General features: G+C 70.6%; 52 protein-coding genes and 1 pseudogene (1 of these 53 running past the window's edge). 30 read left to right on the forward strand and 23 right to left on the reverse strand.

Annotated elements, in window-relative coordinates:
• Positions 1–64 precede the first annotated feature (64 nt).
• Complete coding sequence (locus ABZU74_RS19850) at positions 65–367, forward strand: DivIVA domain-containing protein (RefSeq protein WP_355425734.1); 303 nt, start codon at positions 65–67, stop codon at positions 365–367.
• A complete protein-coding gene (locus tag ABZU74_RS19855; RefSeq protein WP_355425737.1) occupies positions 364–633 on the forward strand; it encodes a hypothetical protein in 270 nt (89 codons plus the stop codon). Before ABZU74_RS19850 ends, ABZU74_RS19855 begins: the two co-directional genes overlap by 4 nt.
• A 404-nt stretch (positions 634–1037) precedes the next feature.
• Here the strand turns inward: ABZU74_RS19855 and ABZU74_RS19860 are convergent, their stop codons facing one another.
• The 4 genes from ABZU74_RS19860 to ABZU74_RS19875 are packed head-to-tail and all read right to left on the reverse strand — an operon-like array spanning position 1038 to position 3129.
• On the reverse strand, positions 1038–1241 hold the full coding sequence (locus tag ABZU74_RS19860) for a DUF4926 domain-containing protein (protein ID WP_355425740.1): 204 nt from the start codon (positions 1239–1241) through the stop codon (positions 1038–1040).
• 7 nt (positions 1242–1248) lie between these two features.
• On the reverse strand, positions 1249–2403 hold the full coding sequence (locus ABZU74_RS19865) for a DUF6883 domain-containing protein (protein WP_355425743.1): 1155 nt from the start codon (positions 2401–2403) through the stop codon (positions 1249–1251).
• On the reverse strand, positions 2400–2744 hold the full coding sequence (locus tag ABZU74_RS19870) for a type VII secretion target (RefSeq protein ID WP_355425746.1): 345 nt from the start codon (positions 2742–2744) through the stop codon (positions 2400–2402). Before ABZU74_RS19870 ends, ABZU74_RS19865 begins: the two co-directional genes overlap by 4 nt.
• Complete coding sequence (locus ABZU74_RS19875) at positions 2731–3129, reverse strand: YbaB/EbfC family DNA-binding protein (protein WP_355425748.1); 399 nt, start codon at positions 3127–3129, stop codon at positions 2731–2733. The genes ABZU74_RS19870 and ABZU74_RS19875 overlap by 14 nt, the downstream gene beginning before the upstream one ends.
• 169 nt (positions 3130–3298) lie before the next feature.
• Here ABZU74_RS19875 and ABZU74_RS19880 point away from each other — a divergent pair, with 169 nt between their 5' ends.
• Positions 3299–3547 (forward strand): hypothetical protein, encoded by a 249-nt coding sequence (locus tag ABZU74_RS19880; protein WP_355425751.1) that lies wholly within the window; start codon positions 3299–3301, stop codon positions 3545–3547.
• A 43-nt stretch (positions 3548–3590) separates the two neighbouring features.
• Positions 3591–5525 carry a Na+/H+ antiporter NhaA gene (locus tag ABZU74_RS19885; RefSeq protein WP_355425754.1) on the forward strand — a complete coding sequence of 645 codons (1935 nt, stop codon included), beginning with the start codon at positions 3591–3593 and terminating at the stop codon, positions 5523–5525.
• Positions 5526–5590: 65 nt separating this feature from the next.
• Here the strand turns inward: ABZU74_RS19885 and ABZU74_RS19890 are convergent, their stop codons facing one another.
• Positions 5591–6991 carry an MFS transporter gene (locus tag ABZU74_RS19890; RefSeq protein WP_355425757.1) on the reverse strand — a complete coding sequence of 467 codons (1401 nt, stop codon included), beginning with the start codon at positions 6989–6991 and terminating at the stop codon, positions 5591–5593.
• Positions 6992–7103: 112 nt separating this feature from the next.
• Here ABZU74_RS19890 and ABZU74_RS19895 point away from each other — a divergent pair, with 112 nt between their 5' ends.
• A complete protein-coding gene (locus ABZU74_RS19895) occupies positions 7104–7670 on the forward strand; it encodes a helix-turn-helix domain-containing protein (RefSeq protein ID WP_355425760.1) in 567 nt (188 codons plus the stop codon).
• Positions 7671–7840: 170 nt separating this feature from the next.
• The gene (locus ABZU74_RS19900) at positions 7841–11875 is read left to right on the forward strand and encodes a discoidin domain-containing protein (protein ID WP_355425763.1); all 4035 of its coding nucleotides are present in this window, start codon (positions 7841–7843) and stop codon (positions 11873–11875) included.
• Between the two features lie 59 nt (positions 11876–11934).
• Here ABZU74_RS19900 and ABZU74_RS19905 read toward each other — a convergent pair whose 3' ends face one another.
• Positions 11935–12630, reverse strand: a complete 696-nt coding sequence (locus tag ABZU74_RS19905) for an NAD(P)H-binding protein (protein WP_355425766.1) — start codon at positions 12628–12630, stop codon at positions 11935–11937.
• Positions 12631–12694: 64 nt separating this feature from the next.
• Between ABZU74_RS19905 and ABZU74_RS19910 the strand changes: the two genes are divergently transcribed.
• The 7 genes from ABZU74_RS19910 (at position 12695) to ABZU74_RS19940 (ending at position 20687) form a co-directional block, all read left to right on the forward strand.
• Positions 12695–13276, forward strand: a complete 582-nt coding sequence (locus ABZU74_RS19910) for a TetR family transcriptional regulator (protein ID WP_355425769.1) — start codon at positions 12695–12697, stop codon at positions 13274–13276.
• A gap of 89 nt (positions 13277–13365) precedes the next feature.
• The gene (locus ABZU74_RS19915; protein WP_355425771.1) at positions 13366–15042 is read left to right on the forward strand and encodes an ABC transporter substrate-binding protein; all 1677 of its coding nucleotides are present in this window, start codon (positions 13366–13368) and stop codon (positions 15040–15042) included.
• Positions 15043–15048: 6 nt separating this feature from the next.
• Entirely contained in the window at positions 15049–16005 is a 957-nt protein-coding gene (locus ABZU74_RS19920; RefSeq protein ID WP_091399352.1) for an ABC transporter permease, read from the forward strand.
• Positions 16002–16889 carry an ABC transporter permease gene (locus ABZU74_RS19925; RefSeq protein ID WP_355425774.1) on the forward strand — a complete coding sequence of 296 codons (888 nt, stop codon included), beginning with the start codon at positions 16002–16004 and terminating at the stop codon, positions 16887–16889. The genes ABZU74_RS19920 and ABZU74_RS19925 overlap by 4 nt, the downstream gene beginning before the upstream one ends.
• The gene (locus tag ABZU74_RS19930) at positions 16886–17902 is read left to right on the forward strand and encodes an ABC transporter ATP-binding protein (RefSeq protein ID WP_355425777.1); all 1017 of its coding nucleotides are present in this window, start codon (positions 16886–16888) and stop codon (positions 17900–17902) included. Before ABZU74_RS19925 ends, ABZU74_RS19930 begins: the two co-directional genes overlap by 4 nt.
• Positions 17899–18900: an oligopeptide/dipeptide ABC transporter ATP-binding protein gene (locus ABZU74_RS19935; protein ID WP_355425780.1), complete on the forward strand. Its 1002-nt coding sequence runs from the start codon at positions 17899–17901 to the stop codon at positions 18898–18900. Before ABZU74_RS19930 ends, ABZU74_RS19935 begins: the two co-directional genes overlap by 4 nt.
• Positions 18897–20687: a gamma-glutamyltransferase family protein gene (locus tag ABZU74_RS19940; protein ID WP_355425783.1), complete on the forward strand. Its 1791-nt coding sequence runs from the start codon at positions 18897–18899 to the stop codon at positions 20685–20687. The genes ABZU74_RS19935 and ABZU74_RS19940 overlap by 4 nt, the downstream gene beginning before the upstream one ends.
• Here ABZU74_RS19940 and ABZU74_RS19945 read toward each other — a convergent pair.
• Entirely contained in the window at positions 20684–21364 is a 681-nt protein-coding gene (locus ABZU74_RS19945; RefSeq protein WP_196923570.1) for a GntR family transcriptional regulator, read from the reverse strand. The two genes, ABZU74_RS19940 and ABZU74_RS19945, sit on opposite strands and share 4 nt — an antisense overlap.
• Positions 21365–21434: 70 nt before the next feature.
• On the opposite strand from ABZU74_RS19945, the gene ABZU74_RS19950 reads away from it, so the two are divergent.
• Positions 21435–22151 carry a YoaK family protein gene (locus ABZU74_RS19950; RefSeq protein ID WP_355425786.1) on the forward strand — a complete coding sequence of 239 codons (717 nt, stop codon included), beginning with the start codon at positions 21435–21437 and terminating at the stop codon, positions 22149–22151.
• Between the two features lie 3 nt (positions 22152–22154).
• Here the strand turns inward: ABZU74_RS19950 and ABZU74_RS19955 are convergent, their stop codons facing one another.
• From ABZU74_RS19955 to ABZU74_RS19970, 4 genes are read right to left on the reverse strand one after another with little or no spacing between them, the layout of a single operon-like run.
• Complete coding sequence (locus ABZU74_RS19955) at positions 22155–22781, reverse strand: response regulator transcription factor (RefSeq protein WP_355425789.1); 627 nt, start codon at positions 22779–22781, stop codon at positions 22155–22157.
• Entirely contained in the window at positions 22778–24025 is a 1248-nt protein-coding gene (locus ABZU74_RS19960) for a histidine kinase (protein WP_355425792.1), read from the reverse strand. The genes ABZU74_RS19955 and ABZU74_RS19960 overlap by 4 nt, the downstream gene beginning before the upstream one ends.
• Before the next feature lie 5 nt (positions 24026–24030).
• Positions 24031–24483, reverse strand: coding sequence for an ABA4-like family protein (locus ABZU74_RS19965; protein WP_355425794.1), 453 nt, complete (start codon positions 24481–24483; stop codon positions 24031–24033).
• The gene (locus ABZU74_RS19970) at positions 24480–25406 is read right to left on the reverse strand and encodes a hypothetical protein (RefSeq protein WP_355425797.1); all 927 of its coding nucleotides are present in this window, start codon (positions 25404–25406) and stop codon (positions 24480–24482) included. Before ABZU74_RS19970 ends, ABZU74_RS19965 begins: the two co-directional genes overlap by 4 nt.
• Before the next feature lie 168 nt (positions 25407–25574).
• On the opposite strand from ABZU74_RS19970, the gene ABZU74_RS19975 reads away from it, so the two are divergent.
• A complete protein-coding gene (locus ABZU74_RS19975; RefSeq protein WP_355425800.1) occupies positions 25575–26324 on the forward strand; it encodes a glyoxalase in 750 nt (249 codons plus the stop codon).
• Between the two features lie 50 nt (positions 26325–26374).
• Here the strand turns inward: ABZU74_RS19975 and ABZU74_RS19980 are convergent, their stop codons facing one another.
• Entirely contained in the window at positions 26375–27013 is a 639-nt protein-coding gene (locus tag ABZU74_RS19980) for a helix-turn-helix domain-containing protein (RefSeq protein ID WP_355425802.1), read from the reverse strand.
• Positions 27014–27074: 61 nt separating this feature from the next.
• Here ABZU74_RS19980 and ABZU74_RS19985 point away from each other — a divergent pair, with 61 nt between their 5' ends.
• Both ABZU74_RS19985 and ABZU74_RS19990 read left to right on the forward strand, forming a co-directional pair.
• Positions 27075–27743: a class I SAM-dependent methyltransferase gene (locus ABZU74_RS19985; protein ID WP_355425805.1), complete on the forward strand. Its 669-nt coding sequence runs from the start codon at positions 27075–27077 to the stop codon at positions 27741–27743.
• Positions 27744–27910: 167 nt separating this feature from the next.
• Positions 27911–29083, forward strand: a complete 1173-nt coding sequence (locus ABZU74_RS19990; RefSeq protein WP_355425808.1) for a beta-propeller fold lactonase family protein — start codon at positions 27911–27913, stop codon at positions 29081–29083.
• Positions 29084–29184: 101 nt separating this feature from the next.
• Here the strand turns inward: ABZU74_RS19990 and ABZU74_RS19995 are convergent, their stop codons facing one another.
• The gene (locus tag ABZU74_RS19995) at positions 29185–29487 is read right to left on the reverse strand and encodes a helix-turn-helix transcriptional regulator (RefSeq protein WP_355425811.1); all 303 of its coding nucleotides are present in this window, start codon (positions 29485–29487) and stop codon (positions 29185–29187) included.
• A 65-nt stretch (positions 29488–29552) separates the two neighbouring features.
• Between ABZU74_RS19995 and map the strand changes: the two genes are divergently transcribed.
• The 6 genes and pseudogenes from map to ABZU74_RS20025 all read left to right on the forward strand — a co-directional run bounded on the left by map (position 29553) and on the right by ABZU74_RS20025 (position 35959).
• Positions 29553–30326 carry a type I methionyl aminopeptidase gene (map, locus tag ABZU74_RS20000; protein ID WP_355425814.1) on the forward strand — a complete coding sequence of 258 codons (774 nt, stop codon included), beginning with the start codon at positions 29553–29555 and terminating at the stop codon, positions 30324–30326.
• A gap of 186 nt (positions 30327–30512) precedes the next feature.
• A pseudogene (locus ABZU74_RS20005) lies at positions 30513–31187 on the forward strand (CDP-alcohol phosphatidyltransferase family protein); the annotation flags it as partial.
• A gap of 320 nt (positions 31188–31507) precedes the next feature.
• Positions 31508–33166 (forward strand): sulfatase-like hydrolase/transferase, encoded by a 1659-nt coding sequence (locus ABZU74_RS20010; RefSeq protein ID WP_355425817.1) that lies wholly within the window; start codon positions 31508–31510, stop codon positions 33164–33166.
• Positions 33167–33204: 38 nt separating this feature from the next.
• The gene (locus ABZU74_RS20015; RefSeq protein WP_355425820.1) at positions 33205–34005 is read left to right on the forward strand and encodes an FkbM family methyltransferase; all 801 of its coding nucleotides are present in this window, start codon (positions 33205–33207) and stop codon (positions 34003–34005) included.
• 49 nt (positions 34006–34054) lie between these two features.
• On the forward strand, positions 34055–34474 hold the full coding sequence (locus ABZU74_RS20020; RefSeq protein WP_355425823.1) for an ASCH domain-containing protein: 420 nt from the start codon (positions 34055–34057) through the stop codon (positions 34472–34474).
• A 78-nt stretch (positions 34475–34552) separates the two neighbouring features.
• On the forward strand, positions 34553–35959 hold the full coding sequence (locus tag ABZU74_RS20025; protein ID WP_355425826.1) for a hypothetical protein: 1407 nt from the start codon (positions 34553–34555) through the stop codon (positions 35957–35959).
• Here the strand turns inward: ABZU74_RS20025 and ABZU74_RS20030 are convergent.
• Positions 35948–36946, reverse strand: a complete 999-nt coding sequence (locus tag ABZU74_RS20030; protein ID WP_355425829.1) for a hypothetical protein — start codon at positions 36944–36946, stop codon at positions 35948–35950. The two genes, ABZU74_RS20025 and ABZU74_RS20030, sit on opposite strands and share 12 nt — an antisense overlap.
• Positions 36947–37246: 300 nt before the next feature.
• Here ABZU74_RS20030 and ABZU74_RS20035 point away from each other — a divergent pair, with 300 nt between their 5' ends.
• The 5 genes from ABZU74_RS20035 to nrfD all read left to right on the forward strand — a co-directional run bounded on the left by ABZU74_RS20035 (position 37247) and on the right by nrfD (position 44172).
• Entirely contained in the window at positions 37247–37735 is a 489-nt protein-coding gene (locus tag ABZU74_RS20035) for a hypothetical protein (RefSeq protein WP_355425832.1), read from the forward strand.
• Positions 37736–37841: 106 nt separating this feature from the next.
• Positions 37842–38639: a PrsW family intramembrane metalloprotease gene (locus ABZU74_RS20040; protein ID WP_355425835.1), complete on the forward strand. Its 798-nt coding sequence runs from the start codon at positions 37842–37844 to the stop codon at positions 38637–38639.
• A 146-nt stretch (positions 38640–38785) separates the two neighbouring features.
• Positions 38786–42061: a formate dehydrogenase gene (gene fdh / locus ABZU74_RS20045; RefSeq protein WP_355425838.1), complete on the forward strand. Its 3276-nt coding sequence runs from the start codon at positions 38786–38788 to the stop codon at positions 42059–42061.
• 3 nt (positions 42062–42064) lie between these two features.
• Entirely contained in the window at positions 42065–43108 is a 1044-nt protein-coding gene (locus tag ABZU74_RS20050; protein WP_355425841.1) for a 4Fe-4S dicluster domain-containing protein, read from the forward strand.
• Positions 43105–44172: an NrfD/PsrC family molybdoenzyme membrane anchor subunit gene (gene nrfD, locus ABZU74_RS20055; RefSeq protein WP_355425843.1), complete on the forward strand. Its 1068-nt coding sequence runs from the start codon at positions 43105–43107 to the stop codon at positions 44170–44172. Before ABZU74_RS20050 ends, nrfD begins: the two co-directional genes overlap by 4 nt.
• A 101-nt stretch (positions 44173–44273) precedes the next feature.
• On the opposite strand, the gene ABZU74_RS20060 is transcribed toward nrfD, so the two are convergent.
• From ABZU74_RS20060 to ABZU74_RS20095, 8 genes are all read right to left on the reverse strand, one after another.
• Positions 44274–45833 (reverse strand): OFA family MFS transporter, encoded by a 1560-nt coding sequence (locus tag ABZU74_RS20060; protein WP_355426043.1) that lies wholly within the window; start codon positions 45831–45833, stop codon positions 44274–44276.
• A gap of 313 nt (positions 45834–46146) precedes the next feature.
• On the reverse strand, positions 46147–47727 hold the full coding sequence (locus ABZU74_RS20065) for an MDR family MFS transporter (RefSeq protein ID WP_355425846.1): 1581 nt from the start codon (positions 47725–47727) through the stop codon (positions 46147–46149).
• A gap of 73 nt (positions 47728–47800) precedes the next feature.
• On the reverse strand, positions 47801–48421 hold the full coding sequence (locus ABZU74_RS20070) for a TetR family transcriptional regulator (RefSeq protein WP_355425849.1): 621 nt from the start codon (positions 48419–48421) through the stop codon (positions 47801–47803).
• A 75-nt stretch (positions 48422–48496) separates the two neighbouring features.
• Positions 48497–49324, reverse strand: coding sequence for an alpha/beta fold hydrolase (locus tag ABZU74_RS20075; RefSeq protein ID WP_355425852.1), 828 nt, complete (start codon positions 49322–49324; stop codon positions 48497–48499).
• Positions 49321–50193, reverse strand: a complete 873-nt coding sequence (locus tag ABZU74_RS20080; RefSeq protein ID WP_355425855.1) for an SDR family oxidoreductase — start codon at positions 50191–50193, stop codon at positions 49321–49323. The genes ABZU74_RS20075 and ABZU74_RS20080 overlap by 4 nt, the downstream gene beginning before the upstream one ends.
• A complete protein-coding gene (locus ABZU74_RS20085; protein WP_355425858.1) occupies positions 50183–51676 on the reverse strand; it encodes an NAD(P)/FAD-dependent oxidoreductase in 1494 nt (497 codons plus the stop codon). Before ABZU74_RS20085 ends, ABZU74_RS20080 begins: the two co-directional genes overlap by 11 nt.
• A complete protein-coding gene (locus ABZU74_RS20090; protein ID WP_355425861.1) occupies positions 51677–51976 on the reverse strand; it encodes a DUF4873 domain-containing protein in 300 nt (99 codons plus the stop codon).
• A complete protein-coding gene (locus tag ABZU74_RS20095; RefSeq protein ID WP_355425864.1) occupies positions 51973–52692 on the reverse strand; it encodes a TetR/AcrR family transcriptional regulator in 720 nt (239 codons plus the stop codon). The genes ABZU74_RS20090 and ABZU74_RS20095 overlap by 4 nt, the downstream gene beginning before the upstream one ends.
• A 48-nt stretch (positions 52693–52740) precedes the next feature.
• On the opposite strand from ABZU74_RS20095, the gene ABZU74_RS20100 reads away from it, so the two are divergent.
• Positions 52741–53631 carry a diiron oxygenase gene (locus ABZU74_RS20100; RefSeq protein WP_355425867.1) on the forward strand — a complete coding sequence of 297 codons (891 nt, stop codon included), beginning with the start codon at positions 52741–52743 and terminating at the stop codon, positions 53629–53631.
• Between the two features lie 28 nt (positions 53632–53659).
• On the opposite strand, the gene ABZU74_RS20105 is transcribed toward ABZU74_RS20100, so the two are convergent.
• Positions 53660–54184, reverse strand: a complete 525-nt coding sequence (locus tag ABZU74_RS20105; protein ID WP_355425870.1) for a winged helix-turn-helix domain-containing protein — start codon at positions 54182–54184, stop codon at positions 53660–53662.
• Between the two features lie 282 nt (positions 54185–54466).
• Between ABZU74_RS20105 and ABZU74_RS20110 the strand changes: the two genes are divergently transcribed.
• Positions 54467–56957, forward strand: the 5' portion of a protein-coding gene (locus ABZU74_RS20110) for a S8 family serine peptidase (protein ID WP_355425873.1). Its footprint extends 1892 nt past the window's final position; the window shows 2491 of its 4383 coding nt (coding positions 1–2491); its start codon is at positions 54467–54469; its stop codon lies beyond the right edge, outside the window.

Genomic DNA, 56957 nt, shown 5'->3' on the forward strand with positions numbered 1-56957 from the left:
TTCCGATCTCGGCCGCTGTGCTTCCCGCACCCCTAGCCCCTCCGCAGCAGGAAGGCAGGCAGACATGGACGCCAGCAACCAGCGACCAGAACCGCCGCGCGGCGGTGCGACCTACCGCTCCGCCGCGTACACCGGTCTGTTGCCGTGGCAGGTGCGTGAGCGCCGCTTCCCGCCGACCAGGCTCGGGCGTCGCGGTCTGAACCCCGACGACGTGTACGCCTTCCTCGACCGGGTCGCTGGCGACATGGCCGCCGTCTACGCCGCTCTCGCCGAGAGCCGCCGGGAAACCGCCCGGATCAAGGCCGGCCTGCGTCGCTGGCAAGCCGATCAGGCCCGGGCCCGCACCGAGCGGGACCAGGCCCGATGAGCCAGCGGTATGTCATCCATCTGCCCGTCGTTGCCAACGACCTGCCTGCCGCGCAACGCCTGGCCCGGGTCATCGGCCGATGGATGCTGGTGCTGCCCATGGCCGACCCGGGGGAGACCACCGTCTCCGAGGAGGACCATCAGCTCGTCCGGCACCGAGTCTTCTGTGACCTGCGAATGCCAGGCGGCCGGCGTTGCCTGCTCCGAGAGGGCCATGAGGGTCCCTGCTCACGCCGTTTGCGTCGCTGGCCAGTTGGACCGCTCTAGCCGAGGTCGTGCTCGTCCAGGCCGGTGTCGAGAGGACCTGGGCGAGCGGCATGGTCGCCTGGGTGACGTACGGGTCGCCGTCCTCAGTCAGTTCGGGCGAGGGATTGCTGTAAACACTGCCCCCAATCCGTCGTCACGTCACGAGACGGTAGTCAGGAACGCGAGGGTTACGTTCCTCGGTCGGCGTATCCGTCGGTCGGACGGTGACTCCATCTGGAATAGGTGCCCGACACACGTGGATCCCTTCCATGCAGGTGTCGCACCAGAACGAGACGTACCCGGCATTGGCTGCGGGCCGTGCTGTGAAGACGATCCGTAGGGTCCGCTGCCCGCAGTTCGGGCAGGCAAGATCTGACGCCGCCGGCAGCGCACGGTGGGCGACGTCGTACGCCGTCTGCCACTCATCAAAGGTGGTCATCGTGCCGCACTACCTGGTCGGCCCGGAGCGTGATCATGGCGATGGTGCGGCCATCGTCGTCGGCAAACTCGACTTCGTACATAGGCGGGGGGCCGTCGAAGACATCGACGATAGCTCCCACTGCCCCGGCGGGCAGGTCTTCTCCCGGCATGGCTTCTCGGAGCTCAACCACGTCGTGCAGCTCTAGCATGTCATCCTCACTTAGGCGGGAACGAGATGGTCACCATCCGAGGTGCAGATGCCTCATTCTTCAATATCCAGGCTGTGCGCACGATGATCGTGCCATCTGGCCCGGTCAGAGGTAGGTCCACGTTCCACCGCTGGCCGAACTCGTCAGCCTTGCCCAGCAGAGGCTTACCGGCGAGTACGCCTTCACGGATCTGCTGCAAGACCGCGTCGACGTCATCCGGGCCAAGGCCGGTGGCGGAGTTGATGACGCGATACTTGTTCCCTCCGACAGGGTGGTCCGGATTCATGGCGTAGCCGGCGATCTTCCGCGGGTCGATCTCGGCCGTGGTGAAGTCTGGTCCGGTGGGATCACCCGGAATCTTTGTCGGCTCCGGGCCGTCGGGTCTCTGCGGTTCGGGTGACTGCTTCCTGAGTCGCCCCAAAGCCTGCTTGAGCTTCTCGATCAGGTCACCGAGCCGGCGCATCTCCGGAATCAACCGGCGCAGGCTGGCCAGCAACCCGCGCAGCAGCCGCGCGATCCGCGCCCCCCAAGACGCCACCAAGGTCGTCACCTGCTCCACCACCAACGGCGCGGCCAGTCCGCCGGTGATGAGCAGTTCGCCCGCGTACACGATGATGCGGGACACGCAGGTGGCGACGGCGTCGCGGACCAGGAGTCGGACGGCGGCCACCAGGCCGGCGGCGCCTTCGGTGATCGCGGCCATGGTGTCGGCGCCCTGGGCGAGGCCGGTGATGGCCTGTTGTTGTTCGGTGGCCCAGGCCCGGTAGGCGGGGCCGGCGCCGCCGCCCCAGGCGGCGACGTCGGTGCGGACGGCGCGAGCCAGTTCGGCGGCTTCGTCGCGCAGCGACCCGGAGACGTTGCGCCAGGTCTGGGCGTGTGCGGTGATCTGCGCGGGGTCGCCGGCGAGCCAGTCCAGTGCTTCACTGAGCGGCTTGACGTGTTCGATGAGCCAGGCGATTCCGTACTGGAGCAGGGCGCCGACCGGGTCGGAGACGAAAGCGAGAGCGTCCAGGCCGGCGCTCACGACGCCGAGGCTGCCGTCGATCCAACTGCCGGTGCGGACGCCCTGCGCGATGAGTTCGATGTCCTCGCAGATCCACACGCCCGCCCAGGCGCTGGGCGGGCTGTCCGCAGCGGCGGCGACCAGCGGGTTCGACGTCACCGGTCCGGTCGCACCCCGTCGAGCCGCTGCTGCCGCACCCCGTCGAGCAGGTGTTTGGCGTGGGCGTCTGAGCTGCGGTAGCGGCCCGCGCCGACCCGCAGCTTGCCGGCGGTGTCCCGCACCGACGCGGCGGCGGCACCGATGCCGTCGACCAGGGTTCGTTGCAGGCCGTCGAGCAGCACCGGCATCATCGCGCAGAGTTGCCCGTAGGCGTCGGTGCCCAGCCGGACGTGCTGGCCTGCCTGCTGGGCGGTGTCGAGGCTGCCGGCGCTGCGATCGAGGCGTGCGGCGTGTGCGGTCAGGTCTTCCGGGTCGACGTGGATGCCGTCACCGACGGGCATCGTCTGATCCCTGGTCGTGGATGAGCCGCGTGCGGTACGAGTCGATGATGGCCTGGGCGCTGGCGTCGTCGCCCAATGACTGCGTGGCGGCGTCGCTGACCTGTCGGAGCAGGTCGACGCGCGCGGCGGTGGTGGTCTCCAGGATCTGCCGCGCGGTGTGCGCCGCGGGTTGTTGCCGCGTGCGCTCGTCGAGTCGTAGGTCGATCAGCAGGCCGGCCGAGTCGACTGTGACGTCGACTGTCCGGTCGGCGTTGCGGGCGGTGCCGGTCAGATCCCGCATCGTCGCGGACAGAGTCTTGGCTCGTTCCGCCCGCTCGGCGAGCGATGATTCCCACTCGTCGAGCCGGCGCTCCGCCGCGTCGAGCGCAGCGTCGTCCGCCCACATGTCGACCCTCCCCAGGGAACACTGCCGACGGCAACCGGCAACATCACCGGCACGCTACCAACCAGCGACGCTGCGTGCATGCCCGCTCAGGTGGTCGACAAGGGCCGAGGTCGTCTCCGTGGTCGACGGGGGTCGCCCCTCCGCGCTATCTGTCGCGACAAATGGCGCAATGTCCCGCACCTCGACAACCGAAACTGCAAGATCGGCGCAGTGGGGGGCTGAGGGCTGCTCGTGGCAGCCCGAGGCGGGCCCGGTTCAGGCCGGACGCGCGCTCATCATCTCCCGAGGCGACCCGTCGGTCTTCCTGACCCGACTGATCTCCGCGGCGCTGCTGGCCCTGGCCGCCGCCGCGCTCGTCGTCGCCGTCCTCCCGACGATCCGCCAGCGCCGTGCGGTCGTCTTCGCCGAGGAGGAGTAGCAATCCGAACCACGTGACGGTCCGGTCGACGAAGATTGTCCCCGTGACGAGCGACAACACGCAGCGGAGGTGGTCCGCCCGAACCATCTGGGACAGGCGGTTCGACGCTCCGCTGCGCGCGTTCCTGCGTACCGAGACCGGCGGCGCGCGGGTGGTGCTGATCGCCGCGGTGGCGGCTCTCGTCTGGGCAAACCTCAACGCATCGTCGTACGAGTCGGTCTGGGAGACCCCCTTCTCGATCCAGCTCGGCGACTGGCGCGTGTCACATGACGTGCGTTATTGGATCAACAGCGGTCTGATGACGTTCTTCTTCCTGGTCGCTGGGCTGGAGTTGCGCCGCGAGTTCGACATCGGCGAGTTGCGGGAGCGGCGCCGCCTGGCGTTGCCGATGCTCGCCGGGTTCGGCGGCATGCTCGTGCCGATCGCGATCTACCTCGCCATCAACGCCGGGCACACCACCGCGGCGGGCTGGGGTGCGGTGATGGCCACCGACACGGCGCTCGCGCTCGGCGCGCTGGCCGTCTTCGGGCCGCGCTTCTCGGAACGGCTGCGGGGTTTCCTGCTGACCGTCGCCGTCGTCGACGATGTGGTGGCGATCGCGGTGCTGGCCATCGCGTACCCGCATCACCCCTCGCTGACGGCGCTGATCGTCGCGGCGGCGATCTTCGGCGTTGTGCTGCTCGTCCGGGGCTGCGGTGTGCGGTTCGGGCCGGTCTATGCGCTGCTCGGGGTGGCGGCCTGGCTCGCCGTCTCGATGTCCGGTGTCGACCCGGTCGCGGTGGGCCTGGTGATGGGGTTGCTGACCTACGCCTACGCTCCCGGCCGCAGCGAGTTGCAGCGGGCCAGCGACCAGTTCCGCCTCTTCCGGGAACAGCCCACCCCGCAACTGGCCCGGATGGCCCGCGCCGGCCTCACCTCGGCGCTGTCGCCGAACGAGCGGTTGCAGACGCTCTACCACCCGTTGGCCAGCTACGTGGTGGTGCCACTCTTCGCGCTGGCCAACGTCGGCATCGTCATCGACGGCGATCTGCTGGCCAGGGCCGTGACCTCCCCGGTCACGGTCGGCGTCGTGGTCGCGTACGTCGTCGGCAAGCCGGCGGGGATCGTGACCACCGCGTGGCTGGTGGCCCGGCTGAGCGGCAACCGGTTCCGGCCGCCCGTGGGGTGGCCTGCCGTCGCGGGGGTCGGCACGATCTCCGGCATCGGTTTCACCGTCGCCCTTCTGATCGCCACCCATGCCCTGAGCGGCCCGGCCCTGGACGAGGCGAAGTTCGGCATCCTCGTGGCGACGCTCGGCGCGTCGGTCGTCACCTGGCTGGTGTTCCGCTCCGTCGGACGACTCTCGCCGGCACGGCGGTCCCGGGCGCTGCTGGGCGTCACCGAGGCGATCGTCGACCTGATGCTGCCGGTCGACGCGGATCGCGACCACATGCGCGGGTCGCTCGACGCGCCGGTGACGGTGGTGGAGTACGGCGACTTCGAGTGCCCGTACTGCGGGCAGGCCGAGCCTGTGGTCCGAAAGTTGCTGGCGGACTTCGCCAACGTTCGCTACGTCTGGCGACACCTGCCGCTCACCGACGTCCACCCGCATGCCCAACTCGCGGCGGAGGCCGCCGAGGCGGCGGGGGAGCAGGGCGCGTTCTGGGAGATGCACGACCTGCTGCTCGCCCACCAGGACGCTCTCAACCCCGCCGACGTGCTCGGCTACGCCGAACAGCTCGGCCTGGACCTGGACGGGTTCCGGGAGCACATGGCGAAGCGGATGGGCGTGGACCGGATCGCCGAGGACGTCGACTCCGCCGACCTCAGCGGCGTCACCGGCACCCCGACCTTCTTCATCAACGGTCGGCGACACCACGGCGCGTACGACATCACCGCGCTTTCGGCGGCGGTGAAGGCGGCGTTCGCGAGCGCCAAGCTCCGCCCCGAATACCGCCCCCGGGACCCCGGGCGCCGCGAGCCCGGACCGGCGAGCTGACCGCCGGGCCGCCCGATCGATCCGCAGCCCTGCGGCCCCGCTCGCCCCGGGCGACGCGAGGGCGTTCAAATGGTGGGGAGAGCGGCGAGTCGGCCCGCGCGGCGGCCTGCGACGGCCACGACGACGGCGACGGCCAGGGCGATCAGGAAGAACACGTCCGCGCCGGTGAAGGCCGCGTGGAAACCCGCCGTCGGGTCGGTGGTGGAGCTGGCCCGGGTGTACGCGATGGTGAGGATCGCGATGCCGAGTGAGCCGCCGAGTTGGTGGGCGACGTTGACGAGACCGGACGCGGCGCCGGCGTCCTGCGGTTCGACTCCGGCGACGCCGCCCTGGGTCATCAGGATGATGGCGATGCCCTGGCCGATTCCGATCACCAGCAGGGGCAGCAGCACGTCCGGGACGTAGCTGGAGGCGGTCGAGATGCGCGACAGCCACGCCATGCCGACCAGCGCGATCACGAGGGACGCCACCAGCAGGGCGGGACGGCCGAGCCGGTTCTGCAGGGGCCGGATGGCGTACACCATGGCGAAGAACATGCCGGTGATGGGCACGTACGCGAAGCCGGTCTGTAGGGCGCTGAGGTGCAGCACCTCCTGGAGGTACTGGCTGAGGAAGTAGAAGGTGGAGAAGGTCGCGCCGACGATGAGGATCCGCCCGGCGTACGCCCCGGAGCGCTCCAGGCTGCTGAAGAGTCGCAGTGGGGTGATGGGCTGTGGTGCCCGGTGTTCGATCAGCACGAAGGCGGTCAGGAGGGCGGCGCCGAGGCCCAACGAGACCACGGTGCCCGGTGCGTTCCAACCGGCTGCGGCGGCCTGGATGAAGCCGTACACCAGGGCGGTCATGCCGGCGGTGGAGGTGAGTGCCCCGCCCAGGTCGAACGTGCCGGAGCGGCGTTCGGTCTCGGCCAGGAACCGCGGTGTGAGCAGCGCGATGGCGATGCCGATCGGAACGTTGACGAGCATTCCCCAGCGCCAGGAGAGCAGGTCGGTGAAGACGCCGCCGATCACGATGCCGACGCTGCCGCCAGCGCCGATGACCGCGCTGTAGAGGGCGATCACCCTGGCTCGGGCACCGGGTTGGGGGTGGTCGGCGACCAGCAGCGCGAGCGTGGAGGGCACCGCGAGCGCGGCGGCGAGACCCTGCACGACGCGGGCGATGATCAGCCAGCTGCCGCTCGGGGCGACGCCGGCGGCGAGGGACGCCGCGGTGAACACTGTGATCCCGGCGAGGAAGACGCGGCGGCGGCCGAGCAGGTCACCGGCCCGGGCGCCGAGCAGGAGCAGGCCGCCGAACGCCAGGACATAGGCGTTCTGCACCCAGGAGAGCCCGGACTGGGAGAAGCCGAACTGCCGCTGCACGTGCGGCAACGCGGTCGTGATGATCGAGGTGTCGAGCGTCATCATCAGTTGCGAGCCGAGGATGAGGGCCAGGGTGATTCCACGACGGGAAGCGGGAGTCGGGGACATGGTCCGCCTTCTTTCGCGCTAGAATGATAGAAGACCTCCGGATAAGTGGAGGCGCACTATCACTCTAGTGATAGTCGGCCTCCGGTTGCTAGTGCTGGGAGACATCGGCATCGTGACGGCCCTCACCCACCTGCGCGTGGCACGCCCGCACCGGGCGGACGCCGCCCGTAACTACGACGCGATCCTGGCCGCGGCCCGGGTCGCCTTCGCCGAGCAGGGCGCCGAGGCTCCGCTGGAGGAGATCGCCCGCCGGGCCGGAGTCGGCATCGCGACCCTCTACCGCAACTTCCCGACCCGGGAGGTGCTGATCGAGAACGTGTACGTCACCGAGGTCGAGGCGGTGTGCGCGACGGCCGAGGAGGCCGAGAGCCTCGCTCCCCGCGACGGTCTGTACGCGTGGCTGCGGCGCTTCGTGGAGTACATCGGGGCGAAGCAGCCGTTGGCCGCCGGCCTGAACCGGGAGTCCACCGCCTACCTGGAGTGCCGGCGGGCGCTCTACGCCGCCGGTGGGCCGCTGCTGGAGCGGGCCCAGCGGGCGAGCGAGGTGCGCGCCGACGTGACGATCGACGACGTCATGCGCCTGACCAGCGCCATCGCCTCCGGGCACTTTCCCCGCGCCGACCAGCGCGATCACGTGCTCACGGTCGCCCTGGACGGGTTGAGCATCCAGCCGGAGTGACCTCGGCCGTTCATTCCGCGCGTCGATGTCCGAAGTGGAACAGCTGCGGAACGTGTTCGGGGAATCACGATGGACGCGGGCCCTTGACTCCCGGGAAACATCGGGCCACCATCTGACAACGTTGTCACAGACCCCCGCCAAGTGACAACGTTGTCATCTCTGGAGGCACGATGTCCGAGCCATCGCCGATTTCGCGGCGTACCTTCCTCTCCGCCGGCGCTACGCTGCTGGCGTCGGTCGGGGTGACCGCGGCCCTGCCGGACGCCCTCGCGTCCGCCGCCGTGCCGGCGCCGACCGCCACCCCGACCGCCACCGACCTCGCCCGGTACCGGCCGGTGACGGTCTCCTCGACCGACTACGCGCCGACGCCCGCCACCTTCGCCGTGGACGGCCTGCCGCAGGTCGGCGTCCGGGGAAGTGGGTGGCGTGCCGCCAACGGCGATCCACAGTGGATCTCGGTGGACCTCCAGGGGCTGTGCCGGATCGAGGCCGTCTCCCTGGTCTTCGAGGCCACGCTCACCGACGGGCCGTTCGACGGCAACTACACCGACACCGACGGCGACGAGATCCTCTCCAGCGCCGCGACGGCGTACCGGATCGAGGTCTCCACCGACGGCAGTGCCTGGCGGTCGGTGTACGAGACCAGCGAGGGCCGGGGCGGCGCGCAGACCATCAAGCTGCCCGAGCCGGTCACCGCCCGGTGGATCCGGATGACCGCCACGAAGCGCTCGAACAGCAACCCGGTGGGCCTCAACGGCTTCCAGGTCTACGGCGTACCGCTGGCCGGCCGGCCGAAGGCCGAGGGTTGGACCAGATGGGAGGACGGCAACACCGGCCCGGCCCCCGAGCTGAGGGTGGCCGCGGACGGCACGGTGCCGCTGGAGTCGGGCTGGTCGTTGACGATGGACGACTTCGCCGGCACCGCCGACGGCGCCGAACTCTCCCGCGCCGGCGTCGACGTCCGGTCCTGGCTGCCGGCGACGGTGCCCGGCACCGTGCTGGGCACCCTGGTCGAGCAGGGCCACCTGCCCGACCCGGTGGCCGGCTTCAACAACATGCGCATCCCGGAGGCGCTGTCCCGGCACACGTGGTGGTACCGGCGTGCGCTGCGGCTGCCCCGCGACCTGGACACCTCGCCCGGCCGACGGATCTGGCTGGAGTTCGACGGGATCAACCACGAGGCGACCGCCTGGGTCAACGGCGTGCAGGTCGGCAACGTCAAGCACCCGTTCGCGCGGGCAGCCTTCGACATCACCGACGCGTTGGCCGGTCACCGTGGCGAGCACGTCCTCGCCGTCCGGGTCACCCCGATGCCGCATCCGGGCACCCCCGGCGACAAGGGCCCCGACGGCCGTACCTTCCTCCAGTCGGCCCACCACTACCTTGACGCGCCGACCTACCTGGCGGTGTCCGGGTGGGACTGGATGCCCGCCGTCCGCGACCGGGTCACCGGCCTCTGGGACCACGTCCGCCTGCGCAGCACCGGCGCCGTTGTCATCGGCGACCCGCACGTGCAGACCACGCTGCCCGACCTGCCCGGCACCGACACCGCCGAGGTCACCATCCGGGTGCCGGTCCGCAACGCGGCGGCCAGCGCCACCACTGTCACCGTCCGCGCCGAGTTCGACAAGGTACGCGTCGAGTCCACTGTGACCGTCCCCGCCGGCGGGAGCAGCACTGTCACCTTCACGCCGGAGCGCTTCCCCGCGCTGCGGCTGCGCAACCCCCGGCTGTGGTGGCCCAACGGCTACGGCGACCCCCACCTGTACGACCTCACGCTCACCGCCACCGTGCAGCGCTCGGTGAGCGACCGGCGTGCGCTCCGCTTCGGTGTCCGCGAGTTCGCCTACGACTGGCACCAGCCGATCGTCATCTCGCCGCCCGGCAAGCCCGCCCTGGAGTTCGTCGACGGCGCGGCGACCCAGACGGCCACGTTCGACCGGCAGCACGCAAGGCACGTGCGCATCCAGGCCGGTCAGCGCGCCACCGGTTGGGGCATCTCGATGTTCTCGCTGTCGGTGGCCGACGGCGCCGGCCCGGACCTCGCCCTGCGCCGCGACGCCACCGCGTCGACGTCGGAGAACGACGGCAACGGTCCCGGCAAGGCCGTCGACGGCGACAGGGCGACCCGCTGGGCCTCGCAGGCCGAGGACAACCAGTGGATCCAGGTCGACCTCGGCGCGACGGTCGACTTCGACCGGGTCACCATCGTGTGGGAGCAGGCGTACGCGCTGGACTACCGCGTCCAGGTCTCCGCCGACGGCGACGCCTGGACCGACGTGACATCGGTCAGCAACGACACCCCGCTGGGCAGCCGTGCCACCCAGGTCGAGACGTTCGCCAGCCAGACCGCCCAGCACCTGCGCATCCAGACCGGCGCGCGGGCGACCTCGTGGGGCGTGTCCATGTGGGCGCTCTCGGTGCAGCGGCAGGCCGAGCCGGACGTCGACCTGGCCCTGGGCCGGACCGCCACCGCGTCGTCGTCCGACAGCGACTCGAACGGCCCGGACCGGGCCGTCGACGGCAACCCCCGGACCCGGTGGTCGTCGAAGTTCGAGGACAACCAGTGGATCCAGGTCGACCTCGGCGCTCCGGTCAGCTTCGATCAGGTCACCATCGTCTGGGAGCAGGCGTACGCCCGCGACTTCGTCATCCAGGTCTCGGCCGACGGGCAGCGGTGGACCGACGTGAAGTCGGTCAGCAACGCCGTCACCCAGCTCAAGATCAGCGTGAACGGCGTTCCTGTCTTCGCCCGCGGTGGCAACTGGGGCTGGGACGAGCTGCTGCGCCGGGTGCTGCCCGACCGGCTGGCCGACACGGTCGAGATGCACCGCGACATGAACTTCACGATGATCCGCAACTGGCTCGGCAGCAGCAACCGCGAGGAGCTGTACCAGGCCTGCGACGAGCAGGGCATCCTGGTGTGGAACGACTTCTGGCAGGCGGGCGCGTTCCTGCCCAACCCGCCCGGCTACGTCGACATCGCCGCCGACACGATCCGGCGGTTCCGCCACCACCCGAGCATCGTGGTGTGGTGCGGCGCGAACGAGGGTGACCCGCCGCCGATCGTGGACGCCGGGCTCAAGCAGGCCGCGGCCACCGAGCACCCGGAGATCCTCTACATCCCCAACTCGGCCGGCGGAATCGTCAGCGGTCACGGCCCGTACCACTGGGTGGAGCCGTCGACGTACAACAACAGGAACACCTACGACACTGGCGCTTTCGGTTTCCACACCGAGATCGGCATGCCGGTGGTGTCGGTGGTGGAGAGCATGCGCAACCTCGTCGGTGACGCGCCGGAGTGGCCGATCAGTGAGGTGTGGAACTACCACGACTGGTCGACAATCGGTAACCAGCGCGTCGGCACGTACCAGGCGGCAATCGACGCGCGGCTCGGTGAGTCCGACTCGCTCGACGAGTTCGCCACCCGGGCGCAGTTCGTCAACTACGAGAGCCACCGCGCCATGTTCGAGGCGTGGAACGCCAACCTGTGGCAGGACGCCACAGGTCTGCTGCTGTGGATGTCGCACCCGGCGTGGCACAGCACGGTCTGGCAGACCTACGACTACGACCTGGACGTGAACGGCGCCTACTACGGCGCCCGCAAGGGGTGCGAGCCGGTGCACGTCCAGGCCGACCCGGGCACCTGGCAGGTCCGGGTGGTCAACCACACCGCCGCGCCGCTGAACGGGGTCACCGTGAGCGCCCGACGGTACGACCTGGCCGGCCGGTCGCTGGGTTCGCCCCAACGGCAGCGGGTGGACGTGGCCCGCTCGGCCACCACGGCGCTCTTCCCGCTCGCCGCGCCGGACGGCGGTGGGCTGCACCTGGTGCGACTGGAGCTACGGGACAGCCGTGACCGGCTGCTCGCGGAGAACACCTACTGGCGCTACGACAAGGCCGAGCAGCTGCGGGCGCTCAACGACGTGCCGAGCACCCGACTGTCGACGTCGTCGAGCACCGTGCGCGTCGTGGACGGGCGGAACACCGTCACCACGACGGTCCGCAACCAGGGCCGTACGGTCGCCGCATTGGTGCGGCTCGCCGTGCGCGACCAGCACGGTGAGCGGGTGCTGCCGGCCCGCTACGACGACAACTACTTCTGGCTTCTGCCGGGGGAGACCCGGGAGGTGCGGATCTCCTGGCCGGCGCGGTCGGGCCTCACCCGCCAGGTCACGGTGACCGCGCAGGCGTACAACTCCTAGGGGTACGCGGTGGGAAGCGGCGCTGGGCGGGCCGCTTCCCACCGTGACCGCCCGCCGGGTCACTTCTTCTTCAGCACGGCCTCGCGCCAGATCAGACCCGCGATGCTCGGCCTGACCTCGGTGGTGATCACCGCCATCGCCCGCCGGACGTACCGCTCGTCGGTCAGCTGCGCCAGCATGCTCGCCGCCAGGTCGGCGCGTGCCGTGAACAGGCCGTCGGCGACGTCCTCGGCCACCTGGTAGCGGGTGACGGTCGGATGGTCGAACAGCCCGGACGGTCGGGCGATGGTCCAGTCCAGGTCGCTCTCGCGGACGAGGGACTCCATCCGCCGCATGTCCTCGTGGGCGGTGCGGCCCGCCCTGCGGTTGAACAGCGGGTCCAACACGTTGTTGAAGAAGAACTCGCCGGTCGGTCGCCAGGTGGGGTCGAGCACGCTGGAGCTGACGGTGATCAGGCGCTTGACCCCGTGGCGGTGCATGGCGGCCAGGATGTTCGCGTTGCCCTTCGAGTACACGGTGATCGGCTTCGGGGTGAGGGGGACGCCCAGGCTGGACAGAACGGCGTCGCCGCCGGCCACCGCCCGGTCGACGGCGTCCGGGTCCGCGACATCGGCGCTGACCACGGTGAGGCCGGGGCGGGGTGGCCCGGCGGGTGGGCGGCGGGTGACCGCGACGACCTCGTGGCCGGCGGCCAGGGCCTGCTCGGTGATCTTCCGGCCGGTGGGGCCGGTGGCGCCGAAGACGACAGTGCGCATGTGTTCGCTCCTCGCTGGGGTTGACGGCGTTGACCGTGCCAGCGGGGGAGAGCATTATTCAACCGTGTTGAATAAAACTCGGGGTCGACCCCGCGGCAACCCCGACACCAAGGCCCGCATCACCGAGGCCGCCCGTGAGCTGTTCCTGAAGCACGGTTATCCGGGCACCACGGTCCGGGCCGTCGCTGCCGCGGCTGGCGTCGACTCGGCGCTGATCAGCTACCACTTCGGCTCCAAGCAGGGCCTCTTCAGTCAGTCACTGAACCTGCTCTGCGTTGATCCCACCGCTCTCGACCAGGCGCTGCGGGGCAACCGGGAGCAGCTGGCCGACCGTCTGCTGGACTCGGTCACCAGCTTGTGGGACGCCGCCGGGCCCGCGCAGAGCCGGATGGCGGTGCAGGATGACGCCACCATGCGCGCCCTGCGCGACTACCTGGACGGTGAGCTGCGCCTCCGCATCGCTGAATTTCTCGGCGGGCCGGACGCGACGCGACGGGCCACCGCCGCGGTCGGCGTGCTGGGTGGGCTGATCTTCACGCGGTACCTGAACCCGATCCGCTCGGTCGGTGCGCTGTCCCCGGCCGACGTTCGGCGGGTCTTCGGGCCGGCGCTGCGCGCGGCCCTGTACGGCCGAGCCCCGGCCTGACCGGTGCCCGGCAAGCCATTCATGGAGGTCTTGCGGCGGTCATCGTATACAACATACGCTCCCCGAATCGCCCACCTGAGGAGCTCTCCATGACGAACCTCTCCGTCCGCGAAACGAACCTGCCCCGCCGCCGGGTGCTCCGGGCCGCCGTGGCGGCGGCTGCCGTCGTCTGCACTGTCGTCGCCTGCTCGCCGGTGTCGAACAACGAAGGCGGCGACCCGTCCGGCGGCGACCGGTCGGCAGGCCAGGATTCCTTCGGTACGCCCGCCGACCCCGCCACTGTGAAGCAGGGCGGCAAGCTGGTCATCGCCCTCTCCGCCGAGCCCGACGCGCTGGACCCGACGCTGTCGAGAAGCCTCTACTCCCGCTACGTCTTCCAGGCGATGTGCCAGAAGCTCTACGACGTCAACGAGCAGGCGCAGGTCGTACCGCAGCTCGCGACGGCCCTGCCCACCACGAGCGGCGACGGCCGGACGGTCACCATTCCGCTGCGACCCGGCGTGCGCTTCGCGGACGGCACGGCGTTCGACTCGGCCGCGGTGAAGGCCACCCTGCAACGCCACCTCACCAACGCCCGGTCGGCGCGCAAGAGCGAACTCGGCCCCATCGACGGCGTCGACACCCCGGACGCGCAGACCGTCGTCCTGCGGCTGAAGCAGCCGTTCGCACCGCTGCTCGGAGCCCTCGCCGACCGGGCCGGCATGATCATGAGCGCCCAGGCGCTGCGGACCCGGGGTGACGACTTCGCCTCCGCGCCGGTCTGCGTCGGTCCCTTCAAGTTCGCGAAGCGGGTGCCGCAGAACTCCATCGAGGTGGTGCGGGACCCGAACTACTACGACGCCAGCAAGGTGCACCTGGACGCCATCTCGTGGCGAATCCTCACCGACGCGAGCATCCGCGCCGCCAACCTGCGCTCCGGCGACGCCCAGGTGGCCGACTCCGTCTCCACCCAGGACGTCGCCTCGCTCCGGCAGGACGCGGCGGTCTCCGTCCTCCAGTCGCAGTCCCTCGGCTACCAGGGCCTGACCATCAACGTCGGCAACGTCGACGGCGTCGGCACCGCACCCAAGCCGATCAACCGTCCCCTCGCCCAGAACGCGAAGGTGCGGCAGGCCTTCGAGCACGCGATCGACCGCAAGGCCCTGGTCGACGCTGTCTTCAACGGACTGCACGCCGCCGCCTGCTCACCGATCTCGCCCGCAAGCCCGTTCTCGTCGCCCGAGGCGCAGACCTGCCCGGCGCACGACCCGGCCAAGGCCAAGCAGTTGCTCACCGAGGCCGGCGTGCAGACGCCGTACCCGGTGACGATGCTCGCCTCGAACACCCCCGACACGCTGCGCCTCGCGCAGGCGTTGCAGTCCATGGTCAAGGACGGCGGATTCGACCTGAAGATCAACCCGGTGGAGTACTCGTCGCTCCTCGACGAGCAGGACCGCGGCAACTTCGAGCTGCTGCAACTGGGGTGGAGCGGACGGATCGACCCGGACGCCAACATCACGAACTTCGTCGGCACCGGCGCCAGCCAGAACGTCGCCGGCTACAGCAACCCGCAGCTCGACACCCTGCTGACCCAGGCCCGGCAGGCAAGCGACGTCGAGGAGCGCAAGAAGCTGTACGGGCAGGCGGTCACGCTGCTCCAGCAGGACGACGCCCTGATCTACCTCTACCGGCAGCGCAACCTGACCGCCGTCAGCAAGCAGATCCAGGGCCTTCAGGTCTACCCGGACGGCGTGATCCGGGCGGCCTTCGCCGGCTTCGGCAAGTAGGCCGTCGTGGCCCGGTACCTGCTCACCCGCGCCTGGCAGTCGGCGCTGACCCTGCTGTTGTCGACGATCGTGGTCTTCGTCGGCGTGCGGGCGCTCCCCGGCGATCCGGCCCTCGCCCTGGCCGGGGAGGACCGGTCGCCGGAGGCGCTGGAGGCCATCCGTCGCCACTACGGGCTGGACCAGCCGCTGCCGGTGCAGTTCGCCCAGTACGTGGAGCGGATGGCGCAGGGCGACTTCGGGGTGTCGATCCGCACCGGTACGCCGGTCTCGTCGATGCTCACCACCGCGCTGCCGGTGACCGTCGAGCTGTCCGTCCTGGCGATCCTCATCGCGGCGGCTCTCGGCGTCGGCGCCGGGGTGCTCGCGGCGGTCCGTCGTGGACGTCCGGCGGAGTGGCTCGCCAACGGCCTGGCCCTGATCGGCCTGTCGGTGCCGCACTTCTGGCTCGGGCTGCTGGCGATCCTCTACCTGTCCGTGGCGACCGGGCTCTTCCCCGCCTCCGGCTTCGTGCCGATCCTGGAGGACCCGGTGGACAACCTGCACCACATCGTCCTGCCGGCGGTGATCCTCGGCACCGGCCTCGCCGCCATCATCATGCGGCAGACCCGGTCGGCGATGTTGGACTCGCTCTCCTCCGACTACGTGCGGACGGCGAAGGCGAAGGGCCTACGACCGCGCGCCGTCATCACCCGGCACGCCCTACGGAACAGCCTCATCGTGGTGGTGACCGTGGTGGGTCTCCAACTCGGCGGGCTGATCTCCGGTGCGGTCGTCACCGAACAGATCTTCGGGCTGCCGGGCTTCGGCAAGATGACAATCGACGCGGTGTTCCAACGGGACTACCCGGTGATCCAGGCCGTCGTCCTGCTCACCGCTGCGGCCTACATCGTGATCAACTTCTTCGTGGACCTGCTCTACTCGGTCATCGATCCACGCATCCGGGTGACGGGAGATCCGGCATGACCGTCCTCACCGTACCGATGGCGGAGACCGGCACCACCAGCGTCACCCGACGCACCCGGGTGCTGGGGCGGCTGCGTCGCAACCCGCTCGCCGTGACGAGCTTCGTCGTCCTCGCGCTGGCCGGCGTCATCGCGGTCCTCTCGCCCTGGCTCGCTCCCTACTCGGTCGACCAGACCGATTTCGCCCGCACGTTCGCACCCCCCGGCACCGCCGGGCACCTGCTGGGCACCGACGACCTCGGTCGGGACGTCCTCTCCCGCATCATGCTCGGTGCGCGGGCGTCGTTGCAGGTGGGGCTCCTGGCGGTGGCCACGTCGCTGGTCATTGGGGTGCCGCTCGGCCTCGCCGCCGGCTACTTCCGGGCCTGGGACGCGGTGATCTCGCGCTTCACCGACCTGCTGCTGGCGTTCCCGTTCCTGATCATGGCGGTGGGGCTGGCGGCCATCCGGGGCGCCAGCCTCGGCAACGCCGCGGTGGCCATCGGCATCGCCCAGATCCCCGGGGTGATCCGGGTGGTCCGCTCGGACACGCTGCGCCTCAAGTCGCTCGACTTCGTCGCGGCGGCGGTCGTGGACGGCGCGAGCGACCTCTGGGTGTTGGCCCGGCACATCCTGCCGAACGCGACCTCGGTGATCCTGGTGCAGGCCACTGTCGCCATCCCGGCCGCGATCCTCGGCGAGGCGGTGCTCTCCTTCCTCGGCCTCGGCATCCAGCCCCCGGCGCCCAGCCTCGGCACCATGCTGGCCACCGCCCAGCAGTTCGCCGCCCGCGCGCCGTGGGCCGCCGTCTTCCCCGGCGTCGTGATCATGGGTCTGGCGCTGGCGTTCAATGTCTTCGGTGACGCCCTGCGCGACGCCCTCGACCCGAAGGGAGACCGGCGATGACCACGGCCTCCGCGCCCGTGCTGGAGATCCGCGACCTGTCGGTGTCGTTCCCGACCGAGACCGGCACCGTTTCGGCGGTCGACGGGGTCAGCCTGGACCTCGCGGCCGGGGAGATCGTCGGGATGGTGGGCGAGTCGGGGTGCGGAAAGAGCGTCACAGCGATGAGCATCGCCGGGCTGCTCCCGGGCAGCGCCCGGGTCACCGGTTCGGTGCGCCTGGACGGCACGCAGCTGGTCGGTGCCCGCGAGTCGGCCCTGCGGCGGGTCCGTGGCCGGGAGATCGCCTACATCTTCCAGGAGCCGATGACGTCGTTGAACCCGGTGCTCAGCGTCGGGCGGCAGATCGGTGAGGTGCTCCAGGTCCACGAGCGGATGTCTCGACGGGCGGCGCGGGCGCGCGCCGTCGAGCTGTTGACGCTCGTCGGGATCCCGTCCGCAGCCCAGCGGGTGGACAGCTATCCGCACCAGCTCTCCGGCGGCATGCGTCAACGCGTGATGATCGCGATGGCGGTGGCCTGCGGCCCGAAGGTGCTGGTGGCCGACGAGCCGACCACAGCGCTGGACGTCACCGTCCAGGCCGGCATCCTCCAGGTGCTGCGGGACCTGCGCGACCGGCTCGGCACGAGCGTCCTCATCATCACCCACGACCTCGGCGTGATCGCCGACATCGCGGACCGCGTCGTCGTCATGTACGCGGGTCGGGTGGTGGAACGGGCGCCGGTGGACGACCTGTTCGCCCACCCACGGCACCGGTACACGGCCGGGCTCCTGTCGGCGTCACCGCAGCCGGGCCGGCACGCCGGCACGGACCGGTTGACCGAGATCCCCGGGCTGGTGCCCGTCCTGGCCAGCCAGCCCGACGCCTGCACCTTCGCGGATCGATGCCCAGCCGCCGATGAGCAGTGCCGGTCGGCGGCCCCGCCGCTGGAGGGCATCGGTGGCACCGACCACGTCGCGGCCTGTTGGCACCCCTGCACGACGGCACCGACGGCAGCTCAGGAGGCGAACCGATGACGCCGCAGCCGAACGCCCTGGAGATCGCGGACCTGGTGATGCACTTCGGCCCGGTGCGCGCCGTGGACGGGGTGTCAGTGACCATCCCGCGAGGCCGGGTCACGGCCCTGGTGGGGGAGAGCGGTTCCGGGAAGTCGACAGTGGGCCGATGCGTGGTGCGGCTCGTCGAGCCGACAGCGGGAACGGTCCGGATCGCGGGCACTGACGTCACCCACCTGTCCCGACGGCGGCTGCGCCCCCATCGCGGCGCGGTGTCGATCGTCTTCCAGGACCCGGCCGCGTCACTGGACCCGCGGATGCTGGTGGGTGAGATCGTGGCCGAGCCGCTGCGGCTGGCCGGCAAGCGGATCTCCCGGCGCGACCGGGACGCCCGCGTCGCTCCCCAACTCGAACGGGTCGGTCTGCGCGCCGAGGTGGCCCGTCGCTATCCCCACGAGTTGTCCGGTGGGCAACGCCAGCGGGTCAGCATCGCGCGGGCCCTGATCTCCGAGCCCATGCTGCTCATCGCTGACGAACCCACCAGCGCGCTCGACGTGTCAGTGCAGGCGTCGGTGCTCAACCTTCTCGCCGACCTGCAACGCGACATCGGGTTCGCCTGTCTCTTCATCACCCACGACCTCTCCGCCGTCGAGTACCTGGCCGACGACATCGCGGTCATGTACCTGGGTCAACTCGTCGAGACGGGCAGCCGCGAGCGGATCTTCGCCCGGCCCGCCCACCCGTACACGCAGGCGTTGCTCTCCGCCGCGCCCGTCGCCGACCCGGCGCGTCAACGCGAACGCCAGCCGGTGCTGCTCGGCGACGACCTGCCGTCCGCGCTCGACCCGCCGTCCGGGTGCCGGTTCCGGACCCGGTGCCCGCTGGCGTTCGACAGGTGCGCGACGGAGGTGCCGGCGCAGACCGCGATCGGCGACGGCATGGCCGCGTGCCACCTGGTCCGGCCGGACGGCACCGGTCCCGACGTTCGCACCGCAGACCCCAGTGAGGTGTTGTCATGACGTTCACCACCCGACCCACGTTGCAGGGCACCTTCGGCATGGTGTCCTCCACCCACTGGCTCGCCAGTCAGGCGGCGATGGGCATCCTGGAACGCGGGGGCAACGCCTTCGACGCCGCGGTCACCGCCGGGTTCGTCCTGCACGTCGTCGAGCCGCACCTGAACGGGCCGGGCGGCGAGGTGCCGGCCATCGTGGCCACCGCCGGCGACCCTCGACCGAAGGTGCTGTGCGGGCAGGGGCCGGCCCCTGCCGGTGCCACCATCGCGCACTTCCGATCCCTCGGGATGGACCTCATCCCGGGCGCCGGGCCGCTCGCGGCGGCCGTACCGGGCGCCGTGGACGCCTGGCTCCTGCTGCTGCGTGAGCACGGCACGCTCACCCTCGCCGAGGTGCTGGAGCCGGCGATCGGCTACGCCGGCGCCGGGCACCCGTTGGTGGGCCGGGTCGGTGACACGGTGGCGGCCGTCCGGTCGTTGTTCGAGGAACACTGGCCCACCTCCGCCGCGCTCTGGCTGCGCGGGGGCCGGCCACCGGCCGCCGGGGAACTGGTCACCAACCCGGCGTACGCGGACACCCTGCGCCGACTCGTCGAGGCGGCACAGGCGGCCGGCGCCGACCGGGAGGCCCAGATCGAGGCCGCCCGTCGGGCCTGTAGCACGGGTTTCGTCGCCGAGGCGATCGACGCGTTCAGCCGGCGACCGTTCCAGGACTCCAGCGGACGCCCGCACGCCGGGCTGGTCACCGGCGACGACCTGGCCGCGTACTCGGCGAGCTGGGAGACGCCCGCCACCCTCGACTGGCACGGCTACTCGGTGGCGAAGACCGGCTTCTGGGGTCAGGGCCCGGTGCTGCTGGAGTCACTGGCAACCCTGGACGCGCTCGACGACCCGGGCGCGTACGACCCGGGCACCGCGGCGGGCATCCACGCCCAGGTCGAGGCGCTCAAGCTCGCCTTCGCCGACCGGGAGGCCTGGTACGGCGACGGGGCCGACGTGCCCGCAGAGGCGCTCCTCTCCCCGCAGTACGCGCGGGAACGGGCCGCCCTGGTCGGCGACCGCGCGTCGGCGGAGTTGCGGCCGGGGTGCCCGGACGGGGCGCAGCCGCGCCTACCGGCTCACGTCCGACCCGGTGCCGTACGGCGAACCGGGCCGACTGATGCCACCACGGGAGAGCCGACAGTGCAGTCGGACGGGGTGACCCGGGGCGACACCTGTCACGTGGACGTGGTCGACCGCTGGGGCAACATGATCTCCGCTACCCCCAGCGGCGGCTGGTTGCAGAGTTCCCCGACCATTCCGGAGCTCGGCTTTCCGCTGGGCAGCAGGTTGCAGATGTTCTGGCTGGAGGAGGGGCTTGCCTCGTCGCTGGCGCCGGGCCGCCGCCCGCGTACGACGTTGAGCCCGACGATGGTGCACCGCGACGGCGAGCCGGTGCTGGCCTGCGGCACTCCCGGTGGCGACCAGCAGGACCAGTGGCAGTTGCCGTTCCTGCTGCGGCATCTCGTCGGTGGGCAGACCCTCCAGGAGGCCATCGACGCGCCGGCGTGGCACACGGTCAGCCTGCCGGGGTCGTTCTATCCCCGCGAGATGGAGCCCGGTGTCCTGGTGGTGGAGGACCGGCTCGACGACAGCGAGCTGGCGGCCCTGCGGGCGTACGGGCATGAGGTGCGGGTCACCGACGGGTGGAGTCTTGGTCGGCTCTGCGCGGTGACCCGTGACCCGGCGACGGGTGTGCTGGCCGCCGGTGCGAACCCCCGGGGGATGCAGGGCTACGCGTGCGGCCGTTAGCGGGCGCCGTAGCCGCCTTCAGCGTTCTCGTACGCCGCGGCGGATGCCGCGTCGAGGTGGTCGAGCGCGGCCCGCTCGGCGCGGTCGCCGTCGCCTGACTCGATGGCGTCGACGAGCTGGATGTGCTCGGCCCACGAGTGTGGCGCGCGTTCGGCCGCTCCGAGCCGGAAGACCCACTGGACATGGAGGTAGAGCGACTTGGCGATCGACGACAGCCAGGGGTTGCCGCTGATCTGGAGGATGCGCAGGTGCAGCGTGCTGTTCAGCTCGGCGACCCGGGCCAGGTCCTGCCGCTGCGTCGCCTCGCGGCCCTGGTCGAGCAGGGCACGCAGGGACGCCACGTCGGCGGCGGTGGCCCGCTCGGCGGCCAGCCGGGCGGCCAACGCTTCCAGGCGCTCGCGCACGGCGAACATGTCGGTGATGGTCCCGCTGCTCGGTGAGGCGACGACCGCTCCCCGGCGGGGAAGGATCACGACGAACCCCTCCGCCTCGGCGACGCGCAGCGCCTCGCGGACGGGGTTGCGGGAGACGCCGAAGTCCTCGGCGAGCCGGTCCTCGGTAAGCCGTTCCCCGGGCAGGTAGTCGCCGTCGATGATGGCGGTCCGCAGCGCGGCGAGGACCTGATCGCGGAGCGGCAGGTGTTGCGCGCCGAGCTTGTCCCGTAGGTCTTCAGCCACCTGGTCGCCTCTCCGTGAACGTGTCCGGACAAAGTGTATACGAAGAACAATTATTGGAAGGTGGCCGACAGTGTCGAGCACAGCGCCCCGCGTCACCCGCCCCCGCGTCGCCCCGCACCGAGACGAGCGCCTGCTGCGGCGACGGCACGCGCTCGTCGTCGTCCTCACCTTCCTCACCGGGAGCGCCGACGCTCTCGGTTTCCTCGCCCTCGGCGGCGCCTTCGCCAGCGTGATGACCGGCAACATGGTCCTGCTCGGGCTCTCGGCCGGCCGGGGCGAGGCCGACCTGGCGTTGACGTCGGGCTGCGCCATCGTCAGCTTCATCATCGGTGTCCTCGCGGGCGCCCGCGTCGTCGGCTCGGCACAGCCCGACGATCCGGTCTGGCCCCGGCGGGTCACCTGGGCGTTGGTCCTGGAGCTGTCGGTGTTCGTGGTGTTCGCCGTCGTCTGGGAGGTCACCCTGCATACCCCCGACGCGGGTGTCCACCTGGCGCTGCTCATGCTGTCCGCGGTCGCGCTGGGCGTGCAGAGCAGTGCGATCCAACGCTTCGGGGTGTCCGGCCTGTCCTCCACGTACCTGACCGGCACGCTGACCAGCCTGATCGCCGGGGTCGCCGCACGCAGCCCGTGGGCCAGCCTGCGACCCAAGGCTCAGGTGCTGCTGGCCCTCATGGTCGGCGCGGCGGTCGGCGCCCTGGTCGCCCTGCACCTGCCGGTCGTCGCCCCGGCCCTGCTGATCGTGCCGCTGGCGCTCGTCATCGCCGTGTCCGCGCGGATGCGGGCCTGAGCGTCAGACGCCGCGAGCGAACAGGGCCAGCCTCACCCGGTTGGGGCTGTCGGTCTTGGTCATCAGGCTGGTGATGTGGGTCTTGACCGTGGTGACGCCGATGTGGAGCTGGTCGGCGATCTCGGTGTTGGACAGGCCCTCGGCGACCAGGTTGAGCACGTCCCGTTCCCGGGCGGTCAGGCCCGGCAGGGACGGTGGCGACCCGGGGCGGGCGTGCACGGCGCGCTGCACGAGGCGACGCAGCACCTGCGGGCTGAACGGGCTGTCACCGACGGCGGCCCGGCGGATGCCGTCCAGCAGCTCGGTGGGCGGCGCGTCCTTGAGCAGGAACCCGCAGGCTCCGGCGGTCAGCGCGGGGTAGAGGTGGTCGTCGTCGCCGAAGGTGGTCAGCACCAGGATGCGGGTGGCGGGGCGTTCGGCGAGGATGCGGCTGGTCGCGGTGATCCCGTCGACGCCCGGCATCCGCAGGTCCATGACGACGACGTCGGGGAGGAGCCGCCCGGCCAGCGGAATCGCCTCACGGCCGTTGTCGGCCTCACCGACGACCTCGATGTCGGGTTGGGCGTCGCAGAGCATGCGCAGCCCGGCGCGGATGAGGTGCTGGTCGTCGACCAGCAGGACCCGGATCATGCCGGCTCCGGCGCGGGTGACCCGGCCGGGGCCTCCCGCTCGCGGGGCACCGACCCGTCCGGCGCCTCGGTCGACGTGGAGGCCACGGCCGGGAGCACGGTACGCACCCGCCACCCCGTCCCCGTCGGGCCCGCCTCCAGCCGGCCGCCGAGGACCTCGACGCGCTCGCGCATGCCGGTGATGCCATGCCCGCCACCGGCCGGCACGCCCGCCGGCACCCCACCACGCCCGTTGTCGGTGACCTCCCAGTGCACGGACCCGTCCCGGACGGCGATCACGAGGTGCACGAGCGCGGACGTCCCCGCGTGTTTGGCCACGTTGGTCAGCGCCTCCTGGGTCAGTCGCAGCACGGCCATGCCGCGCACCGCGTCGAGGGAACCGATCGCCGGGTCGAGATCGGCCTCCACCGTGACACCCGCCTGCCGGGCCCGGTCGACGGACGCGCCGATCGCCGCCGGCAGCGCGGCGGGTTCGATCGCGGTCAGCGCCGCGTCCCCGCGTACCCCGTCGGGGTTGCGCAGCACCGCGACCAGCCGGCGCAGCTCCGCGAGGGCTGCGGTGCCGGTGCCGTGCACGTCGTCGAAGACCTCGCTCACCCGGGGGTCCAGGTCGGTGAGCACGTGCCGGGCGACGCCGACCCGCAGGACCATCGACGCCACGTGATGCGCGACGACGTCGTGCAGCTCGCGGGCGATGGCGCTGCGTTCGTCGGCGCGGGCCGCGCGGCTCTCCGACTCGTGCTGGCGTTGCTCGGCCAGGGCCCGCTCCACGGCCTGCCGACTCAACTCCCGGTTGGTGCGGATGACGAGGCCGAGCAGCACCGGCACGCCGACCTCCAGGGCCAGTCCGACGACGCCGGAGGCGACCCGGCCGGCCGGGTCGCCGACCGAGTCGGTCAGGTCGACCACGACCAGCAGCGCTGTGGACAGCCAGACGGTCCGGGCGCGGCGCGAGCGCATGGTGATCTCGAGCAGGGCCCAACTCGCGCCGACCTGGTTGATGGTGAAGTCGTTGACCAGGCTGATCGCGACCGCCAGCAGGGCGGCCTGCGCCACCAGGTTGACCACCGGTCGACGATGCGCCGCCAGCGCCACGGTGAACGCGAGCACCGCGAGGATCCACTGTGTCGTCGTGGGCGCGCTGGTGGACGGAACGAAGAGCAGGTAACCCAACCCGGCGAGGTCGAGCAGCACCATCCGCACGAGCGTGTCCCGCATGTCGAACAGTCGCCCCAACCAACCCACGGTGGTCAGCCTAGGTGCTGCGGCCCGGTGGTGACGGCCGCCGGCCGCCGCCAGCGGGTCCGGACCGCGAGGTAGGCGGCCAGGCCGAGCGGTCCGAGCAGGATGGTCAGCAGCAGCACCGGAGCCATCACCAGCGCCGGCACCCCCCGATCCCGGCTGTCCAACCACGCCCACCGTCCGACGAACAGATCGAACGCGATCATGTGCGCCCATCCCGCCGCCGCCCCGTCGGAGGTGCCGAGCAGGTCGCGTACCCCGGCCAGGGTCGGTGACGCCACGGCCGGCAGCACGTCGCCGAACGCCGGCAGCACCAGCAGCGCGTAGATGACCACGACCGGCAGCACGATCAGCGGCGAGGCGATGATCCGGGCGGTCCACGACCAGCGGGGCAGCAGGATCATCAGCGCCCAGAACGGCGCGGCCACCGCGAACGTCAGGGAGAACAGCGTCCCGGTCATGCGGCCAGCGCCAGTTCCGGGCGACGTCGGCGGGCCAGCACCAGGCCGGTGGCGGTCGCCGTCGCGACCACCAGGGCCGCGACTGCGGCGAGCGTGCCGGCGTCCGGCCGCAGCAGCGGCTGTCCGCGCAGGGCCTGCCAGGTCAACAGCACGGTGAGTACGCCGTACGCGCCGCCCGCGACGACCAGCAGCCGGGCGCTGGTGCGCTCGTCCCACCGCGTCGCGAACCGGCTCAATAGGATCGCGAGGATCGGCAACGCCTGCAGGGCGTGCAACCCCACGAAGTGCCCGATCCGCAGGTCACCGCCGGTGGTGCTCCAGCCGACCACCGGCAACCCCGGCCCACCGTCGGGCACGCCGACGCTGTGCGCGCCACCGATCCCCTCGATCCCCGGGTCCTGCGTCGGCAGTGCCATCGGCACCGCCGCGAGCATGCCCAGCAGGGACAGGCCGAGCCCCCACCCGACGGCGGTCGCGGCGACCCGGTCGGGGATCCGCTGGATCAGGACCACGATCCCGATGACGAGGTGCGCGAAGAACAGCACCATGATCGCCGCGCCCATCGCCGCGAACAGCGCGGTGTTCAGGGGAGTGCTGTCGTTGAAGTGGCTGGTCTGCCCGCGTATCACCTGACCGATGATCCACGCGTTCTCGACGACCGCCACCGCGACGATGACGACGACCGCCCTCTCGACAACCCGGCTGCGTCGCGGCAGCAGGGATAGCATCCAGGCGAGCGTCGCGCCGTACAGCACGAACGACAGCGCGAACTTGAACGGCTTGAGCCAGATCGGCGCCCCGGTGAGGACCCGCGGGTCGACGAGGATGCCGACCACGGCGACGACGGCCAGCACCGCCATCACGGATACCAGGAACATCAGCGGGCGGTTCCAGCGCGCCGCCCGGCGCAGATTGATTGTCATGTCTGTAGATGCTCGTGACCGGGCCGGCCCGTCGCGTCCGACCGCGAGCCCCGGTTGCGGCCGCCGGTCGGAGCGGGCCTCCTCCCTGGGTAGGAGGCAAAGCGTGTGGACCGCGCCGCCGACGCTGGCAGAATGGCCGGCCTGCCGACGGGACGGGGGGAGCGACAAGTGGCGACCGATGGGGAGCAGGTTCGGCCGAACGAGACAATGGTGCCGCTGCTGCACTGCGCGGCGCCGGAGGAGACCGTGGCGTTCTGGCGGGCGCTGGGGTTCGAGGTGGCCTACGAGCAGCTCAAGCCGTACGTGTACCTGGCCTTCACGTGGAGTGGGTTCCAATTGCACTACGGCCCCGCGCCGAAGGACCTGGACCCGGCGAAGGAGACATCCGGTGGCTGCCTGGTGATGGTGGACGCGGTCGCGTCGTACCACGCGGTGTTCACCGAGGCGATGCGCCGCAGCTACGGCAAGGTGCTGGTCAAGGGCGTGCCCCGGATGACCCGCTACCGCGCCGGGGCGTCGCGGTTCAGCATCGTCGACCCGTCCGGCAACACCATCATCTTCATCCAGCGGGACGAGCCGAAGGACCTGGAGTACGGCGGGTCGAAGGAGCTTGACGGGCTGGCCCGGGTGCTCGACAACGCGCGGATCCTGCGCGAGTTCAAGATGGACGACCGGGCGGCCTACCGGGCGCTCGACTCGGGGATGCGCCGCCGCGCCGAGGACGCGCCGGTGGTCGAGCAGGCGATGGCGCTGGCCGCCCTGATCGAGCTGGCGACCGTGTTGGACAAGGCCGATCGGGTGTCCGAGTGGGGCGCCCGACTCCAGGCGCTGTCGCTGCCCCTGGAACAGCGGACGCAGGTGGCGCAGTACGTCGCCGACCCGGCCGTCCTTGAACCGTGGTGGCCCGACCCGCGCTGACCCCGGACCTCCCCGCGCCGGGCTGGAGGGCGACCGTGACGTCCGTCCGCTTAGCGGGGGCCGGCGCAGAGTTGGGAGATCAAGGTGGTGCGGGCCCACTCTTCCCACGTGTCCGGTGACCAGTCGCGGTCGCGGACGAAGATCAGGTAGAGCTCCGGGCTGAGTAGGCCGAACAGCAGGTCCGCCGCCATCTCGATGGAGAGGCCGGGACGGGTGTCGGGCTTGCCGGCCAGGGCTTCGGCCGCTGCGTACTGCACTGTGTAACGCGGGTCGGGGCCGTCCGGCCACTGTGCGGCGATCTCCGGGTCGGTGGCTGCGGCAGCCGCGATCAGCGGCATGATCGGGGCGACCCGGCCCAGGATCTCGCGGGTGCCGTGGACGTGCGCGCGCAACTGCCCGGCTGCGGTGGGCTCGGCGCACGCGGCGCGAAACCACTCACGATCCATGGTGGCGACCGGCTCGGTGTCCCCGGCGATGGACGTGTCGACGACGTCCTTGAACAGCGTGCGCTTGTTGCGAAAGACGAAGTAGACCGTCTGGACGGCCACGCCCGCCCGGTCCGCGACCTCCTGCAGGCTCGTCGCCCCGTAACCCTGCGCGACGAACAGCTCGCGAGCCGCCTCGACGACCTTTTCACGGGTGCGGCGTGAGCGCTCGGCTCGCTTGTCCGGCCGCTTGACTCTGTCCATAGTGCGAGCCTACCTTTAGAGTCCGTCACTAAAGTTTAACTCTAACTTCTTGGAGGAGACGATGAACCAGCCCAACGCCGCCCAGAAGCCCGGACCGGACCTGGCCTCAACGCGGCGAGACCCGGAGGAGGAGGCCGTCCACCGTGCACTGGAGGGCTACTACCGCACCGGCAAGCCACCGTGGGACACCGGCGTGACGCCGCCCGAGCTGGTCGACCTGATCGAGGGTCGCGGCGCGCTGCCGCCCGGCCGCGCCCTCGAACTCGGCTGCGGCACGGGGACCAACGCCACCTACCTCGCACGGCACGGCTGGGAGGTGGCGGCCGTCGACCTGATCGACAGCGCCGTCGACCAGGCCAGGGAGAAGGCTGCGGCGGCGGGAGTGGCGGTACGGCTGCTGCACGGAGACGCCACCCGCCTCGACGAGCTGGACGTGCCGGGCCCCTTCGACCTGTTCTTCGACCTGAGCTGCTACTGCGGAGTCCCACTGCACCGCCGCGACGCCTACGCCGCCGGGCTCACCCACCGCGCCGCTCCTGGAGCACTGTTGCTGATGTTCGGGTACGGCCCCGAGCCGCTCGGCAATCCGATCCCCGAGGTCACCTCGTGGGCGGCGGGCGTCACAGCCGACGAACTCCGCGCCAGGTTCCCCGGCTGGGAACTGATCGACGTCACGCCGGGCACCAACTCGGTGCCGACCTTCTGGTTCACGCTGCGCCGCGACGCCTAGCAATCGCTTCGCCGTAGGCCACATCCGCCCGTACGTCTGGTCATTCCACGGAACGGCACGGAATTACCGCTTTAGGGTAAGTGAGACGAACACCCCTAGCTGCTCCGATAGTTTTCGAACGAGAGGAAAACTCGTATTCCTCCCTTCGGGTGCATAAGGAGTCCGTAATGAAGCGCAGTGTCGCGTTCGCGGCAGCCCTCCTGGCAGGTCTGACCAGCATCGGATCGATCCCCGGGACCGCCTTCGCCGATGGCGGTGGCCCCGCGTACCACGACGACCGCAAGGGGGGTGATCACCACCACGGCGAGGAGGGAGCGGTCTTCGTCCAGACCAACAAGGCCGAGGGCAACACCATCAAGGTGTACGACCGCGACGAGGACGGCCGTCTCTCCAAGGCGGGTGAGTACGAGACCGGCGGGCTGGGCGGCTTCACCATCGGCGCGCCGCTCGACGCGCTGGCCTCGCAGGGTTCCCTGACGTACCACAAGGGACTGTTGTTCGCGGTGAACGCCGGCAGCAACACCGTCACGGTCTTCCGGGTCGAGGGCACCAAGCTGCACAAGCTCCAGGTCATCTGGTCCGGCGGTCTGTTGCCGGTGAGCGTCGCGGCGCGCGGCGACCTCGTCTACGTGCTCAACGCCGGCGGCGAGGGCTCGGTGCAGGGCTTCGAGCTGCACAAGGGGCGCCTGTCCCGGATCGAGGACGCCAACCGGTCGCTCGGGCTGCACAACGGCAACCCGCCCGCCTTCGGGACCGCCCCGGCCCAGGTCAAGATCGACCCGGACAGCGAGTTCGTCCTGGTGTCGACAAAGGCCGCCAACGTCATGTTCAGCTACGAGATCGGTCGTCACGGCGAGCTGTCCCGCAACCCGGTCATCAGCGACGCGGGCAACACCCCGTTCGGCTTCACCTTCGACAGCGACGACACGCTGCTCGTCACCGAATCCGGCGCGAACGCGGTCAGCCGGTTCGAGTTGGAGGACGACGGCGCGCTCGACCAGATCGGGCCGTCGGTGGCCAACGGCCAGCAGGCGACGTGCTGGATCCAGCGCGTCGGCGACTACTTCTTCGCCGCCAACGCCGGCAGCTCCACCATCAGCTCCTACCGGGTCAACGACGACGGCATGCTCGAACTCGTCGAGAACGTCGCCGCCGACACGGGCGGCGGGTCGATCGACATGACCGCCAGCGACGGCTTTTTGTATGTGCAGAACGCCACCGCCGGCAACGTGCAGGGCTACGAGGTGAACGAGGACGGGTCGCTGAGGCTCGTCACCACTGTGGAGGGTCTGCCGAAGTTCGCCGACGGCATCGGCATGGAAGGCATCGCCGCCTCCTGAGCGCACCACCCGCTGGTCCCGGTCGCTCGTCGACCGGGACCAGCTTTCCGCGGAGGGCCTCCGCTGTCGGACGCGGCGTCAACCGGCTCGACCGCGACGCGCTAGGAGGCCAACCGTTCGCGGGCGGTGCGAGCTGGTCGGGGGAGTTCGACCCCGCCGTCCGACTTGTTGATCTCCGACCAGACGGCGTCGAGGGAGAGGCCAAGGACGTCGGCGATCGCCGCGATGGTCGGGAAGGCGGGGGTGGCTATCCGGCCGGACTCGATCTTTCGAAGCGTTTCCGGCGAGACGCCCGCGTCCAGCGCGGTGAGGAGCATCGAGCGCTCTCCACGGGCTCGACGCAGGAGGGCGCCGAGGCGCTGTCCGCGTTCGAGCTCCGCGGGAGTGAGTGGCAACCTGACCATGCCCCGATTCTAGTACCGGGATAATATGGCCGGGATACTTATTGGTTTTCCGCGAAAGGCGCTGCATGATCGAGATCCTGAGCCCCACCGACGTGCTGCGAGCGAAGGACACCGGCGCGCTGGTCGCCGGCATCCTGCAGACGCTGAAGAGCCGCTGCGTGGTCGGCACCAACCTCCTGGACATCGACAAGTGGGCACAGGCCATGATCGCCGAGGCCGGCGCGCAGTCCTGCTACGTCGACTATGAGCCGTCCTTCGGGCGCGGGCCGTTCGGCCACTACATCTGCACGTCGGTGAATGACGCCGTGCTGCACGGGTTGCCGCACGACTACGCGCTCGCCGACGGTGACCTGCTCTCGCTCGACCTCGCCGTCTCCCTTGGTGGAGTTGTCACGGACTCGGCCATCAGCTTCATCGTGGGCGACGTGCGGCCCCCGGAAAGCGTCGCGCTGATCGACGCGACCGAACGCGCGTTGCGGGCGGGGATCGCCGCCGCCGGCCCCGGCGTTCGCATCGGTGACATCTCCCACGCGATCGGCTCGGTCCTCAACGCGGCGGGATATTCGGTCAACACGGAGTTCGGCGGCCACGGCGTCGGGTCGACGATGCACCAGGACCCGCACGTCTCCAACACGGGACGCCCCGGTCGCGGATACCGGCTGCGCCCGGGGCTGCTGCTGGCGTTGGAACCGTGGGTCATGGCGGACACCGCCACGCTCGTCACCGACGCCGACGGCTGGACGCTCCGCAGCGCGACGGGCTGCCGGACGGCGCACAGCGAGCACACCATCGCCATCACCGACGACGGCGCGGAGGTGCTCACCCTGCCGACGCGCTGACCCGTACGGCACGGTCAACCCCTCATCGCTCGGCGGACGACGAGCCGCCCACGGTGGACGGTTAACCGGCCGCCGAAGGGGCACGTCCCTGCGTGGCACCCCTGCCGGGTCGCGTTCAGAATGAACCGATCGGTCATATTTTCCGTGATGACGGTCAGGGTCACCCACCAGAGTCGCGGAGGCACGATGTCAACGGTTCGAACTGGTCCGGTCATCGGACTGCTCGCGCAGATCATCCTGCTGGCGGTGCTGGCGGAGACAGTCGGTCTGGGTGCGGCGGGCTGGGTGGCGGGGTTGGCGTACGGGATGGTCCTGTGCGCCCTGCTCAGCCGGGGGATGTCCCGCTCGGGCGCGGGCGCGCTGAGCCCGGCCGACCGGGTGACCCTGAGCCGGGCGGTCCTCGTGGGCGCCGTGACGGCCCTGGCCGCCGACTCGTTCGGCCGGTCGGCGCCGGTCACCATGATGGTCGTCCTCACCAGCGTGGCGTTGGCCCTCGACGCGGTGGACGGCTACACGGCCCGCCGTACCGGAACCACGAGCGAACTCGGCGCGCGCTTCGACATGGAGATCGACTCCTTCCTGGTCCTGGTGCTCTGCCTGCACGTGGCTCCCTCGGTGGGTGGCTGGGTGCTCGCGATCGGCGCGATGCGGTACGTCTTCGTCGCCGCGAGCTGGGTGCTGGGGTGGATGCGCGGATCCCTGCCGCCGCGCTACTGGCGCAAGGTCGTCGCCGCCATCCAGGGCGTGGTGCTGACGGTGGCGATGGGTGACGCGCTGCCCCGGCCACTGACGACCGTCATGCTGCTGGCGTCACTGGCGCTGCTGGTCGAGTCGTTCGGGCGGGACGTCGCGTGGCTCTGGACGACCCGTCACCTCCGCCACACCGTCCTGCACGACACTCCGGGCAGCCAACACGCCCCGGACATCCACGACACCCCGGTTGCGATGGTCCACGCGAGCAGCCCGCTGAGCCACAGCGCCCCGAGCGCCGCAGCGGCGCTGGGCTCGGGCCGGACGGATTCGCTGCCCTGGTCGGACCGCCCCACGGTCGCCGTGGCCCAACGCGGGATCGCCCGCGTCTGAGCCGCCCGGATGCCGCCCACAACGAAGATCATGGAAGGATGCCCGGGTTGTCGCTCTTGACGCGCGTACGTCAGCTGCCGAGCCAGGGACGGAGACCGATGAGGGGCGAGGTTGCGGACGTCACCGCCGCCGACGGCAGCGGATCCGAGGACCGGCCGAGACGCTCCATCGCGGCCCGACTGACGACCGTCCTGGCAGTGCTGCTCGTCCTGCTCGCCCTCACCGTGCCGTACGACTTCGGTCGGCTCAGCCCGGCGGGGTTCGTGCGGATCCCCCTGGAGGGGCTGCTGGCCGTGGCCCTTCTGCTCGCCCTGCCGTCGCGGGGCAGCCGACTGGTCGCGACGCTCGCCGGCGTGGCGCTCGGCCTGCTGGGCCTGCTGAAGCTGCTCGACCTGGGGTTTTCCGCCTCGCTGAGCCGGGCGTTCGACCCGGTGCTCGACTGGGCACTCATCGACGAGGGGTTCGCCTTCGTCAGCGAGTCGTACGGTCGGCCCGCCGCCGTCGGCGCCGCGATCACCCTGGCGGTGGTGGTCGTGGGCCTGCCCACCCTGGTCACACTGTCGATGCGGCGACTGCGGCGGCTGGTGGTCCGGCACCGCACCGGCACCACCCGGATCGTGGCGGCGCTGGTCGTCGTCTGGGTGGCCTGCGCCGCGTTCAACGTGCGGGTGGCCGAGGGCGTACCTGTCGCCGACACCTCCGCGACCACCCTGGCCAACGGTCACGGCTTCCAGGTGCGCCTGCGTCTCGACGACCGCGAGACGTTCGGCGCCCTGATCGAGGCCGACAGGTTCGGCGACACCCCCGGCGACCAGTTGTTGACCGCGCTGCGCGGCAAGAACGTGGTCGTCGCCTTCGTGGAGAGCTACGGCCGGGACGCCGTCGAGGACCCGGAGTTCGCGCCGCAGGTCGGTGCGGTCCTCGACCGCGGCACCAGCGAGCTGAGCGCGGCGGGATTCGCCGCGCAGAGCGGCTTCCTCACCTCACCGACCTTTGGCGGCGGCAGTTGGCTCGCGCACGACACGTTGCTCTCCGGCCTCTGGATCGACAACGACCAACGGCACCGCACCCTGCTGGCCAGTGACCGGATGACCCTCAACGGCGCCTTCCGACGGGCGAGCTGGCAGACCGTGGGCGTGATGCCCGCCGTCACCAAGGCGTGGCCGGAAGGCTCCTTCTTCGGTTACGACCGGTTCTACAACGCCAGGACGCTCGCGTACCGTGGCCCGAAGTTCAGCTTCGGCACCCCGCCCGACCAGTACACCCTGGCCAGCTGGCAGCGCCTGGAACAGGGCAAGCGCGACGGCAACGTGATGACCGAGTTGGCGCTGGTGTCGAGTCACGCGCCCTGGACGCCCGTCCCGCCGCTGCTCGACTGGGCCGAGGTCGGCGACGGCGCGGTCTACCGTGGGGCCGGCGCTGGCAGGTCGGACGACAAGCGCCGCAACACCGCCCAGATCCGGGCGGACTACCGGAAGTCCATCGAGTACACCCTCGGCACGCTCATCTCCTACGTGCGGACCTACGGAGACGACGACCTCGTGTTCATCTTCCTCGGTGACCACCAGCCCGCCGCGGTCGTCACCGGCGAGAACGCCAGCCGCGACGTCCCGATCTCGATCATCACCCGGGACCGGGCCGTGCTGGACCGGATCTCCGGGTGGGGCTGGCAGGACGGGCTGAAGCCCGGTCCGCAGGCCCCGGTCTGGCGGATGGACGCCTTCCGGGACCAGTTCCTGACCGCCTTCGGATCGTAACCCCGGCCACCCCTCTCTCACGGACTGGACCCAGACAGATGACGGCTACCACCGAGGCCAGGATCGCCGCGCTCCGGGCCGATCCGGCCCTGGCCCTGCTGCACCGGTCGCTGGACGTCTACTACGGCGATCCCGAGCGGGACGCGAGGATGGACGCCTTCTATTCCCGCTTCGTCAGCAGCGGGGACCTCGTCTTCGACATCGGTTCCCACGTGGGCGACCACATCGGCAGCTTCCGTCGCCTCGGCGCCCGGGTCGTCGCCGTGGAACCGCAGCCGCTGTGTCTGCGCGCCCTGCGGGCGATCTACGCCGACGACGACCAGGTGACAGTGATCGACGCCGCGTGTGGCGCGCTGCCGGGGCGCACCCGGTTGCACGTCAACTCCGCCAACCCCACCGTGTCGACCGCCTCGCCCGACTTCGTGCGGGCGGCAAAGGGCGCGGGCGGGTGGGAGGGCGAGGTGTGGGATGCCGACATCGAGGTCCCGGTGGTCACCGTCGACGCGCTGATCGAGACGTACGGCGTGCCGACCTTCGCCAAGATCGATGTTGAGGGTTTCGAGGACGAGGTGCTGGCTGGCCTGAGCCGTCCGCTGCCCGCGCTGTCGTTCGAGTTCACCACCATCGCGCGTGCGGTCGCCTCCCGGTGTCTCGACCGCCTGACCGCGCTCGGCTTCGACGGCTTCGACGTCGCGTTGGGCGACGACAAGTCGATGACCTTCCACCGCTGGATTCCCGCGACCGAGCTGGCGGCGCACCTGCGGCAACTGCCGCACACCGCGAACTCCGGCGACGTCTACTGCGTGCCGCGCGACAGACAGGTCAGCACCACGCCGTAGCCGCGCTAGATCATGCGCAGGATCAGCGCGGCGGGCGTACCCTCCGCGGATGGACCTCGACGATCTTCCGCTTGCCGAGTTCGCGTTTCCGGGGCCACTGCGGGACAAACTGGTGGGCGCGATCCTGTCCGGGGCGAAGACCTCGACGACCGGCCTGCTGATCGGCTACGAGCGCGCCAACGAGCCGCTGCCCGAGGTGGGCCAACTGTCCGCAGTGGTGGACTCCGCCGGCCGGCGGGTCGCGGCCATCGAGCTGACCGACGTACGGGTGATCCGGCTCGCCGACGTCGACCTGCCACACGCCCTTGCCGAGGGGGAGGGCGACGAGTCGGTGGCCCAGTGGCGCGCGGGACACGAGACGTTCTGGCACAGCGCCGAGGTGCGGGCCGAACTGGGCGACCCCGACTTCACAGTGGATGACGACACCCTGGTGGTGACCGAACGTTTCCGGTTGGTGCACGTCGTCTGAGCGACCCGGCCACTGTGTACCGAGATTCAGCGGGCCACGTCGCCGTGCAAGGTCACCGGCATCGTCACCGGTACGGCGATGGGGGTGGCCGGGTCGCTCTGGGCGGTCTTCCCGTGGGTGTCGGTCCTGCTCGTCGCAGCGCCGGAGGAGGTGGTCCGGGCGATGGCGTACGTGCCGAGCGGTTGGCCGGTCGCCGCCGTGACAGAGTCGGCCGGGCAAGGGGTGCGCATGATGGCGACCCTGGTGGGCATCGTGCTGCTCTGCGCCGCCGCGTACCTCATGCTGGTCCGGAGGGTGATCGCCGCCGGCGTGCCGTTTCGGCCGCGCCGGACCACGGTGCTCCCGCTCGTGCGGCGCGGCGACGAGCCGGCCGCGCGGCGCGGGACCACGGCGGCGTCACCGGCCGGAGATGGGCGTGCCCAGCGCGGCTGGCGGGCGTGGGTGCCGGCCGCGACGCGGGCGGTCGCGGGCCGTGAGGTGCCGGCCTGGATGCGGCATCCGCTGCGGTTGCAGTATCTGGCGTTCGCTGTGGTCTACGGCGCGCTGCTCGCCGGGCTGCCGCTGCTGTCGGACGTGCACCTGCTGCTGCCGTGGGCCGGGCCGCTCGCCGTGCTCGGCGTGGCGGCGATGTCGGCCGGGCTGGTCGGGCTGGACGGCACCGCGTTGTGGCTGCCGCTCACCACGCCGGGCGGGGAACGGGCCGAGGTCCGGGGCCGGGCCGTGGCGTGGCTGGCGCTGGTCACCCCGATCGGGGTGCTGCTCGCCGTCGCCGGTGTCCTCCTCGCGCCGGACGTCGACCCGCTGGCCGCGCTCTCCACCCTGCCGGCCCTGCTCGGCGCGGGCGCGTCGGTGCCGGTGTGGGTGTCGCTGCTGCGGGTGCGTCCGGTGGCAGATCCCCGGCACCCCACCGCGGCCGACAACCCGACCGACATCGTCAGCGTGCTTGTCGCCACCGCGGGTGGGTTGATCGCCGCGGCGCCGGTGCTTGCGCTGGTGGTCTGGGGCCCGCCGGAGGTGGCGCCCCTCCTGCCGCTGGTCGGGCTGTTGAGCGGTGCCGCGGCCTGGTGGGGTGGCCTGTGGCTGGCCGACGAACGCCTCGCCCGACGCGGGCTCGACGTGCTCGCCGCAGCCGGCCAGCGCAGCCGACCCCCGGAGACGGTGCTTCCACTGACCTGGGACGTGCTGTGGTTCCGGGAGAACAAGCTGACCGCGTGGGCGTTGGGATTACTGACGGTGGGGTGGATTCCGGTGATCCCGCAGGGGGTGATGCCGCTGGCCTTCGGGATAGATGGTGGGTGGATCGTGGCCGGTCACCTGGAAGGGGGCGCGCGCACGGCGGTGGGGTTGGCGATGGTCAGTCTGGGTGTTGCGATGCTGCTCACCGGCCTGGTGCTGTGGGACCGCCGACCACAGCCAGGCGGGCCCTGCCCGACCTGCTCCCGGGGAGGCGAGCTAGGCCACGGCCGGGCCGTCTCACCACAGTGAGAGCTGGCCGTCGACCTCATCGGTGTGCGGCTCCCGCAACTGCCACAGCCGTACCACGCCCGCATCGGCGTCGTGCGTCATCCACCGCCCGCGCCCACCAGCGGACCGGATGGAGTTCTGGGGCATCTCGACGCCGTAATCCAGCACGGTCTGCGGGCGCAGCGTCCGGGTGGATAGGAGGAGATGCCGCTCGGCGTCGCCCTGGTCGGTCGCGACGCCGACCAGGACCCAGTCGTCGGACACGACCGCCGCGGCCTCGTACATCCGGTAGTCGTCGGAGTCGCCGAACCCCGGGATGTCGTCGTAGCGGCGCTCGACCCGCACGCTGTCATCGGCGACCTCGCGTACCGCGATCCGGCCGCTGCCGTGCGGCATCGAGAGATAGCACGTCCCGCTGGCGTTCACGTCGGCCAGGCAGCCGCCCAGGGTCTGCGCGGCGACCTGCCGCCGATCGGCCGCTGTCAACCACTGGCTCAGGCAGGTCTCCGGCCCGACCGCGACGTGCACGCCGACACGTCCCCGCTCGGCGTGCGCCACGAAGGTGGCGCCGCCCTCGACGGTCTGAAGCGGCCGCCGACCGACCTCGGGCCCGCCCGCGTTGGTGTCCCACACCACGACCTGGTCACCGGAACGGTTGGGCATGAACAGCCACACCAGGCCGTCGCCGGCGAGGTGACAGCGCGGCCACGGCCACCCGGTCGAGAGGGCCGCGCCGTGCTCGACCACCCACTGAACGCGGCCGTCGGCGCTGCGAACCTGCACCTCACCCGGCCCCACCAGCGCGAACCGCGACCGGTCCGGTGCCACGCCGACAGCCAGAATCGGCTCAGCGTCGGGGCTTACCGCCTCCCAGGCGAGCCCGACGGTCAGATCCGGATCCAACACCCGCAGCGAGCGGCGGTCCCAGACCAGTGACCCCGCGCCGGCGACCCACTCGACAGAGGCCGACGGCGTCACCACCGTCTCGGCGATCAGTAACGGGTGCACGGCCGCGAGCCTACGCACCACCATGAGCCGGGGGGTGCGTGGTCGTAGCGGCTACCTGGACGTCCATGCCAGGGTGCGCTGTGCGGCGCGCTGGCTCTCGCCGTGGACACCGACCAGTGGACTGACGGGTGCGGCTGGGTGGGTCACCGTCGGTCATCTTCGTCGGGGTGGATGCCGCAGCGAGCGGTATACTTCAGAGGCATATTTATACCTTTGGGGTATACCGCTTCCCGGCAGATCGACATGGTCGGCCAACGGAGCGGACGCAACCGTCACCGACCGGTCGCTTAGCCTCGGCTCATGGATGACGGACTCCTTCGCCGGCTCCGGGCCGAACAGGCCCGAGCGCTGCTCGACGACGCCGACCCGCACCATGCGGTGATGCTGGCCTGCGACCTGTTGGTGGCCGGCGTCAACGGCGATGCCGTGGTGGCGCTCGCAGCGGAGTCAGCTCGGACACTGCCGCCGCACGACGCCAGCCGGCACCTGACGGCAGTCACTGCCGAGCTCGGCCTCCCTGAGCCGGACCTGCCGACCGCAGTGGCGTTGATCGCGGCCGACACCTGCGAGCGGATCCTCGACGGGAGCATCCCGGCCGAGGTGGGAACACACCGCCTCTACGTTGTCGGACATGACGGCAGCCGGCTGGGTGACATGCTCCCGGCGGTAGCCGCCCTGGCCGCGCGTCTTGAGGACGATCTCGGTGGGCGGGCCGACGGCGACCTGCGTATCCGGCTCGCCGCGCTGGCGCGGACCATCCTGAACCGCCTGGCCAATGATCCGGCTTGAGGCTGCGACTGGTGGCTCGCGCGGCCGCCGACCCGCACGAGCGGAGTCGTCAGGATCTCAGTGCCGTGGCTGGTCCTCGTAACCTGCGTCCGACAGACTGCGCGGTATGCGTGATCGTTGGCGCCGGTGGGCGTGGGTCGGGGTGCTCGTCATCGGGCTGATCCTTTATCTGGCGGTGCTGCGCACCCTGGTCAGCACCAAGAATCCGAATTTCGTACCGGCGTTGATCCTGCTCGGGGCGACGCTGGTGCCGCTGACGTTCCTGACGTTCGCGCAGGCCCGCACGGGGCGGTGGCAGGTGCCGGCGTCGGTGCTGGTGACGTCCGCGTTCTTCGGTGGTGTGATCGGCACGGTGGTCGCCGGCACGCTGGAGTACGACACTCTGCGCGGGCTCGGCACCCTGCCGATGCTGTTCGTCGCGCTGATCGAGGAGTCGGCGAAGCTGATCGTCCCGGTGGTCCTGCTGTTCACTGTGGTGGCCCAGCATCGACGTCGGGTGCCCTCCGACGGGCTGATCATCGGCATCGCCGCCGGCATGGGGTTCGCCGCGCTGGAGACGATGGGCTACGCCTTCAGCGCGCTGCTCAGTTCGCAGGGCAACATCGGCGCGGTGGAGCAGACGCTCTTCATCCGGGGTCTGACGGCGCCCGCCGGTCACACCGCCTGGACCGGGCTCACCGCCGGCGCGCTGTGGGCGTTGCTGGCCAGTCCGAGTGTCGCTCGGCTCTTCGGGTTCATCGGCACGTTCGTGGGTGTCGTCGTCCTGCACACCCTCTGGGACACGTTCTCCGGCTCGCTGGTCTTCGTCGTGTTGGCGATCATCAGCATCGGCTGGTTGTTCTGGGAGCTGCGCCGGTACCGGACCTTCGATGAGCACCCCGTCGGTCAGCTCCAACCCCACTGATCATCGCCGTACCCCGTGCCTCTCCCGGCCCGCACGAACAGGCCGGGGAAGGGCATGACTGTTGGTGATCCCGCTGCGACCGGACCGGCACCTCATCTAACGTCAGAGTGTTCATATTTGCCGGGGTTGGTCGGGAAGGTGCGGCAATGGGGGTGCGCAGCTGGTTCGAGGGCTGGCCGGTCTACCGCCAGCTCACCGGCACCGACCCGCTGGGCCGGGGCGCGGCGGCGAAGTCTGACGAGTCCCGCGCGCTGACCGCCCGCACCGACACCGCCGATTCGATGGCCCGGTCCGTCTGCCCGTACTGCGCCGTGGGTTGCGGTCAGCGGGTGTTCGTGAAGGACGGGCAGGTCAGTCAGATCGAGGGCGATCCGGACAGCCCGATCTCGCGGGGTCGGCTCTGCCCGAAGGGTTCGGCGAGTAAGAGCCTGGTGACCAGTCCGCTGCGGCAGACCACTGTCCGCTACCGCCGGCCGTACGGCACCGAGTGGGAGGATCTCGACCTCGACACGGCGATGAACATGATCGCCGATCGGGTCCTGGCCGCCCGGGACGAGACCTGGGAGGACGTCGACGCCGAGGGTCGACCGCTCAACCGGACGCTGGGCATCTCCAGCCTGGGTGGGGCGACGCTGGACAACGAGGAGAACTACCTCATCAAGAAGTTGTTCACCGCGATGGGGGCGTTGCAGATCGAGAACCAGGCGCGTATTTGACACTCCTCCACCGTCCCCGGTCTGGGGACCAGCTTCGGTCGTGGCGGCGCCACCCAGTACCAGCAGGACCTGTCGAACTCCGACGTCATCGTCATCCAGGGTTCGAACATGGCCGAGGCACACCCGGTGGGCTTCCAGTGGGTGATGGAGGCCAAGCGTCGGGGCGCGAAGATCTTCCACGTCGATCCGCGCTTCACCCGCACCAGCGCGCTGGCTGACTCGTACCTGCCGATCCGGGCGGGCACGGACATCGCGCTGCTCGGCGGTGTGGTGCGCTACATCCTCGACAACGAGCTGGACTTCCGGGAGTACGTCGTCGCCTACACCAACGCCGCGACGATCGTGACCGAGGAGTACGCCGACACCGAGGACATGCACGGCCTCTTCTCCGGATTCAACGACGACAACGCCACCTACGACCAGGCCAGTTGGCGGTACGAGGGCCACTCGCAGAACCAGACGACCCGCGACAGCGAGACGCAGCGGGAGACCGCGGCCGGGCTGGAGAACGAGTCGCACGGCGCGCCGGTCGGCGGCCAGACCGAACGTGACGAGACGCTGCAGCATCCACGCTGCGTCTACCAGATCCTCAAGCGGCACTTCTCCCGCTACACCCCGGAGATGGTGGAGCGCGTCTGCGGCATCCCGCAGGAGAAGTTCCTCGAACTGGTTCAGGCCTGGACGGAGAACTCCGGCCGGGAGCGGACCGGCATGCTCGTCTACTCGGTGGGCTGGACGCAGCACAGCGTCGGCGTGCAGTACATCCGCACCGGCGCGATCATCCAGCTCCTGCTGGGTAACGTGGGTCGGCCGGGTGGTGGGGTGATGGCCCTGCGCGGGCATGCCAGCATCCAGGGGTCCACCGACATCCCGACGCTGTTCAATCTGCTTCCGGGCTACCTGCCGATGCCCCACCACGCGGATCACCCGACCCTGGACGAGTGGGTGGACAGCATTGCGCACCCCGGGCAGAAGGGCTTCTGGGGCAACGCCCGCACCTACGGCGTCAACCTGCTCAAGGCGTACTGGGGTGACGCCGCCACCGCCGACAACGACTACTGCTACGGGTACATGCCGCGGATGACCGGTGACCACGGCACGTACCAGCAGGTGCTGAACATGATCGACGGGAAGATCAAGGGGTACTTCCTGCTCGGGCAGAACCCGGCGGTCGGCTCCGCGCACGGCCGCGCGCAGCGGCTCGGCATGGCAAACCTCGACTGGCTGGTCGTCCGGGACCTTTTCGAGATCGAGAGCGCCACGTTCTGGAAGAACGCGCCGGAGATCGAGACCGGCGAGATCGTGCCGGACAAGTGCCGCACCGAGGTGTTCTTCCTGCCCGCCGCCTCCCATGTGGAGAAGGAGGGCACCTTCACCCAGACCCAACGGCTGTTGCAGTGGCGGGAAAAGGCCGTCGAGCCACCAGGCGACGCCCGCTCCGAACTCTGGTTCTTCTACCACCTCGGCCGCATTATCCGGGAACGGCTGGCGACGTCGACGAAGCCGCGCGACCGTGCGCTGCTCGACCTCGCCTGGGACTACCCCAGGCACGGCCCGACCGCCGAGCCGAGCGCCGAGGCGGTGCTGCGCGAGATCAACGGGTACGACGTGGCCACCGGCCGGCCGTTGGCCTCGTTCACCGAGATGAAGGACGACGGCTCCACCGTCGGAGGTTGCTGGATCTACACCGGGGTGTACGCCGAGGGCGTCAACCAGGCGGCCCGCCGCAAACCCGGCTCGGAGCAGTCCCTGGTGGCGCCCGAGTGGGGTTGGGCGTGGCCGGCGAACCGGCGCATCCTCTACAACCGCGCCTCCGCCGACCCGGACGGCAACCCGTGGAGTGAGCGCAAACGCTACGTCTGGTGGGACGCGGACAAGAGTGAGTGGACCGGCTACGACGTGCCGGACTTCGAGAAGACAAAACCGCCGTCCTACCGACCGGAGCGCGACGCCTCGGGCGTGGCGGGAATTGCCGGCGACGATCCGTTCATCCTTCAGGGCGACGGCAAGGGCTGGCTGTACGCGCCCACCGGCGTGCTCGACGGACCGATGCCCACCCACTACGAGCCGGTCGAGTCGCCGGTGCGCAACCCGCTCTACCGGCAGCAGGCCAACCCGACCCGCAAGGTGTACACGCACCCGATCAACACGCTGAATCCGAGCCCGCCGCAGGAGCACAGCCAGGTCTTCCCGTACGTGTTCACGGTCAGCCGACTCACCGAGCACCACACCGCCGGTGGGATGAGCCGGACCGTGTCGCCCCTGGCCGAGTTGCAGCCCGAGATGTTCGTCGAGGTGTCGCCGGAGCTCGCAGCCCTGCGAGGGTTGAGTCACCTGGGTTGGGCGCACCTGGTCACCAGCCGCGCGGCAGTCGAGGCGAAGGTGCTGGTGACCGACCGCGTGACGCCGCTGCGCGTGGATGGCCGGGTCATCCACCAGGTCTGGCTGCCGTACCACTTCGGCTACGAGGGCCTGGTGACCGGTGATTCGGCCAACGACCTGTTCGGCATCACCCTCGACCCCAACGTCCTGATTCAGGAGAGCAAGGTCGGCACGTGCGACGTCCGGCCCGGACGACGCCCCAGAGGACAGGATCTGTTGGACCTCGTCGTCGACTACCGGCGGCGGTCGGGGAACCTCGTCCACCGCTACCCACCGATGGTCACGACCGACGTCGCCGACAGCAGCAGCGACCAGGAGGCCTGACCGATGCCCCACACCAACGCCCTGTACGGGCCGCTGGACCCCGCACCGGACGCCGGCTACGAGAACCCGCCGCCGAGGATGGGGTTCTTCACCGACACCAGCGTCTGCATCGGCTGTAAAGCCTGCGAGGTGGCCTGCAAGGAGTGGAACGGCGTCCCCGAGAGCGGGCTCGACCTGCTCGGCATGTCGTACGACAACACCGGCGCGTTGACCGCCAACTCGTGGCGGCACGTCGCGTTCGTGGAGCAGCCCCGCTCGGCCGGCTGGGCGACTCCGGCGTTCGAGGAGCAACCCGACGGGCCATCGGTCAGCCCGCTCACCGCGGCCGTCGGCGCGCGTACCGGCACCGATACCGGAACGGACCCGGGTCTTCCGCCCGGCTCGCCTGGCGCGGCGGCCCGCATGTCGGGCGGCCCGGAGTTTCTGGGGATGCCGGGTGCGCAGCCGCCGGGGAGGGGTTCGGGCGCGGAGGGGCGGACGGATTTCCGCTGGTTGATGATGTCGGATGTGTGCAAGCACTGCACCCACGCGGCCTGCCTGGATGTCTGCCCGACGGGTTCGCTGTTCCGGACGGAGTTCGGCACCGTGGTGGTGCAGGAGGACATCTGCAACGGCTGCGGTTACTGCATCTCCGCCTGCCCGTACGGCGTCATCGACCAGCGCAAGGATGACGGTCGGGCGTGGAAGTGCACGCTGTGCTACGACCGGCTCGGGGTGGGGATGACCCCCGCCTGTGCGCAGGCGTGTCCGACGGAGTCGATCCAGTATGGGGAGCTGGACGAGTTGCGGGAGCGGGCCACCGCGCGGGTGGCGAAGCTGCACGAGCGGGGAGTGCCGGAGGCGCGGTTGTACGGGCACGACCCGAACGACGGCGTCGGTGGTGACGGTGCGTTCTTTCTGCTGCTGGACGAGCCGGAGGTGTACGGGCTGCCACCGGACCCGATCGTGACCACCCGCGACCTGCCGGCCATGTGGAAGCGTGCCGGCCTGGCGGCGATGACAATGGCGGTCGCCACGGCGGTCGCGTTCCTGGGCAGGCGGCGATGACCGACGAGACGCCGTCGAACGAGCCGGTCGGCGCCCGGCTCCGCGATTTCCAGGCCAGCCTCGATCAGCCCGACGGGAAGCGCCACCGGCGGCCCCGCGGACGAGGCGGCGACGGCGGTGAGCAGCTCACGGTGCCGCCTGCCGACTTCGCCTCCTATTACGGCCGGCCGGTGCTGAAGGCGCCGGTGTGGAAGTACGACATCGCCGGTTACCTGTTCACCGGAGGCCTCGCCGCCGGGAGCGCGCTGATCGGCGCGGGCGCCCAACTGACCGGACGACCGGGGTTGCGCACTGTGGGCCGTTGGACGGCCCTCGGCGGCGTCGCCGCGAGCACGTACCTGCTGGTCCACGACCTCGGCCGGCCGGCCCGCTTCCATCACATGCTCCGGGTGGCCAAGGTGACCTCGCCGATGTCGGTCGGCACCTGGATCCTCACCGCGTTCGGGCCGATGGCCGGCGTGGCCGCGGTCGCCGAGCTCGCGCCGCTGCTCCCGCAGCACGGTGTGTTCGGTCTCGCCCGTCGGATCGGACCGCCCATCGGCAACGTCGCCGGCCTGGCCGCGGCGGCCACCGCGCCGGCGCTGGCGACGTACACCGGGGTGCTGCTCGCGGACACGGCAGTGCCGTCCTGGCACGACGCCTACCCGTCGCTGCCGTTCGTCTTCGCCGGCAGCGCGCTCGCCGCCGCGTCCGGGGTCGGCCTGATCGCGGCGCCGGCCACGGAGACCGCCCCACTGCGACGACTCGCGCTGGCCGCCGCGGCCGTCGAGTTGGGCGGGGGGCACCGGCTGGAGCGGCAGGGCCTCACCGGCGAGCCCTACACGCATGGGCGTAGCGGCCGGCTGGTCAAGGCGGGACGCGCCCTGCTCGTCGTGGGCACCGCCGCCGCGCTGGTGAGTCGACGCAGCCGGGTCCTGTCGGCGATCTCCGGTGCGGCCCTGGTGGCATCGTCGCTCGCCACCCGGTTCGGCGTCTTCGAGGCGGGAAGGGTGTCGGCACGCGATCCGAAGTACACGGTCGTGCCACAACGGGAACGGCTCGCCGAAGACCGGTCGACCACCTAGCTCTGAGCGGATCGGCGCAGCGGAAGGCGCCCCTTTCGAGGGGCGCCTTCCGCTGCGATGCATGCGGTCTGGCCACTACGGGCCTCCGCTGGCGGGACGCGTCAGCCGGTGAACAGCTTCGCGGCGGTGATGGCGGTCTGCACGATGCCGTACCCGAGGAGCACCGCGACCAGCAGCCACGACAACCAGAGCCGCCCGGTCTGGCTACCGACGCGCGGCGGCGCGGGCGGCTGGCTGTCCCGCCCGAGAGCGACCGGCTCGGTGATCGTTGCCTTCGCCACGGGCGAGGTCGGCCCTCGGTTCGGTTCGTGGAACCGCTCGGGCACCGAACGGACCAGCAGGTTCGCTATGAAACCGATGGCGAGGATGCCGACCATTGTGAACAGTGCGGGCCGGTACGCCGCCGCGGTCAGGGTTCCGGGCTTGCCCTGGGTGTCGAGGATCCTGTTGACGATCAGCGGGCCGGCGATGCCGGCGGCCGACCAGGCGGTCAGGATCCGGCCGTGGATGGCCCCGACCTGGAAGGTGCCGAACAGGTCCCGCAGGTAGGCGGGCATGGTGGCGAAGCCACCGCCGTAGAAGGAGATGATCGCGGCGGCGATCAGCACGAAGACCGCGGTCGCGGAGTGGCCGGCCACGGCGAGCAGCACGTAGAGCACCATGCCGACGCCGAGGTAGACCATGTAGATGGGCTTGCGGCCGATGAGGTCGGACGTCGTCGACCAGACGAACCGCCCGGCCATGTTGAACAGCGACAGCACTCCCACGAAGCCGGCCGCCGCCGACACCGAGACAGTGGTGGCCGTCCCGTTGTCCCGGAAGAAGTCCTGGATCATCGGGCTGGCCTGCTCCAGGATGCCGATGCCCGCTGTGACGTTGCAGAACAACACGATCCACAGCAACCAGAACGACCGGGTACGCACCGCGTTCGACGCGGACACGCTCGCCGTTGTCACGAGAGGTTTGGCGGCGACGGTCGCGGGGTCGAACCCGGCGGGCCGCCAGTCCGGCGCCGGAACCCGGACGTTGAACGGGCCGAACATCATGATCACGAAATAGCCGAGGCCGAACGTGACGAAGAGCGCCACGAGGGCGTGTCCCGACGCGACGGCGGCCGGGTTGTTGGGGTTGTAGCCGGAGTCGTAGAGGGAGAGCAGTTGGCGCGCGAGCGGACCGGCGATCAGGGCGCCGCCGCCGAAACCCATGATGGCCAGGCCGGTGGCGAGGCCGGGGCGGTCCGGGAACCACTTGATCAGCGTGGAGACGGGCGAGATGTAGCCGATGCCGAGCCCGATGCCACCGATGACGCCGTATCCGAGGTAGAGGAGCCAGAGTTGTTGGGTCGCGATGCCGAGCGCGCCGACCAGGAACCCGACGGCCCAGAAGCAGGCGGAGACGAACATCGCCCGGCGCGGTCCGTTCCGCTCCACCCAGCGGCCACCCACCGCAGCGGACGAACCCAGCATGACGATGGCGATACTGAAGATCGCCCCGATCGCCGTCTGGCTGGTGTCGAAGTGCGCGATGAGGGAGTTTTTGTAGACACTCGTCGCGTAGACCTGGCCGATGCACACGTGCACCGCCAGTGCCGCGGTCGGGATCAGCCAGCGGCTGTATCCCGGGGGAGCGACCGTGTGCCGGGGGTCGAAGACCGACAGCATGGGCATCGTCCACACCTCCTGCGGCTGAGTAGGCCGCGACGTTGCCGAGCTGTCCGACCCGGCAGTTGGCCGAGGGGCGCCGCCGCGGTGGCGGCCTCGGCGCACGTCTGGCGTCAGCCGATCATCGGCTCTACCTCACGTTACGTGTCAGCCGGTTCACGTCATGTGGTTACCAGGAAACGCGGGCACGGGGACGTCGCCGCGTCGGCGGCGGAGGGCCGATGGCCAGCTCCCAGGGGCGGCTGCCCCCGCCGTACGGGCACAGAACGGGGGCGGGCCCAGCGGCCCGCCCCCGTTGTGCTGACGTGTCAGCTCAGTGAATCGCGACCTTTGCCGCCGCCTCCTCCTGGGCGCGTCGTTCGTCCCCGCTGAGGGTGTGCAGCGGCTTCTCCTTGATGAACAGCACGACGATCAGCGCGAGCAGCGCGATCGGCGCGCCGACCAGGAAGAGATCCGCTGTGGCGATGCCGTACACGTCCTGCACGATGCGTAGCACCGGCTCGGGCAGGGTGGACAGGTCGGGCACCTCGGCGGAGCTACCGCCGGCGGTCGCCGCCGGGCCGAGCCGGTCGGTCGTCAACGAGGTCACCCGACTTGCCAGGACCGCGCCGAGGGCGCTGACTCCGATCGCGCCGCCCATGCTGCGGAAGAACGTCAGCACGGAGGTGGTGGCACCAAGCTCGTTTGCCGGCACGTCGTTCTGCGCGGCGAGCACGAGGTTCTGCATGAGCATGCCGACGCCGACGCCGAGCACGGCCATGTAGATCGACAGCACGACGACGCTGGTGTCGGCGTCGATGGTGCCCAGCAGCAGCATCCCGACGGTCATCACCGCGGCGCCGGCCACCAGGTACGCCTTCCAACGGCCGTACTTCGTGATGAGCTGGCCGGCCACCGTCGACGAGACCAGCAGACCGAAGATCATCGGAAGGCTCATCAGGCCCGCGACGGTGGGGGACTTGCCCAGCGAGATCTGGAAGTACTGGGACAGGAAGACGGTGCCGCCGAACATCGCGACACCGACGAGCACGCTGGCGACCGTGGCCAGGGAGACCGTGCGGTTGCGGAAGATGCCCAGCGGGACGATCGGCTCCGCCGCCCGGGACTCGACGACCACGGCCAGCGCCAGCAGAACCAGACCGCCGATGACCATCAGGGCCGTCCAGCCGGAGGCCCAGTCGAACTTGTTGCCGGCCAGGGACGACCAGATCAGCAGCGTGGAGACGCCCGAGGTGATGAGCAGGGCGCCCAGCCAGTCGATCTTCGCCTTGCGGCGGACGACCGGCAGGTGCAGGGTGCGCTGGAGCAGGGCGATGGAGATGACGCTGAACGGGACGCCGATCAGGAAGCACCAGCGCCAGCCCAGCCACGACGTGTCGACGAGCAGGCCGCCGATCAGCGGACCGGCGATGGTGCCCACACCGAAGACCGCCCCGAAGATGCCGGCGTAGCGGCCCAGCTCACGCGGCGGGATCATCGCCGCCATCACGATCGTGGCCAGCGCCGTCATGCCGCCGGCGCCGATGCCCTGGACGACCCGGCTGAGCAGCAGAACCTCGACGTTGGGTGTAAAGCCCGCGATGAGTGAACCCACAACGAACAGTCCCAGCGACAACTGGATCAGCAGCTTCTTGCTGTACAGGTCGGCCATCTTGCCCCACAGCGGCACCGTCGCCGTCATGGCGAGCAGTTCGCTGGTGACGATCCAGGTGTAGACGGTCTGGCTGCCGTTCAGATCCGCGATGATCCGCGGCAGCGCGTTCGCCACCACCGTGGAGGCGAGGATGGACACGAACATGCCGACCATCAGGCCGGAAAGGGCCTGGAGAACCTCCCGACGCGACATGCGCGTGCCGACGTCGGCGGTGTCGGCGGGCGGGACGGTGGTGGTCATTGACGCTCCCTTGTCGGGTTTCTGGCGGAGTGGCTGGCCCCGGAGCTGGTGCGGCGGGGCAGAGGCTGGCGGGTCAGGAAAGGGACGGCGGATCCGGCAGGCCGGCGGCGATCGCGGCGAACGCCTCGTCGACGAGGTCGTGCAGGGGCCGGGCGTCGTCGCCGGCCGCCCAGCGCAGCATCGCGGTGCGGAACGCGGCGCCGGCGACAGCGATGACCAGCGGCGGGTGGCCGTGGTCGAGGCCGACGCCGAGGCGGGTGGCGACGACCGCGATCATGGCCTGCTCGGTCGCGCTGTTACCGGCCACCAGTCGGGGCAGCAGCGCGGGGTTCTGGGCGATGACAGCCAGTCGCAGCCGCCACAACTCCCGGTCGGCCTGGATCGCGTCGATCGACTCGTCGAGGGCGACCCGCACGGCCTGTAACGCTGACACCTGTGCCGGGACGGCTGCCAGGCGTGCCACGACCGGGTTGCCGTCGAGCGCCGGATCGTCGGTGAGCGCCTCGTCCTTGCAAGTGAAGTAGTTGAAGAAGGTTCGCGAGGAGACGTCCGCGGCCTCGCTGATCTCCTCCACCGTCACGTGCTCCAGGCCGCGTTCGGCGACCAGCCGCAGCGCGGCGGCGGTCAGCGCCGCCCGCGTCTGCGCCTTCTTGCGGTCGCGACGCCCGGGCGCAGCGTGGTCGGTGGTGGTCACGCGGGTGAGATTAGGAGCGAACTTGCACAGCCTGCAAGTTTTTAGAGTGTGAAGTGATTTTCCTGACCCGAGTCGTCAGGCGGAAACCGGCGAATCCGGTCGTTCGGTGCGGGGCACGGCGCCCGTGGTCTCCAGGATGAGCGCGGCCACCAGGTCCGGGTCGTCGCTCATCGGCACGTGCCCGCAACGGGGCAGCGTCACCACACGTGCCGCCGGTAGGCCCGTGCGGGCGCGCTCGGCCTGATGGACGCCGAAGATCCGGTCGCAGTCCCCCCAGCCGATGGTCACCGGCACCGTCGCGTCGGACAGCCGAAGGCAGTCGAAGCGATAGTCGCGAGCAGCCCGGGCCACGGCGTTGAAGCCGAGACCGCGTCGCAGGGCGAGCGCGTCGCCCAGCGCGCGCTCGACATCGAGCAGCGTGGGGCGGGCCATCAGCGGTGCGAAGCACAACGCCCGTAGGTACGCCGAGCGCAGCGCGACCCGCATGATCGGGGTGGGCAGGTACGAGTTGGCCCGCAGCAACCGGAGGATGGCCAGTGCCCGCCGGCGCTCCGCCGGGGTGAAGAAGCCGGCGGGGGAGAGGGCGGTGGCCGAGGCGACAGCCCCGGTGGCGGCGAGCTCCAGGGCGATCGCCCCGCCGAGGCTGTAGCCGGCGACGTGCGGACGCTCCAGGCCCCACTCGGTCAGGGCGGGCAGGACCCCGGCCACGGTGGCGGCCATGTCGGCGGGCATGCCGGTGCCGGGCACCGGAGAGTTCCCGAACCCGGGCAGGTCGAGTGCGATCACCTCGTGGTGGGCGGCGAGCCGGTCGAACACCGGCTCCCACGCCTGATGGCGGTGACCGATCCCGTGGATGAGCACGAGGGGCTCTCCGCTGCCCGCACGTCGGAAATGAATGCTCATGACTGCCCTCCCACCGACGTCCTGCCGAAGGAACGCCCCAGCTGGCGTACCTCGTCCTCCATCTGGCCGACCATGGTCCGGCCCCCGAACCGGGTGATCAACGCGTCCGAGAGGCCGCTGAGCACCACCGGCCGCAGCGCCTGCACCATGGCGAGCGACCGCGGCACGTACACCTTGCGCTTGCGGCGCTCGATGCCGCGCAGCAGAGCCTCGACGCACTGCTCGACGGGTACGACTGTGGACAGCGGCCACGGCAACCGGCGCAGCGTGGTGCGGAACGACGGCAGGTCGGCACGGATGTCGCGGACCAGGTCGGTGTCGATCCAGATCGGATGGGCCGTGCCGACGGTGACGCCGCGCGGGCGGGTCTCCAGGCGCAGCACGTTGGCGAACTGCTCCACACCCGCCTTGGACGCGCAGTAGGCGGCCATGCCGGGCATCGCCGTGAAAGCGGCAGCTGACGAGACGATCAGGACGTGGCCACGGGCGGCGGTGACGTGAGGCAGCGCCGCGCTGACAGTGCGGATCGCGCCGCAGAGGTTCACCTCGACGGTACGGACCAGCGCGTCGACGGGCCCGACGGCGACGGTGCCGAGGTTCGCGATGCCAGCGTTGGCCACGACGACGTCGATGCCACCGAAGCGATCCACAGTGGAGGTCACCGCGGCGTCCAACGCGGCCTGGTCGGTGACGTCACACTCGTACCAGTGCGCGTCGAGGTCGGCGCTGAGCTGCTTGAGCAGCTCGCCTTCCAGACCGACGAGGGCGACCCGGGCCCCGCGGGCGACGGCCTCGCGGGCCAGTTGGGCACCGATGCCGCGCGCCGCGCCGGTGATGAGCAGGACTTTGCCCGCCAGGTCATACCGCATCGGCGTGCTCCCGTTCCGGTTCGTTGGGGGTGCCGCCGGTCGAGGCGATCTGGTAGTCGGCCGGGCGGAACCGCCGCAGCCGCATGCGGAAGCTGGTGGCGAAGCCCGGCCAGATGGTGGTGTTCCGGCCGGTGGCGTCGAGGTACCAGCTCGAACACCCGGTCTGCCAGACCGTGCCTGCCATCTTCTGGTCGATCCGCTCGGTCCAGCGTCGTTGCGCCTGCGCGATGGGCTCGATGGCCTGGATGCCCCTGGTCCGCATGTGACGCAGGGTCGCGAGCACCAGCTGCAGCTGCGCCTCGATCATCAGCACCACGGAGGTGTGCCCGAGCCCGGTGTTCGGGCCGAGCAGGAAGAACAGGTTGGGGAAGCCGGCGATGGTCGTGCCCCGGTACGCGTGCATGCTGGGGGTCCACGCGTCGCCCAGGCTGCGCCCGTCCCGACCGTGGATGCGCCGTACGACGGGGGAGTCGGTGACGTGGAATCCGGTCCCGAGGATGATCGTGTCCGCCGGGTGGTGGACGCCGTCGGTGGTGACCAGGCCATCCGGCACGATCCGAGCGATGCCCTCGGTGACCACGTCCACGTTCGGTCGGGTGAGCGACGGCCAGTAGTCGTTGGAGATCAGCACCCGCTTGCAACCCATCGCGTAGCGGGGGGTGAGTTTGTCCCGCAGGTGCGGGTCGGTGACCTGCCGGCGCAGCGTCCGCAGGGACAGGTGCGAGGCGAGGCGGTTGACCGCCGGGTGCAGGAAACCCAGGCCCATGCTCTCGCGTACCAGATAGAGCCCTGCCCGGGCGGCCCGCTGCGCCCCCGGCACGGTGCGGAACGCGGCCTGTTCGACCCCGCTGATCCGGCGCGACATCCTCGGCATGATCCAGGCGGGGGTGCGCTGGAAGAGCGTCAGCTTCTCGACCGTCGGCTGGATCTGTGGCACGAACTGGACGGCCGAGGCGCCGGTGCCGATCACCCCGACGCGCCGGCCGGCGAGGTCGTGGTCGTGCCGCCACCGCGCGGAGTGGAACACGGTGCCGGCGAACTCGTCGATTCCGGGCAGGTCGGGGATGGCCGGGTCGCTGAGCGGGCCGGCCGCACAGATCAGGACCCGGGCGGTGTGGTCGCCGCCGGAGGTGCGCAGCAGCCACCGTTGACGGTTGTCGTCCCACCTCGCCTCGTGGACCTCGTGGCGCAGGCGCAAGCTCGGGCGGATGCCGAAGCGGTCGACGCAGCCACGCAGGTAGTCCCAGATCTCCGGCTGACTGGAGAAGGTGTTCGACCAGCGGGGGTTGGGGGCGAAGGAGAACGAGTAGAGGTGCGACGGGACGTCGCAGGCGCAGCCGGGGTAACTGTTGTCACGCCAGGTGCCGCCGACGTCGTCACCCCGGTCGAAGACGAGAAAGTCGGTGAAGCCGGCCTGCCGTAGGCGGATGGCGGCGCCCAGGCCACCGAAGCCGGCGCCGATGATGGCAACGTCTGTCTCCATTCACTCCTCCGTGAGCTCGGGCGCGGCAGCCGGGTCCGCCTCGGGCGGCCAGGGCGCGTCGCCCACGCCGGTGATGCGGACGCCGCCCCACGGATCGACCTCGGCCAGTCGGGCGGGCCGGACACGGTCGGCGATACGCACCTCGACGTCGCGCCGGCCGGAGCGCAGCAGGTGGACCACCCGTGGCTCGGGCTCGATCCGCCCACCCCAGTGGAAGCGGCCGTCGACCGGCTCCCATCGTCCGCTGAGGTGCACCCGGACCGAGGTGCCCTCGACGCCCGCCGGGCCGTGGTAGCTCACGGCACGATCCGCTCGTGGGCGCGGGTGAGCTCGGGCGGCAGGTCCGCGCTGGCGCGTACCCCCTCGATGCCGCTCCACAGCAGCGTGGTCAGGTAGTCGGTGAGGGCGGCCCGGCTGATCGGCTGACCGTGCGTGGTCCACCAGTCGCCGACCGCCTGCACGAAGCCCACCAGTCCGTACGCCCACGGCTCCGCCGGGCCGGCGTCCAGGCCCAGCGCCCGTAGCCGGTCACCGATCACCCGGGCCAGCCCGGCGGCGACCTGCCGGCTGGTGCCGGCGACCACCTGGTGGATGCCGGGTTGACCTGACTGCCGCATCAGGAACCGATAGAGCGCGGGCTGTGACTCGATCACCCCGAGGTACGCGTCGATCGTCGCCTCGACCAGGTCGCGTTCCTCGCGGACCTGCTCGATAGCCGGCGCGATGGCGTCGACCACCCGGGCCGCCACCACCTCGCTCACCGCGACCCAGAGCTGCGACTTGTCGGCGAAGTAGCGGTACAGGACCGGTTTGCTGACGCCCGCCGTGGCGGCGACCTGTTCCATGTCGACGTCCGGGCCGTGCCGGAGCAGCGCCTGCACGGCGGCCCCGACCAACTCCTGCCGTCGTTGCTCACGATGGTCTGCCCAGCGGTCTCGGCGGCCGTTGCCCTTCGCCTTCGGGTCGCCGGCGGGGGTCGGGTCGGGCGCATTGACATCGGTGAGCGGCGATTGCATGCTACTACTCGTAACAGTTACCGGTCGTCACGTCAATATGGAGGAGTCATGAAGGCGGCGGAAACCGGGCGCGCGGCGGTCGCCGAGCGACTACTCACGTCCTCAGTGCGCACCAGCTACGACCCCACCGTCGAGATCGACTGGGACGCCCCGCACACCCCCGGCGCCTACTGGCTCCCGCCACAGCGCAGCAGCCTCTACGGCACGCCGCTGTGGGAGCAGCTCAGCGAGGAGCAGCGCGTCGAGCTCACCAAGCACGAGGTGGCCAGCGCGGCCAGCGCCGGGCTGTGGTTCGAGACGATCCTCATGCAGATGCTGATCCGCGAGTACTACCGTGCGGACCCGACCAGCCGGCAGGCCCAGTACGCGTTGACCGAAGTCGCCGACGAGTGTCGGCACTCCATCATGTTCGGCCGGCTGATCGAGGCGACGGGTTGTCCGGTGTACCGCGCGAGCAGCATCGACCACCACCTCGGGCGCTTTCTCAAGGCCACTGCCAGCGGCCCTCGCATGTACGCGGCGATCCTCATCGCGGAGGAGATCCTCGACGCGTTCCAGCGCGAGATCATGGGGGACGAGTCGCTCCAGCCGCTCATCCGGATGGTCTCCCGCATCCACGTCGTGGAGGAGGCGCGACACGTCCGGTTCGCCCGCGAGGAACTGGCCGCCGCGGTCGCGGCCACCGGCCCGGTGGGCATGGCGTACGCCCGACTGTTGGTGGGTCGCGCCGCCTACACGATCGCCAACCGCCTGGTCCATCCCGACGTGTACGCGGCGGTGGGCATTGCACCGGCGGCCGGTCGTGCCGCCGCCCGCGCCAACCCGCACTGGCGTGCCACCCTGCGCTGGTCGGCGGCGCGGGTGCACGACAACCTGGCGGGCGTTGGCCTGGTGGCTGGGCCGGGGCGTCTGCTGTGGGCCCGAGCCGGGCTCATCTGACCCTTGTCGCTCAGTTCAGGCGACGCTGTCAGGCCCGCTCGACCCGCGCCTGCCGGTGATCGGTCAGCCGTAGCCCCACCCCGCGGACGACATCGATGGTGGCGCCGGTGCCCAGGTCGTGCAGCTTGCGGCGCAGCCGCTTCACCAGCGACTGCACGTCCGCCTTGCGCTCGCGCCCCTCGTCACCCCAGACCGAGCGGTGTAGCTCGGCGTAGCTCCAGACCCGGGCCGGCTCGGTGATCAGGCAGGTCAGCAGGTCGTGTTCCAGGCGGGTGAGGTCGATCTCACGTTCTCCGCAGCGGGCGCTGGAGCGGGCTGAGTCGATCACCAGGGCGGCGACCGACGCCGGTTCGGACGCGGCGGCGACCTGCTGCGGAGCGGCGATCAGCCGGCGCAGCTCGTCGAGGTCGGCGACCAGCAGCAGCGGTGCGATGCCGTCGAGAAGCTCCGCGAGCCGGATGCGCTCGGCCGGCGACGGGGTCACCGCGATCAGCAGTGGGAACGGCTCGTCGGCCGGACCACCCCTGTTCACCGTTGCCTCGTCCTCGGCCACCGCACCACCCGGGATCGATGGGCATCCCTGCCCAACTCTCGTCACGGTCCTGACAATGATTGGCAAGCGCGCCGCAAGCCAGGGCAACTCTTAGCGACAAGTTGCTCACGGCAAGTTCTTGATCGTCCGTTCTTCTCGATCATAGTGTCCACTCGGGCAACCGGCGTGACCCGCGCGGTGCATGGGGAGGTCCACCATGGCCCATTTACACCCTGGGTCGTTCTGAGGGAGGCAGCACCTATGTTCAGACGTCCACAATGGCGGCGCGCAGCCAGATCACTGGTGAGCGCCGGTGCGGCGACGATCCTCGCCGCGACATGCTTGGCCACCATCGGCTCGGGCGCGCAGGCCGCGCCGGGTGGCGCGATGGGGGCGGGCGCGCCGACCGGGGAGAAGATCCGACCGGAACTCGCCAAACAGCTCCAGGCCAAGAGTGAAGGGGACTTCTGGATCCGGTTCAAGGACCGGGCGGACCTGAGCAAGGCCAGCGCCATCAAGGACTGGTCGAAGCGGGGGACCGCGGTGGCGGACGCGCTGCGCCAGACCGCCGCGGCGAGCCAGGGCAAGATTCGGGCCGACCTCGACAGCTCGGGCACCAAGTACCAGACCTTCTGGGCCACCAACGCCATCAAGGTGAACAGCGGTTCGCTGGCGATGGCCCAGAAGTTCGCCGGGCACTCGGAGGTCGAGGGCCTCTACGCGCCCGTCGCGTACAAGGTGCCGGAGACGACCAAGGGCACCGACGAGAAGACCGTGAACGCCCTGGAGTGGGGCATCGCCAACATCAACGCCGACGACGTCTGGTCCCAGTACGGCGTCAAGGGCGAGGGCATCACCATCGCGAACATCGACACCGGGGTGCAGTTCAACCACCCGGCGCTGGTGAACTCCTACCGCGGCAACAACGGCGACGGAACGTTCGACCACAACTACAACTGGTTCAACGCCGCAAACGCCACCGGAGCCTGCGCGACCGCCCCCTGCGACGGCGACGGCCACGGTACGCACACGATGGGCACCATGGCCGGCTCCGACGGCGCGAACCAGATCGGTGTCGCCCCCGGGGTCAAATGGATCGCGGCGAACGGTTGCTGCCCCAGTGACGCCGCTCTTGTCGAATCCGGTCAGTGGATGCTCGAGCCGCTGGACCTCAACGGTCAGAACGCGGACGCGAGCAAGCGACCGAACATCATCAACAACTCGTGGGGCACCCGGGACCCGTCCAACGAGCCGTTCATGGAGGACGTGACGGACGCCTGGACCGCGTCCGGGATCTTCGGCACCTGGTCCAACGGCAACAGCGGGCCGGCCTGCCAGACCAGTGGCTCGCCGGGCAGCCTCGTCAGCAACTACTCGACCGGCGCGTACGACGTCAACAACAACATCGCCGGCTTCTCCTCCCGCGGCGCCGGTCAGAACGGCGAGATCAAGCCCAACATCTCGGCACCGGGCGTGAACGTCCGGTCGAGCATCCCGGGCAACGCCTACGGCAGCATCAGCGGCACCTCGATGGCCGCACCGCACCTCGCGGGCGCGATCGCGCTGCTGTACTCGGCGGCACCGTCGCTGGTCGGCGACGTCAACGCGACCCGCGCGCTGCTCAACGGCGCCGCGATCGACAAGGCCGACGACCAGTGCGGTGGCACCGCCGCGGACAACAACGTCTACGGCGAAGGCCGACTCGACGCCCTCGCGCTGCTCAACGCCGCCCCCACCGGCGACATCGGCACGCTGGCCGGCACCGTCACCGACGCGACCTCCGGCGCCCCGATCGCCGGCGCGACGGTGACGCTCACCGGCCCGTCCGCGCGTGAGCTGACCACCGGCGCGGACGGCACGTTCTCGACCCAACTCCCCACCGGCGACTACCAGGTCGCCGTCGCGGCGTTCGGCTACGGCAGCACCACCAGGACGGCAACCGTTGCCAAGGGCGCCACCACGACGCTCAACGTCGCCCTCACGGCGGTGCCGAGTGTCAACGTCACCGGAGCGGTCACCGACGGCTCCGGTCACGGCTGGCCGTTGTACGCGAAGGTGACAGTGACGGGGGTGTCAGGTGTCTACGACTACACCACCCCGTCGAACGGCCGCTACAGCATCAAGCTGCCGGCCGGGCAGACGTACACCCTGAAGTACGAGTCGCAGTACCCGGGCTACCAGACCGTCACCAAGGAGGTCGTGGTCGGCTCGGGCAACGCCACCGCCAACGTCGCCGTGCCGGTGGACAGCAGCGTCTGCACCACCGCGCCCGGATACACGACAGGCTCCGACGGTGAGTACGAGACCTTCGACGCCACGACCACGCCGGCCGGCTGGACCGTCGTCGACAACGCGGGCAGCGGTCAGGTCTGGAAGTTCACCGACGACGGCGACCGGGGCAACCTGACCGGCGGCACCGGCAACTTCGCGATGGTCGACAGCGACGCCTACGGAGCGGGCACCAGCCAGGACACCTCACTGGTCAGCCCGGTGGTCGACCTGACCAGCGTCACGGCCCCGGTCATCCGGTTCAACCAGGACTTCAACCAGCTCAACGACGACACCGCCGACGTCGACCTGAGCATCGACGGCGGTGCCACCTGGACCAACGTGCTCCGGCAGGAGACCGACGTCCGGGGACCGAAGCTGACCGAGATCCCGATCCCCCAGGCGGCCGGTAAGGCGCAGGTGCAGGTCCGGTTCCACTACTACGACGCCTCGTACGAGTGGTGGTGGGAGGTCGACAACGTCCTGATCGGCAGCCAGGTCACGTGCGTGCCGCTCGACGGCGGTC

It is taken from the genome of Micromonospora sp. NPDC005171, from assembly GCF_040608575.1.
Taxonomy (GTDB): Bacteria; Actinomycetota; Actinomycetes; order Mycobacteriales; family Micromonosporaceae; genus Micromonospora.

Bases quoted from the DNA above. Each gene is read 5' to 3' on its own strand.
- ABZU74_RS19875 (WP_355425748.1), bottom strand. From the start codon at position 3,129: ATGTGGGCGGACGACGCTGCGCTCGACGCGGCGGAGCGCCGGCTCGAC.
- ABZU74_RS20050 (WP_355425841.1), top strand. From the start codon at position 42,065: ATGCCCCACACCAACGCCCTGTACGGGCCGCTGGACCCCGCACCGGAC.
- ABZU74_RS19880 (WP_355425751.1), top strand. From the start codon at position 3,299: ATGTCCCGCACCTCGACAACCGAAACTGCAAGATCGGCGCAGTGGGGG.
- ABZU74_RS19890 (WP_355425757.1), bottom strand. From the start codon at position 6,991: ATGTCCCCGACTCCCGCTTCCCGTCGTGGAATCACCCTGGCCCTCATC.
- ABZU74_RS19940 (WP_355425783.1), top strand. From the start codon at position 18,897: ATGACGTTCACCACCCGACCCACGTTGCAGGGCACCTTCGGCATGGTG.
- ABZU74_RS19855 (WP_355425737.1), top strand. From the start codon at position 364: ATGAGCCAGCGGTATGTCATCCATCTGCCCGTCGTTGCCAACGACCTG.
- ABZU74_RS20100 (WP_355425867.1), top strand. From the start codon at position 52,741: ATGAAGGCGGCGGAAACCGGGCGCGCGGCGGTCGCCGAGCGACTACTC.
- ABZU74_RS20010 (WP_355425817.1), top strand. From the start codon at position 31,508: ATGAGGGGCGAGGTTGCGGACGTCACCGCCGCCGACGGCAGCGGATCC.
- ABZU74_RS19870 (WP_355425746.1), bottom strand. From the start codon at position 2,744: ATGCCCGTCGGTGACGGCATCCACGTCGACCCGGAAGACCTGACCGCA.
- ABZU74_RS19860 (WP_355425740.1), bottom strand. From the start codon at position 1,241: ATGCTAGAGCTGCACGACGTGGTTGAGCTCCGAGAAGCCATGCCGGGA.
- ABZU74_RS20015 (WP_355425820.1), top strand. From the start codon at position 33,205: ATGACGGCTACCACCGAGGCCAGGATCGCCGCGCTCCGGGCCGATCCG.
- ABZU74_RS19930 (WP_355425777.1), top strand. From the start codon at position 16,886: ATGACCACGGCCTCCGCGCCCGTGCTGGAGATCCGCGACCTGTCGGTG.
- ABZU74_RS19925 (WP_355425774.1), top strand. From the start codon at position 16,002: ATGACCGTCCTCACCGTACCGATGGCGGAGACCGGCACCACCAGCGTC.
- ABZU74_RS20035 (WP_355425832.1), top strand. From the start codon at position 37,247: ATGGATGACGGACTCCTTCGCCGGCTCCGGGCCGAACAGGCCCGAGCG.
- ABZU74_RS19900 (WP_355425763.1), top strand. From the start codon at position 7,841: ATGTCCGAGCCATCGCCGATTTCGCGGCGTACCTTCCTCTCCGCCGGC.
- ABZU74_RS19915 (WP_355425771.1), top strand. From the start codon at position 13,366: ATGACGAACCTCTCCGTCCGCGAAACGAACCTGCCCCGCCGCCGGGTG.
- ABZU74_RS20085 (WP_355425858.1), bottom strand. From the start codon at position 51,676: ATGGAGACAGACGTTGCCATCATCGGCGCCGGCTTCGGTGGCCTGGGC.
- ABZU74_RS20020 (WP_355425823.1), top strand. From the start codon at position 34,055: ATGGACCTCGACGATCTTCCGCTTGCCGAGTTCGCGTTTCCGGGGCCA.
- ABZU74_RS20095 (WP_355425864.1), bottom strand. From the start codon at position 52,692: ATGCAATCGCCGCTCACCGATGTCAATGCGCCCGACCCGACCCCCGCC.
- map (WP_355425814.1), top strand. From the start codon at position 29,553: ATGATCGAGATCCTGAGCCCCACCGACGTGCTGCGAGCGAAGGACACC.
- ABZU74_RS19850 (WP_355425734.1), top strand. From the start codon at position 65: ATGGACGCCAGCAACCAGCGACCAGAACCGCCGCGCGGCGGTGCGACC.
- ABZU74_RS20040 (WP_355425835.1), top strand. From the start codon at position 37,842: ATGCGTGATCGTTGGCGCCGGTGGGCGTGGGTCGGGGTGCTCGTCATC.
- ABZU74_RS19955 (WP_355425789.1), bottom strand. From the start codon at position 22,781: ATGATCCGGGTCCTGCTGGTCGACGACCAGCACCTCATCCGCGCCGGG.
- ABZU74_RS19935 (WP_355425780.1), top strand. From the start codon at position 17,899: ATGACGCCGCAGCCGAACGCCCTGGAGATCGCGGACCTGGTGATGCAC.
- ABZU74_RS19995 (WP_355425811.1), bottom strand. From the start codon at position 29,487: ATGGTCAGGTTGCCACTCACTCCCGCGGAGCTCGAACGCGGACAGCGC.
- ABZU74_RS20065 (WP_355425846.1), bottom strand. From the start codon at position 47,727: ATGACCACCACCGTCCCGCCCGCCGACACCGCCGACGTCGGCACGCGC.
- ABZU74_RS20075 (WP_355425852.1), bottom strand. From the start codon at position 49,324: ATGAGCATTCATTTCCGACGTGCGGGCAGCGGAGAGCCCCTCGTGCTC.
- ABZU74_RS19990 (WP_355425808.1), top strand. From the start codon at position 27,911: ATGAAGCGCAGTGTCGCGTTCGCGGCAGCCCTCCTGGCAGGTCTGACC.
- nrfD (WP_355425843.1), top strand. From the start codon at position 43,105: ATGACCGACGAGACGCCGTCGAACGAGCCGGTCGGCGCCCGGCTCCGC.
- ABZU74_RS19965 (WP_355425794.1), bottom strand. From the start codon at position 24,483: ATGACCGGGACGCTGTTCTCCCTGACGTTCGCGGTGGCCGCGCCGTTC.
- ABZU74_RS19970 (WP_355425797.1), bottom strand. From the start codon at position 25,406: ATGACAATCAATCTGCGCCGGGCGGCGCGCTGGAACCGCCCGCTGATG.
- ABZU74_RS20025 (WP_355425826.1), top strand. From the start codon at position 34,553: ATGGGGGTGGCCGGGTCGCTCTGGGCGGTCTTCCCGTGGGTGTCGGTC.
- ABZU74_RS19980 (WP_355425802.1), bottom strand. From the start codon at position 27,013: ATGGACAGAGTCAAGCGGCCGGACAAGCGAGCCGAGCGCTCACGCCGC.
- ABZU74_RS20060 (WP_355426043.1), bottom strand. From the start codon at position 45,833: ATGCTGTCGGTCTTCGACCCCCGGCACACGGTCGCTCCCCCGGGATAC.
- ABZU74_RS19905 (WP_355425766.1), bottom strand. From the start codon at position 12,630: ATGCGCACTGTCGTCTTCGGCGCCACCGGCCCCACCGGCCGGAAGATC.
- ABZU74_RS19985 (WP_355425805.1), top strand. From the start codon at position 27,075: ATGAACCAGCCCAACGCCGCCCAGAAGCCCGGACCGGACCTGGCCTCA.
- ABZU74_RS20080 (WP_355425855.1), bottom strand. From the start codon at position 50,193: ATGCGGTATGACCTGGCGGGCAAAGTCCTGCTCATCACCGGCGCGGCG.